The sequence below is a fragment of the Ensifer sp. Root1252 genome, from assembly GCF_001425885.1.
Taxonomy (GTDB): domain Bacteria; phylum Pseudomonadota; class Alphaproteobacteria; order Rhizobiales; family Rhizobiaceae; genus Ensifer; species Ensifer canadensis.
Window position 1 is genome coordinate 645434 of the sequence record NZ_LMDT01000023.1, and the last position, 57336, is coordinate 702769.

Annotated in this window: 50 protein-coding genes and 6 pseudogenes (2 of these 56 only partly in view); 26 read left to right on the plus strand and 30 right to left on the minus strand. The window is 60.4% G+C overall.

Translation table 11 applies throughout. The features are described 5' to 3' along the window. Positions 1–1723: the 5' portion of a catalase/peroxidase HPI gene (gene katG, locus ASD02_RS24100; RefSeq protein WP_057221221.1), read on the minus strand. The gene continues 452 nt to the left of window position 1, outside the view; only the first 1723 of its 2175 coding nucleotides appear in the window; its start codon is at positions 1721–1723; the stop codon falls past the left edge of the window. Between the two features lie 166 nt (positions 1724–1889). On the opposite strand from katG, the gene ASD02_RS24105 reads away from it, so the two are divergent. Together ASD02_RS24105 and ASD02_RS24110 are read left to right on the plus strand one after the other, a co-directional pair. Then, positions 1890–2807: a hydrogen peroxide-inducible genes activator gene (locus tag ASD02_RS24105; protein ID WP_057221222.1), complete on the plus strand. Its 918-nt coding sequence runs from the start codon at positions 1890–1892 to the stop codon at positions 2805–2807. 236 nt (positions 2808–3043) lie between these two features. Next, positions 3044–4417, plus strand: coding sequence for a hypothetical protein (locus ASD02_RS24110; protein ID WP_057221223.1), 1374 nt, complete (start codon positions 3044–3046; stop codon positions 4415–4417). A gap of 103 nt (positions 4418–4520) precedes the next feature. Here ASD02_RS24110 and ASD02_RS24115 read toward each other — a convergent pair whose 3' ends face one another. Then, on the minus strand, positions 4521–5486 hold the full coding sequence (locus ASD02_RS24115) for a hypothetical protein (protein WP_057221224.1): 966 nt from the start codon (positions 5484–5486) through the stop codon (positions 4521–4523). Positions 5487–6110: 624 nt separating this feature from the next. Here ASD02_RS24115 and ASD02_RS24120 point away from each other — a divergent pair. The 4 genes from ASD02_RS24120 to ASD02_RS24135 all read left to right on the plus strand — a co-directional run bounded on the left by ASD02_RS24120 (position 6111) and on the right by ASD02_RS24135 (position 8846). Next, positions 6111–6533 carry a cysteine rich repeat-containing protein gene (locus ASD02_RS24120; RefSeq protein ID WP_057216480.1) on the plus strand — a complete coding sequence of 141 codons (423 nt, stop codon included), beginning with the start codon at positions 6111–6113 and terminating at the stop codon, positions 6531–6533. A gap of 24 nt (positions 6534–6557) precedes the next feature. Continuing rightward, the gene (locus ASD02_RS24125; protein WP_057206772.1) at positions 6558–7127 is read left to right on the plus strand and encodes an OmpA family protein; all 570 of its coding nucleotides are present in this window, start codon (positions 6558–6560) and stop codon (positions 7125–7127) included. A gap of 280 nt (positions 7128–7407) precedes the next feature. After that, positions 7408–7854: a hypothetical protein gene (locus tag ASD02_RS24130; protein ID WP_156408454.1), complete on the plus strand. Its 447-nt coding sequence runs from the start codon at positions 7408–7410 to the stop codon at positions 7852–7854. 149 nt (positions 7855–8003) lie between these two features. After that, positions 8004–8846: a polysaccharide lyase gene (locus ASD02_RS24135; RefSeq protein ID WP_244494280.1), complete on the plus strand. Its 843-nt coding sequence runs from the start codon at positions 8004–8006 to the stop codon at positions 8844–8846. A gap of 429 nt (positions 8847–9275) precedes the next feature. On the opposite strand, the gene ASD02_RS24140 is transcribed toward ASD02_RS24135, so the two are convergent. Next, complete coding sequence (locus tag ASD02_RS24140) at positions 9276–9578, minus strand: DUF2147 domain-containing protein (RefSeq protein WP_057206768.1); 303 nt, start codon at positions 9576–9578, stop codon at positions 9276–9278. A gap of 226 nt (positions 9579–9804) precedes the next feature. Between ASD02_RS24140 and ASD02_RS24145 the strand changes: the two genes are divergently transcribed. The 5 genes from ASD02_RS24145 to ASD02_RS24165 all read left to right on the plus strand — a co-directional run bounded on the left by ASD02_RS24145 (position 9805) and on the right by ASD02_RS24165 (position 14132). After that, complete coding sequence (locus ASD02_RS24145) at positions 9805–10071, plus strand: hypothetical protein (RefSeq protein WP_057206766.1); 267 nt, start codon at positions 9805–9807, stop codon at positions 10069–10071. 54 nt (positions 10072–10125) lie between these two features. Next, complete coding sequence (locus ASD02_RS24150; protein ID WP_057221227.1) at positions 10126–11142, plus strand: DUF4105 domain-containing protein; 1017 nt, start codon at positions 10126–10128, stop codon at positions 11140–11142. Between the two features lie 412 nt (positions 11143–11554). Then, the gene (locus tag ASD02_RS24155) at positions 11555–13363 is read left to right on the plus strand and encodes a hypothetical protein (protein WP_057221228.1); all 1809 of its coding nucleotides are present in this window, start codon (positions 11555–11557) and stop codon (positions 13361–13363) included. Positions 13364–13551: 188 nt separating this feature from the next. Continuing rightward, positions 13552–13752 (plus strand): type II toxin-antitoxin system VapB family antitoxin, encoded by a 201-nt coding sequence (locus ASD02_RS24160; RefSeq protein ID WP_057206760.1) that lies wholly within the window; start codon positions 13552–13554, stop codon positions 13750–13752. Further along, entirely contained in the window at positions 13749–14132 is a 384-nt protein-coding gene (locus ASD02_RS24165; protein ID WP_057221229.1) for a type II toxin-antitoxin system VapC family toxin, read from the plus strand. The genes ASD02_RS24160 and ASD02_RS24165 overlap by 4 nt, the downstream gene beginning before the upstream one ends. 257 nt (positions 14133–14389) lie before the next feature. Here ASD02_RS24165 and ASD02_RS24170 read toward each other — a convergent pair whose 3' ends face one another. Continuing rightward, a complete protein-coding gene (locus ASD02_RS24170) occupies positions 14390–16189 on the minus strand; it encodes an adenylate/guanylate cyclase domain-containing protein (RefSeq protein ID WP_057221230.1) in 1800 nt (599 codons plus the stop codon). Between the two features lie 208 nt (positions 16190–16397). Next, a pseudogene (locus ASD02_RS37355) lies at positions 16398–16549 on the minus strand (IS6 family transposase); the annotation flags it as partial. A gap of 143 nt (positions 16550–16692) precedes the next feature. Between ASD02_RS37355 and ASD02_RS24175 the strand changes: the two are divergent. Beyond that, complete coding sequence (locus ASD02_RS24175) at positions 16693–17205, plus strand: hypothetical protein (protein ID WP_057221231.1); 513 nt, start codon at positions 16693–16695, stop codon at positions 17203–17205. 215 nt (positions 17206–17420) lie between these two features. Here the strand turns inward: ASD02_RS24175 and ASD02_RS24180 are convergent, their stop codons facing one another. Beyond that, a complete protein-coding gene (locus ASD02_RS24180) occupies positions 17421–18023 on the minus strand; it encodes a TetR/AcrR family transcriptional regulator (RefSeq protein WP_057207302.1) in 603 nt (200 codons plus the stop codon). 305 nt (positions 18024–18328) lie between these two features. On the opposite strand from ASD02_RS24180, the gene ASD02_RS24185 reads away from it, so the two are divergent. Genes ASD02_RS24185 through ASD02_RS24195 form a run of 3 tightly spaced genes read left to right on the plus strand, consistent with a single transcriptional unit; the run spans position 18329 to position 22857 of the window. Then, positions 18329–18550 (plus strand): hypothetical protein, encoded by a 222-nt coding sequence (locus ASD02_RS24185; protein WP_057206753.1) that lies wholly within the window; start codon positions 18329–18331, stop codon positions 18548–18550. Further along, a complete protein-coding gene (locus ASD02_RS24190) occupies positions 18547–21690 on the plus strand; it encodes a multidrug efflux RND transporter permease subunit (RefSeq protein ID WP_057221232.1) in 3144 nt (1047 codons plus the stop codon). The genes ASD02_RS24185 and ASD02_RS24190 overlap by 4 nt, the downstream gene beginning before the upstream one ends. A gap of 15 nt (positions 21691–21705) precedes the next feature. Continuing rightward, complete coding sequence (locus ASD02_RS24195; protein ID WP_057216450.1) at positions 21706–22857, plus strand: efflux RND transporter periplasmic adaptor subunit; 1152 nt, start codon at positions 21706–21708, stop codon at positions 22855–22857. 103 nt (positions 22858–22960) lie between these two features. Here the strand turns inward: ASD02_RS24195 and ASD02_RS24200 are convergent, their stop codons facing one another. The 9 genes from ASD02_RS24200 to ASD02_RS24240 all read right to left on the minus strand — a co-directional run bounded on the left by ASD02_RS24200 (position 22961) and on the right by ASD02_RS24240 (position 32347). Beyond that, positions 22961–24355: a sulfite oxidase gene (locus tag ASD02_RS24200; RefSeq protein WP_057221233.1), complete on the minus strand. Its 1395-nt coding sequence runs from the start codon at positions 24353–24355 to the stop codon at positions 22961–22963. Between the two features lie 252 nt (positions 24356–24607). Then, a complete protein-coding gene (locus tag ASD02_RS24205; protein WP_057221234.1) occupies positions 24608–25525 on the minus strand; it encodes a hypothetical protein in 918 nt (305 codons plus the stop codon). 170 nt (positions 25526–25695) lie between these two features. Continuing rightward, positions 25696–26751 carry an ABC transporter substrate-binding protein gene (locus ASD02_RS24210; protein WP_057221235.1) on the minus strand — a complete coding sequence of 352 codons (1056 nt, stop codon included), beginning with the start codon at positions 26749–26751 and terminating at the stop codon, positions 25696–25698. 17 nt (positions 26752–26768) lie between these two features. Further along, the gene (locus ASD02_RS24215; RefSeq protein ID WP_057221236.1) at positions 26769–27911 is read right to left on the minus strand and encodes an FAD-dependent oxidoreductase; all 1143 of its coding nucleotides are present in this window, start codon (positions 27909–27911) and stop codon (positions 26769–26771) included. Then, complete coding sequence (locus ASD02_RS24220; RefSeq protein ID WP_057221237.1) at positions 27908–29305, minus strand: FAD/NAD(P)-binding oxidoreductase; 1398 nt, start codon at positions 29303–29305, stop codon at positions 27908–27910. Before ASD02_RS24220 ends, ASD02_RS24215 begins: the two co-directional genes overlap by 4 nt. Further along, a complete protein-coding gene (locus ASD02_RS24225; protein ID WP_057221238.1) occupies positions 29298–29606 on the minus strand; it encodes a 2Fe-2S iron-sulfur cluster-binding protein in 309 nt (102 codons plus the stop codon). Before ASD02_RS24225 ends, ASD02_RS24220 begins: the two co-directional genes overlap by 8 nt. 8 nt (positions 29607–29614) lie before the next feature. Further along, the gene (locus ASD02_RS24230) at positions 29615–30409 is read right to left on the minus strand and encodes an ABC transporter permease (RefSeq protein ID WP_057221239.1); all 795 of its coding nucleotides are present in this window, start codon (positions 30407–30409) and stop codon (positions 29615–29617) included. A 4-nt stretch (positions 30410–30413) separates the two neighbouring features. Then, a complete protein-coding gene (locus ASD02_RS24235; protein WP_057206736.1) occupies positions 30414–31286 on the minus strand; it encodes an ABC transporter permease in 873 nt (290 codons plus the stop codon). Next, positions 31286–32347, minus strand: a complete 1062-nt coding sequence (locus tag ASD02_RS24240; RefSeq protein ID WP_057221240.1) for an ABC transporter ATP-binding protein — start codon at positions 32345–32347, stop codon at positions 31286–31288. The genes ASD02_RS24235 and ASD02_RS24240 overlap by 1 nt, the downstream gene beginning before the upstream one ends. A 330-nt stretch (positions 32348–32677) precedes the next feature. Between ASD02_RS24240 and ASD02_RS24245 the strand changes: the two genes are divergently transcribed. Next, on the plus strand, positions 32678–33511 hold the full coding sequence (locus tag ASD02_RS24245) for an IclR family transcriptional regulator (protein WP_057206732.1): 834 nt from the start codon (positions 32678–32680) through the stop codon (positions 33509–33511). Between the two features lie 545 nt (positions 33512–34056). Next, complete coding sequence (locus tag ASD02_RS24250; RefSeq protein WP_107028102.1) at positions 34057–34284, plus strand: CopG family transcriptional regulator; 228 nt, start codon at positions 34057–34059, stop codon at positions 34282–34284. Between the two features lie 362 nt (positions 34285–34646). On the opposite strand, the pseudogene ASD02_RS40635 reads toward ASD02_RS24250, so the two are convergent. The 13 genes and pseudogenes from ASD02_RS40635 to ASD02_RS24310 form a co-directional block, all read right to left on the minus strand. After that, positions 34647–34745, minus strand: a pseudogene (locus ASD02_RS40635) (LysR family transcriptional regulator); the annotation flags it as partial. 36 nt (positions 34746–34781) lie between these two features. Next, positions 34782–35561, minus strand: coding sequence for an ATP-binding cassette domain-containing protein (locus ASD02_RS24255; RefSeq protein WP_057221242.1), 780 nt, complete (start codon positions 35559–35561; stop codon positions 34782–34784). Then, a complete protein-coding gene (locus tag ASD02_RS24260) occupies positions 35551–37809 on the minus strand; it encodes a sugar ABC transporter permease (RefSeq protein ID WP_057221243.1) in 2259 nt (752 codons plus the stop codon). Before ASD02_RS24260 ends, ASD02_RS24255 begins: the two co-directional genes overlap by 11 nt. A gap of 83 nt (positions 37810–37892) precedes the next feature. Then, entirely contained in the window at positions 37893–38978 is a 1086-nt protein-coding gene (locus tag ASD02_RS24265; protein ID WP_057206724.1) for a substrate-binding domain-containing protein, read from the minus strand. Between the two features lie 184 nt (positions 38979–39162). Continuing rightward, a pseudogene (locus tag ASD02_RS24270) lies at positions 39163–39381 on the minus strand (aldehyde dehydrogenase family protein); the annotation flags it as partial. A gap of 10 nt (positions 39382–39391) precedes the next feature. Further along, positions 39392–40528, minus strand: a complete 1137-nt coding sequence (locus ASD02_RS24275) for a fumarylacetoacetate hydrolase family protein (RefSeq protein ID WP_156408455.1) — start codon at positions 40526–40528, stop codon at positions 39392–39394. Then, a complete protein-coding gene (locus ASD02_RS24280; RefSeq protein ID WP_057221245.1) occupies positions 40515–41414 on the minus strand; it encodes an aldose 1-epimerase in 900 nt (299 codons plus the stop codon). The genes ASD02_RS24275 and ASD02_RS24280 overlap by 14 nt, the downstream gene beginning before the upstream one ends. Next, entirely contained in the window at positions 41415–42158 is a 744-nt protein-coding gene (locus ASD02_RS24285; RefSeq protein WP_057221246.1) for an SDR family oxidoreductase, read from the minus strand. It abuts the gene before it with no gap. A gap of 11 nt (positions 42159–42169) precedes the next feature. After that, positions 42170–42901, minus strand: coding sequence for an ATP-binding cassette domain-containing protein (locus ASD02_RS24290; RefSeq protein WP_057206714.1), 732 nt, complete (start codon positions 42899–42901; stop codon positions 42170–42172). Between the two features lie 3 nt (positions 42902–42904). Continuing rightward, a complete protein-coding gene (locus ASD02_RS24295; protein WP_057206712.1) occupies positions 42905–43882 on the minus strand; it encodes an ABC transporter permease in 978 nt (325 codons plus the stop codon). A 155-nt stretch (positions 43883–44037) separates the two neighbouring features. Further along, positions 44038–45018, minus strand: coding sequence for a sugar ABC transporter substrate-binding protein (locus ASD02_RS24300; RefSeq protein WP_057206710.1), 981 nt, complete (start codon positions 45016–45018; stop codon positions 44038–44040). Between the two features lie 46 nt (positions 45019–45064). After that, entirely contained in the window at positions 45065–46267 is a 1203-nt protein-coding gene (locus tag ASD02_RS24305; RefSeq protein WP_057206708.1) for a mandelate racemase/muconate lactonizing enzyme family protein, read from the minus strand. An 11-nt stretch (positions 46268–46278) separates the two neighbouring features. After that, positions 46279–47001 carry a FadR/GntR family transcriptional regulator gene (locus ASD02_RS24310; protein WP_025430665.1) on the minus strand — a complete coding sequence of 241 codons (723 nt, stop codon included), beginning with the start codon at positions 46999–47001 and terminating at the stop codon, positions 46279–46281. Between the two features lie 112 nt (positions 47002–47113). Between ASD02_RS24310 and ASD02_RS24315 the strand changes: the two genes are divergently transcribed. The 7 genes and pseudogenes from ASD02_RS24315 to ASD02_RS24345 all read left to right on the plus strand — a co-directional run bounded on the left by ASD02_RS24315 (position 47114) and on the right by ASD02_RS24345 (position 54359). Further along, complete coding sequence (locus ASD02_RS24315; RefSeq protein WP_057221247.1) at positions 47114–48010, plus strand: SMP-30/gluconolactonase/LRE family protein; 897 nt, start codon at positions 47114–47116, stop codon at positions 48008–48010. A gap of 788 nt (positions 48011–48798) precedes the next feature. Then, complete coding sequence (locus tag ASD02_RS24320; RefSeq protein ID WP_057206701.1) at positions 48799–49002, plus strand: hypothetical protein; 204 nt, start codon at positions 48799–48801, stop codon at positions 49000–49002. A 135-nt stretch (positions 49003–49137) separates the two neighbouring features. Continuing rightward, positions 49138–50288: pseudogene (locus ASD02_RS24325) on the plus strand (Fic family protein). 47 nt (positions 50289–50335) lie between these two features. Continuing rightward, positions 50336–50863: a ProQ/FINO family protein gene (locus ASD02_RS24330; protein ID WP_057206697.1), complete on the plus strand. Its 528-nt coding sequence runs from the start codon at positions 50336–50338 to the stop codon at positions 50861–50863. 787 nt (positions 50864–51650) lie between these two features. Beyond that, positions 51651–53135 carry an IS21 family transposase gene (gene istA, locus ASD02_RS24335; RefSeq protein WP_082555621.1) on the plus strand — a complete coding sequence of 495 codons (1485 nt, stop codon included), beginning with the start codon at positions 51651–51653 and terminating at the stop codon, positions 53133–53135. After that, positions 53132–54028, plus strand: a complete 897-nt coding sequence (gene istB, locus ASD02_RS24340) for an IS21-like element helper ATPase IstB (RefSeq protein WP_057221249.1) — start codon at positions 53132–53134, stop codon at positions 54026–54028. The genes istA and istB overlap by 4 nt, the downstream gene beginning before the upstream one ends. A gap of 115 nt (positions 54029–54143) precedes the next feature. Next, positions 54144–54359 (plus strand): DUF3072 domain-containing protein, encoded by a 216-nt coding sequence (locus tag ASD02_RS24345; protein ID WP_057206695.1) that lies wholly within the window; start codon positions 54144–54146, stop codon positions 54357–54359. A gap of 1115 nt (positions 54360–55474) precedes the next feature. On the opposite strand, the pseudogene ASD02_RS39930 reads toward ASD02_RS24345, so the two are convergent. Then, a pseudogene (locus ASD02_RS39930) lies at positions 55475–55588 on the minus strand (type II toxin-antitoxin system VapC family toxin); the annotation flags it as partial. 390 nt (positions 55589–55978) lie between these two features. Here ASD02_RS39930 and ASD02_RS37365 point away from each other — a divergent pair. Continuing rightward, positions 55979–56449, plus strand: a 471-nt coding sequence (locus ASD02_RS37365) for a hypothetical protein (RefSeq protein WP_210178851.1), incomplete at its 3' end; no start/stop codon positions are given. Positions 56450–56717: 268 nt separating this feature from the next. Beyond that, a pseudogene (locus tag ASD02_RS37370) lies at positions 56718–56936 on the plus strand (ATP-binding protein); the annotation flags it as partial. Positions 56937–57130: 194 nt separating this feature from the next. Here ASD02_RS37370 and ASD02_RS24365 read toward each other — a convergent pair. Beyond that, positions 57131–57336, minus strand: partial view of an SDR family oxidoreductase gene (locus ASD02_RS24365; RefSeq protein WP_082523524.1) — the final stretch only. Its footprint extends 559 nt past the window's final position; 206 of the gene's 765 nt are visible here — the last part of the coding sequence; its start codon lies off the right edge, out of view — the gene reads right to left on this strand; its stop codon occupies positions 57131–57133.

Consider the following 57336-nt stretch of genomic DNA (forward strand, 5'->3'; position numbering starts at 1 on the left):
CGAGCGGCTCGAGCGGAGCGAAGCCGTCGGCGTCCGTCTGCTCGGCGGTCGCATCGCCGCGCCCTGCGGCGAAGGGCACTTCGATATCGAAGCCTGCGGCTTTGGCCGCCTGCTCGACGCCGTAGTTGCCGGCGAGCACGATCACGTCGGCAAGGCTGGCACCCGATGCCGCGGCAATCGGTTCGAGAACGGAAAGAACACGGGCCAGACGTGCCGGCTCATTGCCCTCCCAGTCCTTCTGCGGGGCAAGGCGGATGCGGGCGCCGTTTGCGCCGCCACGGAAATCCGAACCGCGGAAGGTGCGGGCGCTGTCCCATGCCGTGGCAACCAGATCCGCGATGGAAAGACCTGATGCCGCGACCTTCGCCTTGACGCCCCCGATATCGTAGTCCTTGCGGCCGGCCGGGATCGGATCCTGCCAGACGAGGTCTTCGGCCGGCACATCAGGGCCGAGATAGCGGGACTTCGGACCCATGTCGCGGTGCGTCAGCTTGAACCAGGCGCGGGCGAAGGCATCCGAAAAGGCCGTGAAGTCATTCCTGAAGCGAAGCGAGATTTCGCGATAGATTGGGTCCACCTTCAGCGCCATATCCGCATCGGTCATCATCGGAATGGTGCGGATCGAGGGATCCTCGACGTCGACTGGCTTGTCTTCCTCTGCGATGGTGATCGGTGCCCATTGAGAGGCGCCCGCAGGGCTGTGCGTCAGCGTCCATTCATGGTTGAACAGCATCTCGAAGAAGCCGTTGTCCCACTTCGTCGGCTCGGCGGTCCAGGCGCCCTCGATGCCCGAGACGACCGTGTTACGGCCGATGCCGCGACCCTTGGTATTCATCCAGCCGAGGCCTTGGAATTCCGGGCCTGCGGCTTCTGGATCGGGGCTGAGGTCACCCGGGTTGCCGTTGCCGTGGGACTTGCCGATGGTGTGGCCGCCGGCGGTAAGCGCCACGGTTTCCTCATCGTCCATTCCCATGCGCGCGAAGGTCTCGCGCATCTGCGCGGCGGTCGCCAGCGGATCGGATTTCCCGTTCACGCCTTCCGGGTTGACGTAGATGAGGCCCATCTGCACGGCAGCGAGCGGGTTTTCCAGCGTCTCTGGCTTGGAGACGTCGCCGTAGCGGCCGTCGCTCGGGGCGAGCCACTGCTTCTCGTCACCCCAGTAGACGTCCTTTTCCGGCGCCCAGATGTCCTCCCGGCCGAAGGCGAAGCCGAAGGTCTTCAGGCCGGCAACATCGTAGGCGATGGTGCCGGCAAGCGCGATCAGGTCGGCCCAGGAAATCTTGTTGCCGTATTTCTTCTTAATCGGCCAAAGCAGGCGGCGACCCTTGTCGGTGTTGACATTGTCCGGCCAGGAATTGAGCGGGGCGAAGCGCTGGTTGCCGGTGTTGGCACCGCCGCGGCCGTCGGCGGCGCGGTAGGAGCCGGCCGCGTGCCACGTGACGCGCGCCATCATGCCGACATAGCTACCCCAGTCGGCCGGCCACCATTCCTGGCTGTCCGTCATCAGGGCGCGCAGGTCCGCCTTCAGCGCTTCCACGTCCAGCTTCTTGAGCTCTTCGCTATAGTTAAACCCCTTGCCCAGCGGATTGGTCTTGCTGTCATGCTGGTGCAGGATGTCGAGGTTGAGTGCGTTGGGCCACCATTCCATGACGGAGTTGCCGAGAGCCGTGGCGCCGCCGTGCATGACCGGACACTTGCCGGCCGTGGTTGTCTTCGTATCCATTTGGTCCTCCAACGGGTTTTCTTCAATCTACGGACACTGGAAGGGCTTCGCGGGCACACCTCTTGGGTCAGCGCTACCGGGAAGTGCCTTCCGAGTGGCCAATGAGTAACAAGCCCACTTCATAAATTCCAATTGTATATTCTAAAGGCAGCGATATGCTGAGGTTATGAATGGCCTGACCATGAAACATCTCCGCTATTTTGACGCCCTTGCCCGGATCGGCCATTTCGGCCGCGCCGCGGAGAGCTGCGCCATCTCGCAGCCCGCGCTATCCGTGCAGATAAGGGAACTGGAGGAACTGCTTGGCGCGCCGCTCGTGGAAAGAGGCGGGCGCCGCATACGGCTGACGGGTCTCGGCGAGGAGTTCGTCGGCCGCACCCGCGCCATCCTTCGCGCTGTCGACGAACTGGCAGATCTCGGGCGGGCGGCCCATGGGCCGCTCGCGGGCCGCCTTCGTCTTGGAATCATTCCGACGGTCGCGCCCTATCTCTTGCCAACCATCATAAAGTCGCTCGCACAGCTCTATCCGGGGCTCGATCCGCGGCCGCGCGAGGCGATCACACAAAGATTGATCGAGGACTTGGCGGAGGCGAAACTGGACATCGCCATCGTCGCGCTACCGATTTCGGAGCCAGCCCTGGAGGAAATCCCGCTCTTTGACGAGGAATTCGTGCTGGTACGGCCCCTGGAGGATGCGGGCAAGCCAGTGCCGGCTTCGGAAAGACTGCATGAAATGCGCCTGCTCCTGCTGGAGGAGGGACATTGCTTCCGCGACCAGGCCCTGTCCGTCTGCAACATCACGACCGCGTCGACGCGCGATGTGATGGAGGGGAGTTCGCTTTCGACACTCGTGCAGATGGTCGGCGCGGGCATAGGTGTAACGCTTATCCCGCAGATGGCCATAGAGACCGAAACGCGGTCCTCATCGGTCTGCGTGTCCCGGCTTGCCGGCCCCCGCCCGACCCGAAGGATCGGGATGGTCTGGCGAAAGACCAATCCACTGTCGACGCAGTTCGCTCGGATCGCCGACATCGTGCGCGAGGCTGGACTGAGCAGGCAAAGGCAAATGGATGCCGCCACGTGAAAGGAAGCTGCTAGGCCGGTCACCGGCTGGCGACAACAGGCAATCACAGGTTCCCAAACCGTTGCCGGACCTCCTTGGATGCCGAAGCTCCACGCCCAGCGATCCCGGCGGCACATCACGTTTTGAAATGAACGGTCACTTAATATGACTTCCCATTACGGGTCAGTCCGGTCATGTAACGATTGAAGGTCGTCCGACTCACCGCTCGACGACGAACGGACCAAAGAGCTGACAGTATGGAAAATCCGATCGCATTGAATCGCCTTGCCGAGAACAACGTCTTTCGCAAAGGTGATGTTTTCGTCCTTTTCGGCGAACTGTTCGGCCGCGGATACGCAACTGGCTTGCTCGACCAAGCCCGACAGGCAGGCATGGAGATCGTGGGAATCACGGTCGGGCGCCGCGACGAGAACAACGCACTGCGACCTCTGGACGCCGAGGAACTCTCTGCCGCCGAAGAGCGACTGGGCGGCAGGATCATCAACATCCCCCTTATGGCCGGCTTCGATCTCGACGCTCCGGCAGGTGGCCCCACTCCGACTGATCTCCTGGCCAATATGACGCTGGAGAGCTGGGAACAGGACAGGCTCGACTGGGACTACATCCAGCAGTGCCGGGACATTGCCACTTCGCGCTTCACGAATTCGCTTTCACAGGTCATGGCCGTTCTCGACGGAATGATTGCCGACGGCCGCAATGTCATTTTCGCCCATACGATGGCCGGAGGCATCCCGAAAGCGAAGGTATTCCTGGTCGTTGCCAATCGGATCTACAAGGGGCGTGGTCCCCGCCACATGTCGTCTCAAGCCCTGCTTGACAGCGACATGGGCAAGCTCATCCTGCAGAATTTCGACGAAGTCTCCGCAATCACCTTTCGACATCTCATCGACTTCAGCGCGGCGATCCGCGCACGTGTGGAGGCATCGGGCGGTCAGGTCCGGTACACGGCCTACGGCTACCATGGAACGGCGGTCCTGATCGACGGCAGCTATCGCTGGCAGACTTACACCAACTACACCCAAGGCTACGCCAAGATGCGGCTAGAAGGCATCGCGCAGGAAGCCTGGGCGGCGGGTATCAAGGCAACCGTTTATAACTGCCCTGAAATCCGGACCAATTCCTCCGACGTCTTCACGGGTATCGAGCTTCCCCTGATACCGCTGCTGCTCGCCTTGAAGAAAGAGAACGGTGGCCAATGGGCCGAAGAACAGTGGCAGGCATGTGAGCGGCTTCTGGCGGACGGCTTCACGATGACGGATGTCATCCAGAAAATTACCAATATGCAGGCCAACGAGGTCATGCGTCCGTTCTATGATTTCTCGGCGTGGCCCATGGCAAACAGCCAGGCACAATCCGATCTGACCATCGGCACGTCCAACGAGATCACGCAGATGCATCGTGACGGCAAGGCGATGATCAGCGACCACCTGAGTGCCCTCGTGGTGGAGGCGACCGGGCAGCTGATTTTTGGCGAAACCTCAGATCCCTCCGGTCCCGTCCAGTGGCTCAATCACGACATCGTGGCGCGCCGACTTAACGCATCCCACGTGCAAAAGCCGGCGCCCGCGATCTCGCGTGGGGCGACAGGCTCTCACCTCGAGGTGGCCTGACAGCTTCCCAATCAAGCTTGGAAGGTCGTTTCTCTTAGGGGTCAGAACGAGACGAAGGTCCCGGCAGGAGTGCGCCAACCGTAGCCAATCTGGCGTCTTCGGTTCACCGCACGACGGGTTCACCATGATAGCGGCGGCTTGACGGCTTCGACACGCCGAATCCAACTTCCATCATCAGGCGCGGCGACTGTTTTGCCAATGTTCCCATATGAAAGCCAAAAGGATCCTCCACAAAACCCGTACCCGCGTTTCCGATCATGGTAATGGCACTGTCCTCACCGTAGAAGCCCAGCACCTCATCTGCCGGATGCCCGACAAGTAGCGTCAGTTGATGCTTGACACGTCGGCGGTTGTGGCTGCCCCGCACATAAACATGCGGCCCGGCGTCCGCATCGACGTCGGTGAGGTAGAAGAAGAACTTCAACATCCGCCAATCGTCGAGATCGAAATGGAACTTGAACGAGGCGCGGCTGAGATCGGCCTCTGAAGCAGACTTCGTCGGAAAGCTCCACCAAGTTCGCGTCGTGATGAGTTTGGCTTGGCCGCCGAGATAGTGCCTTGCCACGTTGAGGAGTAATGGGTCCCGCTGCACGGCCAAAGCGGCATCGCACTGCAGAACCCGCTCGAAATGATGGCCACTCAGTATCGTGCGGCCAAAACGCCGCTCGGCGTCCGCGTGCTCATCGGCGAGAAACTCCACCTTGCGCTCGAAGTTGCCAAAACACGGCGTTTCGCGGCCGAACCGGGCGATTTCCTCCCTGATCGGCGCAGGCAGCGTCAGACCGGCAAAGATGCCAGTTCGCCTGAGTTCGGCCGCAATTGCCTCCGCCTGAAGGTTGCCGAACATCGAAGGCGCACTGTCGACAGTGGAGCGCACGCGTTTGGCGGTCAGCCAGTGGGCCTTGCGGAACGGCATTGTCCGCGCCAGCAGGAACATCGGCAGCCAGGCGGGATTCTCTCGTACGTCCGTTAGATAGGTAGGTACGCGTGCAGCCATGCGGCGGAACGCCCCGCCGCTGCGGGCTATGGTTTCCAGGTCGTTCGATTTGGATTTGGGTGTGTCGAACATCTGATATCCTTAAATGGCGACGAGGTTTTGATGACAAAACCTTGTTCTTGACCCCACAGTCCCGGCCAAACAGTAAGCGCTAATGTTTGTGTTGCATTGCAGCAGAATTAAGATCGCGGGCATGTCGCGACCGGGTATGTCGATGGGCTGTCCAGCGAACAGTTGCAGATTAGGAGCTGCGGCGAATGACGTTGATGACGTCATGGGCGAACACAGCTCCGTCTGAGCACTGCTCAACGACCACCCGAGACCGCTTTGAAAGCCGCGCCAAGTGTCACGAACCATTTGCGTTCCGGTGGCGCTCCGGCGACCAAGTCTTCAGCAGCCCACGCAATTCGATTTCGTGCGCATTTTAGCATTGTTCCCGGGCGTTCGACCGTTGCGGTTGGCAAAGCTAGGCTGAGCCGGTCGTCTCCTTGCCATGCATGGTGGCATCAACGACAAACGGTTCGTGGACATTCACGCGACTGGCCGTGACGTTCTAGCCGGAGCTCGGTTGCGGCTCGTTGAAGCCGTATCCTACGGTCAATGTAACCGTAACATACTTCCCCTCGCGCCCCCGGTAGCGCAACAGATGTGTGCGGGGAGTTTCTCCGGCGATCAACCGTTCACTATGGGGGTAGCATGTCGATGAGAACCAGACTGTTAGGAGGGGCGCTGGTCGCGTTCCTCGCGCTGACGGGCGCGGCCCGTGCCGACACCATCAGCTTCGCCGATGCGGTGAGCACGCTCGCCAGCGACTGCGGATCCGACATCAAGAAGTTCTGCAAGGGCCTGAACCTCGGAAACGGCCGCATCCAGAACTGCTTGGTGGAGCATGCCGCGAAGGTCTCGCCCACCTGCACGGCGACACTGGTGGGCGTCACTGCCTCGATCGAGCAGCGCCTTGCCGCCCAGCAGTCGTTCACGACGATCTGCAAGCATTACGTCGCTCAGTACTGCGGCGACGTGAAAGGCGAGGGCAACATTCTTGCCTGCCTGAACAAGGCGACACGCGTGAAGGAAGGCCAGTGCGGCCAGGCTATCACCGATGCCGGATGGCGGTGAACAATGTTGAAGGGACACAGAATCATGAAGAGCTTTCGACTTGCAACGATGTTTGCCGCCGGACTGCTGCTGGCACCCGGCCACCCATTCTCGCAGGACCTGAGCGGCCCGCAGGTCGTGCGCACGCTCGACAGACTGGCGGGAGCCGCTCCCGCCGTCGACATCGCGTTGCTTGTGGAAGAAGCGGCTGCGAGTGCAGGCAAGGGCGTCGCCGCCCTTCCTAACTGGCAGAAACTTTCGCAGCTGTCGCAGCTCATCGTCGAGATCGACTTCGAGAACGATTCCGTCGCCATCGAACCGAAATCCTATCGTACCGTCGGCCTGATCGCCGACGCCCTGCATCATCCGAACCTGCGGCGCTACAAATTCCTTGTCGTCGGACACACGAGCTCAACGGGCGATGCTAAGCACAATCTGGATCTCAGCCAGAAGCGGGCGAATGCGATTACGGAGGCCCTATCGACGACATTCGCTGTCGCGCCGGACCGTCTGTTCGCGATCGGCGTCGGCGAGGAATGGCCAGTAGATCCGGCGAACCCGAAGGCTGCCGACAATCGGCGCGTTCAGCTCGTGAACCTCGGTCTCGTGAAGTAACATGAGTGATTGGTTTTTCATCCTGTAGTCAGGGGTCTCGCTGTCCCTGCCGGTTGCGTCAGAACCAGCATCGCCGCGCCATCGCGTGGCGATGCTGTGGGCGTTACGACCAAACTTGTAGCGGCCGTCACCTCGTGGGCAACATCGGCTGAGTTAGTTTCATTTCGTGACAAAATTGGATCTTTTTGGAGGGATCGTCATGAATATTATGCGAGGTGAGGTTGTCGGGATGTCTCAGCAGCTGACCGTCAACCCGGGTTCATACGAAAGGAGCCGCTGCATGACACATGCGGAGTTCCTCGTGTATCTTCGCCAAACTTATGCCGGCCTCTTCGATCCAAGCACGAGCGAGGAGGCTTGGTCCCTTTTCCTAACTGCGAACACGGGCTGGAACGAATTAATCGAAGAGTATGTGCGGCGTGTCGAAGTCTTCCTCGCCAAACACGGGCTGCTTTCCAAGCTCTACATTCGGCAAATAGAGGAAAAATGGGGTGGCCTTCGCTGCTATCTCAGTCCGACGAATGGCTATCGGCCGTCAGCAGAAGTAGCCGCCGCGCTTGGTGTGATCTACCACGAGATTGCGGAGCGATCCTACCACACGTGTGACGTCTGCGGTGGGGCCGGTCGATTGAAGTCAAACAACGGCTGCTACCTAACCCGGTGCAACGACCACATCGCTGGCCGGAGGCTCGCAATAGACTGTCGCAAGATAGGAACGGAGCTCTAAGCACAAAATACGTTGCGAGTACGGATGATATGGAGGAGATCGAATTGGATACCGCTGGCAACGCACCTGACGGGATTGGCGACGCCGCGACGCCGTTGTCCTGGGAAACCAACCTTGTTGACGGCTTCGAAGGCGACAGCTTCTCGCCTATGGGTGGGCTCTATTACCGCGACAATGTCGAGCAACGTGCAGGCTCAGTCGAATTCCAGCGCGACGTCACCTTTGGTAGTGCCGGCGCGTTGAAGCTAAGCGTCCGACCGCTCTGGGAGGGCGAAGACGATCGAAGCGAGCGGGCGGAGGTGTGGGAACGCACGACACTGCGCGTACCATATGACAAGGCGGTCTGGTACGGCTTTTCCGTCAGGTTTGCCGATCCCATCCCGCAAGGGGACCACCGCCATGTGATCGCCCAATGGAAGCGCGAGATCGGTCCGGAGGCGAGGGGTGACTTCAGTCCGTTCCTGGCGCTTCGTCTCGTTCGCGGCCGACTGTTTGCGACCGTTGAGACCACTTTTCCGGTGATCTGTCGGCGCTCTTCTTTGTCGACCGGCGCATCGGCCCTCACCCCGGTTTTTCTGCGGCCGGAAAAGCGGCAGATGCGTGCGCTGGTTGCCACCGACCCTGGCTGGAAGCCACAGGACGGGCGCCTGTTCACGGCCTACAGTGATCGCATCACCGTCATCCACCGGGGTAATGAGCTGCCGACGCCGCATAGTGGATGGATTGACTTTGCGGTGATGACCCGGCCGGGACCGGATGGCACAGGGCATATCGAACTCTTCGCCAACGACCGCTGGATCGTGACGGTCCGAGGCCATATCGGGCATGAAGAACATGGGCTTGGCTCTCGGCAGTATTTCAAGTTCGGCCCGTACCGCTCGGCGGCCCAAGGCGAATGGTCGCTCTACTTCGACAACTTTCGCCGCTCCACACGCAGTGAAGACGTTCTTGGACCCGCCGGACTTGCGGCGCTACGCTCAGCATCAGATTAAATTCGACCGACCGCTTGAAAGGATCCCGCAATCGCACCGTCCTGATCCTCGACCACGTCCAGAGGCGAGATCTCAACCGCGCCTGACGCGGAGGCCGCGCACGCCGATGTCGCCATGCCCGCCGGCCCCGTCTAACGTGACCTATTCCAGACGTTGTCAATGACGGTCGGTCCCGGCCCCGAGATGTCGGCCGCAGCCGAAGGAGCTGCCGCTGCGAGAGCTGCATGCAGCAAGTCAAAGTGCGACAGCGACCTTTTCGCGTCTAATAGGGCGCGCGGCGCTGTAGCGCGAGATATCCCTTTCGAGGCCCTGTCAAGCCGCTGTGCCCGATCCACTTGCCCGGCCGATCACCGGAATTTAATCCCGGTGCGAGAACCGCAGGTCCCGACAGAAACGCCGGTATGTTACCGTATCATCTGGTCCCGCGGACTAAAGGCGTGACCATTTCTGCGACTCGCAGACTATCTTCATCACGCAGCCCTTGAGGGTGACCGTGTCGCCAGAGACGCTGATGGTTCCGTTGTAGGTCTTCTTCGCGTCAGGATCGGTGATCTTGCCAGAATAGCTGCCGCTATCTCCTTCAAACGTGCCGATCTTCTCGCCTGCATGTTTGCCGCTCTTCAGCGTAATGCAGAAGCCGCCGCCGCACGGCTCGATCGCGGCGGTGTCGCCGAGCGTCGTCTTCCAGTTTCCGACGATCGGGTCGGCTGCGCTCGCCAGTCCGGTCGACATTAGCAGCGCTGTGACGGAGATCAGGATGGGTTTCACGGCAACGTCCTCGCATGGCTGGCCCACAACGGGCCGATGTCCGATTTGGACCACACATCCGCTGCCAACCGCAAGAAACTCGCCGTATGTTACGGTAACCTACATGGCGTCGTCCGGATTCTGTGCCATCTTCATGACGACTGCGCGGATGTGAGGGAACCCCTCACATCGCCTGTCCGGGGGCGATGCAATGGAATACGATACGGCGTTCGCCAAGCGCAGATTTCCCGGGCAGGCGCGCGAGATCGACGCGCTCGCCTCCCGCAATGAAAGCTTTCGAGAACTGTGCAACGATTTTTCCATCGCGGACCAACTCGTGCGGGACTGGGAGTCGTCCACGGCTCCGGAGCGAGACGAGCGGTACGCCGAGGCGCTTGAACTCATAGATGGCCTTGGCAAGGAAATCCACACCATGCTGGATCTTGACAAGGTCGTGCCATTCCCTGCCGCCCGTTGAACGCGCGATCTCCGCATCATCGCGGCACAGCAGCGGCTACAGAAAAGGAACAACATGCCTCGTTTGATGGCGATCATCCTCATCTTCGCGATCGCGCTGATCGTGGCGGCTTTGACAGCCTGGGGTTCCCTGGCCCTCTGGTTTCGCCTTTCCCTGCCTGATGCCGGACGGGCAATTGGCGCTGGCGTCTTCCTCGTCTTCGGTCTCTTCACTGTAGCGGCGCTTGCCAGCCGGCTGCGCGTGAGGGCCATCCTTTCGTTCGCTGGCGTCTTCGCCCTTGTTCTCTTCTGGTGGAGCTCGATCAAGCCGGAAGCGAACGCAGCATGGGCGCCGGATGTCGCCCGGCAGGTCACGGGTAGCATTGACGGAAATTCGCTGACCTTGACTGATGTCCGGGACTTCGGGTGGCGAAGCAATTCCGACTTCACGGAGCGCTGGACGACACGGACCTACGATGTGAGCAAAGTGAAGACCGTCGACCTGTTCATGTCATACTGGGCGGGGCCGAAGATCGCACATGTCATCTTCAGCTTCGGCTTCAAAGACGGAGAGCAACTCGCCTGGTCGATCGAGGTACGCCACAAGGTCGGTGGCGCGTTTTCTCCTCTTGCCGATCTCTTCAAGAACGACCCTCTGGTGATCCTTGCCGCGGACGAACGCGACGTTGTCGGCGTCCGCTCCAACGTGCGTGGCGAGGACGTCCAAGTCTATCGGCTGAGGGCCAGTCCAGAGCAGGCACGAAATCTGCTACTCGAATACGTGGCCGAGGCCAACGCTCTCGCCCGGACTCCGCAGTTCTACAATTCGATCACGACGAACTGCACGACGACCGTCGCCAAGCTGATGCGAGTCGCCGGAGACAAGGTCCCGTTCGACTGGCGGCTGATCGTCAACGGTTATCTTCCCGACTACGCCTATGACCGGGGAGCCATCGACACGTCGATGCCGCTTGCCCAGTTGCGAGAGATTTCCAAAATCGATGAGCGGGCGCGGGCGGATGGATTGTCGCCCGACTTCTCGAAGGCAATCCGCGTCGGAGTGCCCTCCCCGGCCGCCGCCGCCACACCGTAACCTACAGCAACATGCCGAGGAAATCGCGACGATGTCGCGTGATGCGCCCTGTCAGCAGTCGGCCAGGCGAAGTTTCGCCTACGCCCTCAACCAGGACGGAACTCATGAAGCTCGTTAAGCACGTTCAGAACACCGCCACGGCTGCGGCCCTACCGATGATGGCGACCGCACCATGCCGACTCCGGCCGAAGCTCGCCGTGCTGTGGTTGGCTGCGGAGCGAGAGGATGTGCAATATCGTACACTGTTCACCACCCTATATTTCTCCCGGTGGTTCTGTCTCGACAGCGCCACACTTTACGGCTGCGAAACCTCTTTCAAGTGTGGACGAGATGCCCTTCGGGAGGTAGGTTGCATAAGGGATTCCAATACAAGCAAAAACTGCTCGCGTTCTGTGACCGGTGAGGAGAATGCATGCAGACCTCGGTGTCGTCGCCGGTTGATCGGGCAGAGCGCCCCTATCCGACCCATGAGGAGGTCAGGGCACAACTTGTGCGGATTCTCTCCAGCCCCGAATTTCCTAGTGGTGGACGCGGCGCTGCCTTCCTGAAGTATGTTACCGAGGAAGCGCTTGCGGGCCGGGGGCACCGTCTCAAGGCGTATTCGGTTGCCATCGAGGTGTTCAACCGCAGCGCGGACTTCTCTCAGGACGATCCCATCGTGCGGATCGAGGCCGGACGTTTGCGCCGGGTCATCGAACGCTACTATCTTACTGCAGGCCAACACGATCCGATCCGCATTGACATCCCCAAGGGTGGCTACGTGCCAACCTTTACATGGAATGACACGCCGGCGCCGGCAGAGGCGGCCGACGATGAACTGAGCGAAGACGGCGGCGGACGCCGGACCTTCACATGGCGGCATCTCGGCTGGCCCGTGCTGGCCATGCTTGTAGCATTCGTTTGCGCGGGACTTGGCTATTACGCAGGCGGTCTGACGGGGGCAGCCTCCAGTCGTTCCGTCGGGCAGATTCCGGACGAGCCGACACTCGTGATCGCACCCTTCGCGGACCTGGGCGATGGCCCGCAGGCTGCACGCTATGCCGTCGGGCTGACCGAGGAGCTTCTCACCGCCCTTCCCCGCTTCAAGGAGATTATGGTCTTCGGCCGCGAAACATCGAAGACACTGCCTCCCGATATCGAGACATCGAAGGTTCGCGATCGACTGGGGGCGCACTACCTTCTCGCAGGTGGGGTCCGCGTTGCGGGGGACAAGGTTCGTGTGACAGTGCGCCTGGTCGAAACCTCCAACGGATCGATCCTGTGGTCGCAGGACTACGACGAGGATCTGGACACCCACGAACTATTCGCCATCCAGTCCGATGTCGCCAGCAAAGTGGCTACGGCCATAGCGCAGCCTTACGGCATCATCGCGAAATCATTGGCGGCGAACCCGCCGCCGGACGATGTGGGCGTCAATGACTGTATGCTGCGTTTCTACGCCTACCGCGAGAAGCTGGACCCAGAAGAACACCTGGCCGCGAGCGACTGCCTAGAGAGCGCCGTGGCGCGTTTCCCGGCCTACGCCACAGCTTGGTCGATGCTCTCGATTGTCCAACTCGACGAGGGCAGATTCCAGTTCAACCCGCAGAGTGACAAGGTTCCCGCGATGGAGCGTGCGCTCGGTTCGGCGCGGCGGGCGGTCTCACTCGAACCAGACAACACGCGCGCCCTGCAGGCGCTCATGACGGCCCTCTTCTTCAACAACGAGCCGAAGGAGGCGTTCGAGGTCGGCGAGGAGGCGCTCGCCGCTAACCCGAACGACACGGAGTTCCTCGGAGAGCTCGGAACGCGCGTCGCGTTCTCGGGGCAATGGGAGCGTGGTGCGGAACTACTGGATCGTGCGATCAAGCTCAATCCAGGCGGAGCCGGATATTACTTCGGGACGCGCGCTCTGATCGCCTGCATGCTCCAGGATCATGAGAAGGCGGTGCGGCTGATCCGCAAGGCCGACCTGAAGAAATTTCCGCTCTTCCATGGCGTTGCGGCGGTCATCTACTCTGAGGCCGGGCTGTTGGCAGACGCAAAGCGTGAGGGCGAGATGTTCATGAACATGCGCCCCGACTATCTGCCCAACATCGTGGCCGAGAACCGGAAGAGAAACCTGCCGCAGAAGGACAGCATGCGCATCATCGCAGCGCTTCGACGGGTCGGACTGCCAGTGCCACGTGCGAGAGATGTCGAAGCTGAATTCGGGGTTTCCGACACCGCACACCGCCCGTGAACGCCGTATGCTACATACCTCCTCAGCGACGAAGGTGGGTGGAACCCAGGAACGCGTGCAAGCTACTGCGCGTTGGCGGCCGTGGGTCTCCTGCGCGCGTGAGCTAAGTTGATGGCCTGCGCCGGGCGTATCAGAGTGGGAACCAGGCGTAGATCCAGCACCAAATGCCCGAATTAGGAAACCAGATAATGCGATCGACTTTCAACCTCGACGACGCTCTCATGGAAAGAGCCAGATCTCTAACGGGTACAAAAGAAACCGCCGCTTTAGTCCGCCAAGCGTTGGAGACCCTTGTTCGTGTGGAGTCGGGAAAACGCCTCATCGCGCTCGGAGGAACTATGCCCGATGCGGAGGCAGCCCCACGCCGCCGGAGCACAGCGGCCAAGTGATACTTGCAGACACTTCTATCTGGATTGATCATTTCCGCCATGTCGATGCAGGCCTGCGTAGGATTATTGAGGACGATTGCCTACTCTGCCATCCGGCTATGATTGGCGAACTGGCGCTTGGCAGCCTTCGGGATCGCGGGAGCGTGATAGCTTTCCTGGCCGCTCAGCGCGAAGCGTTCGTCGCAACACACGACGAAGTCATGACGATGATCGATCGCCACGGCGTTTTCAGCATGAGCATTGGCTACACTGATGCCCACTTGCTGGCCTCGGTTCTCCTTGATCAGCGAGCGGCCTTATGGACCAGAGACAAGCGTCTGCGAGCAGCGGCCGAAAAGACGGGGGCTTCACTGCACACGCCTGTCAACGCGCGGAACTAGATGCTGAATGATGCTACAGCGCCGCGCGTCTTATTAGACGCACAAAGGTCGCTGTAGAACTTTGAATTGCTGCATCTTAAATCGAATAGGATTTAAGGATAGATGCAGCAGTCATGCTGAGCGGCTGATGCGCTCATCGCCTCAAACGCGCCAGAACCAGACCTTAGCCGCTCTCGCCCTTTCCAAGACATTGGCCGGCTCCGCCAAAAGAGCAAATCCACCGCCGAGAACGGACCGCGCATGTCCTCGATCGGCGATCAGCGTTCGGGCAAACCTGCTTGCCGCAAACCCTCGGCCATCTTCTCTTCCCAATGCGGTATGTTTTGAAACCAGGGCAGCGCTCGATACCACTCGATTGTAAAGCCTGGCTCGGCCGCCAATAGCTTCTGCGCGGCCCATCGGGCGGTCTCCAGGTCTCCGCTCATCGCCGACCAGGCGGCGAGATGGCGATAGGACCAGGTCACGTCAGGATAGCTGTTGATGACCTCCTGGGCTATCGCGATGGCCTGTGATAGAGAACCTTCCATGGCCAAAGAAAAGGCCATCCCTAATCTCATGTTGAATGTGAGCGGATCTCTTGGGCTCAGGGTCATCCCACGCTGGAAGCGTTCCGGCGCGCGAGTGGCTTCGCCCTTGTAGATCGCGATCCAGCCCAGGCGCGCCCATGCCCAGGCATTGTTTGGATCAAGCGCAAGCGCCTTTTCGATAAAGATGGTGGCGCGCTGCTGGTCGCCGCAGATGCTCATTGCCGCGCCGGCGGCAGTCAGCGCGGTTGGATCATCGCCGATCGAGCCTGCAGCTTCGACCGCTGCGCGCGCCTTTTCCAGATCAGGTTTCGGTTGTTCTGTCCATAGGTAGGAGGCGTTTGAGGCGTGGCACCACGCCAAAAGTGCATGCGCGCGACCATAGCTCCGATCGACGGCGATCGCTTGCTGAAGCAGTTCGATCGCCTGGTTGTTGGTATCCTTGCGGCGGCCCCAAAGGTACGGGTAGGCGCGCATAACGAGATCATAGGCCCGCAGGCTGGTCGGCGGCTTGCGCTTGGCCAGCTCGATCTCTGCATTGCGGATGACCGGATGAATGGCGCCTGCCACCTGCGCCGCGATCCGATCCTGGAACTCGAAAATATCTTCGATTGCGCCCTCGTAACGATCGGACCAGGATTGGGTCCTTGTCTCCGCGTCGACCAGTTGCACGGAAATGCGCAGTCGGTCGCCGCCCCGGCGAACGGTGCCTTCGACCACATAATTGACGCCGAGTTCCCTGCCGACTTCACGCACGTCGACGAAGCGTCCCTTGTAGGTGAATGCGGACTGTCGCGCGATTACAAAGAAATCCCGAACGCGCGAGAGCGCAGCGGTGATCTCCTCTACAACGCCGTCTACGAAGTATTCGTCGCCTTGGCCGCTGAGGTTGTCGAAGGGCATGACGACGATTGACGGCTGGTCCTTGCCACGTCGGGGCGCAAGTAATGGCGCGGACGCGATGCTGCCTCCGACAGGCATATCTTGCTGCCAATCGACGCGGTAGACGAAGATTGGCCGGGGGATATTCTTCAAGCTCCGCTCGCCGAGGCTGGTCAGCGCGAACGGTACCTTGCCGTCAAGATGTTCGCGCACCGATGCGGAAATGCAGATGCCTGACGGAGCGGCGATCTCCTGCACGCGTGCCGCGATATTGACGCCGTCGCCGAGCAGATCGTCTCCCGACACAACGACGTCACCCAGATTGACGCCGATGCGGAATTCCAAGCGGCGATCGGGTGGGAGGGCCTCTGAGAGATTGAAGAGACGGCGCTGGATTTCTACTGAGCACCGGACGGCCTGAACAGCGCTTGGGAACTCGGCGACAAGGCCGTCGCCTGCGCTACCGAAGATACGGCCACCATGCTCGCTAACCGTTTCGTCAATTCGACCGCGGCATAGATCGAGTGCGCGAACTGTACCCTCCTCGTCCAGCGCCGTGAGGCGGCTGAAGCCGGCAACATCGGCTGAAAGGATGGCTGCAAGCTTTCGATCCACAGCGGTGAACGCTCCTGCGGCGCACGATATCGTCATCGTGGGCTAATATGCGCGCATTTTCCCACATTCACAGATGTTTTTCGCCAGCGAGATCGGATGAAAGACCGCTTCTCTAATCGGGCATTGGGGTCAAGCTCCTTTCCGATCTTCGGTGGCCTGATCGTTCACGAGGTAACCCTGCCGGAGCACGTTCCCCGGCAATGTCACGTTGTTTCATCAACGCCCGACAAAGCGTTTGTCTATGACTTGCGCGCGTCACGGCTTTCCACTGCGCGCCATTGTGCGGATCCGATGAATGTGGGTGGCTGGGGCTGAGTGTTTCTGGTCTGCCGAGAAGACCGAGATGAAACGTTGCAAGCCGCCGACAGATCGAACTCCCTGCATCATGCCTTCTCGTTAGTGGGGGCGTGCAAATGCCGTGCACTTTGTTCATCTGTTCTCCTAGCGGGCCTGGCAAACAGAGTTGATCGGAAATGATCTCAATTTTTAATGTGTCTCACTGTAGAGATTGTCCACAGTGCCTGATTGAGGAACCTCCCGTGAAATTGTTCGACTGGCTGACAGGATATAAACCGGCGCCGGATGGGGTGAACCGCCAGTCCACGACAGCGCTTCGCAATGATCTTCTCGCCATCAATAGAAAGACTGCGCCGTTCATCATTCGTGACGGCAAGCCGGAAGGCGTCGATCTCGTCGCCGAATGGAAGATCGTTGATGCCCGCTGGTACGAACTATTTGCCAAAGCTGGGCTGCAAAGGGTGTTCAAGGTGCTGATGAAATTCGATGCTGCCAATTGCGAAGTTCGCGCCGTCGATCAGGAATGGTCCGTCGAATGGCGCGCCGGCGTGCCCGCGCTTACTTTGAGCGCTGATGCGTTTCGCGGTCGAAAGTGGGAAAAAAGCTTCGAGATGGCCTTCGCCTTCAAGGAAGATTTATCCTACGGCAAGGTTTACGAATATCGATTCAATACCACCGAAATAAAGACGCCCCTAATTGAAGCCGCTCATCGGACCGGCTGGGGTTGGAGAGGCGTGGCGTTCGGGAAGTTATGACTGCGTCACTCTTCACATGCGGAAGACAGGCCGGCGCTCTTTGCCGCGGCAGTTCGCCTTGCCGCATGTCTGCTGGCTGATCACCTATCCGCGTGCAGGCTGGCCCGGAGCGACCACCCTCAGATCGCCGGAGCTGTGCGCATCGACAACGAGCACGTCTTCATGATCGACAGCCACCATCCCGAATAGCCTGCGGAGCGGTAGGCAACGCGCCGCTATCTGCGGACGGCACTGCTCCCGGAAAGCGACAGGATCGCCGCGTCGGCGATTTCCGCAAAGCGGGCACTCGGCCCCTGCACCCCGCTGCTTTGCTGGGCGACACGCGCGCCCTCGATCAACAACAGCAACGTGTCGCAGAGCAGTTCCGCATTGGCGACACCGGCCTTGCGGCAAAGCTCCACAACGCGATCGCGTTGCCCATCCTTGAACTTCCGGATCACCGATCTGCCTGGATGGTCCGCGTCCGTCAGCTGGACGGCGGCGCTCATCATTTCCCAGTGGCAATCGTCGTCGCCGAGGTGCTCGGCGATCCGCCGGACCCAGGCCCTGAGCTGCGCCAGCCCGTCGCCGGGGTGGGCGTCCTCCAGCTCCCGCCAGAAGCCGTCCATCTCCATTCCCGCGCGCTGAAGACATTCGACGATGAGTTCGTCCTTCGAATTGAAGTGACGATAGAGCGTCATCTTGTTGCTGCTGGCGGCATCGGCGATGGCGTCGACACCGATCCCGCGAATGCCGTGCCTGCGGAACAGCTGGCGGGCCGCCTTGACGAGGCGATCGCGCGGCGAAAGACGTGGTTGCTTGCGGGAATCCGTGGTCATCGCATTCGGCCCGACGTCGTCGGCATGGAAAAACTTGCCCCTTGACGACCCGTTGGCGACAGATAACATGCGACGATGTTACCGACCAGTAACATTTTCGCCAGCGGCGCATCGAGGAATGCCGTTTGTCGCGAGGGCTTCCGGGACACAGCGGTAACTGCAGAAAAATTTCTAGCGTAATGTCGGTGGGCGCGGTCGTCGGGCGTCTTTTAGCCAGAGTGCACACCGCACAGACTTGTAAGTTTCGATCACGTTCAAGATTTGGGTCGCTCCGGCCCATCGTGATCTCGTGCTGGAGCCTTACGATGCGCATGCTGGATGGGCCGAAGGCGAAGAACCGCACCGCTGACCGCAAGGTCCGCGTGGCAGACGTCTGCCTACCCGTTATCGGGATCTCCCGAAATGCCGCCTGCATCCCTGCCGCAAACATTCTGCCCGACGAACGCTCCAATCGCGGGGCACTTTACCACAACGGCGCCCTGTGGACCGTTCACGGCGGCGCCTTGCAAGGATCGATCCCGCCATGATCGACTTCTTCATTCACCGGCCGATCTTCGCATCGGCGATCGCGATCATCATGACGCTTGCCGGCGGCATCTGCTATTTCCTGCTGCCGATCTCGCAGTTTCCCGACGTGACGCCGCCACAGATCGTCGTCGCTGCCAACTACCCTGGCGCCAGTGCCCAAGTCGTCGCCGATACGGTGACGACGCCGCTCGAACAGCAGATCAACGGCGTGCCGGGCATGCTCTATATGACCTCGACGAGTTCGAATGACGGCTCGTCGCGGATCATCATTTCCTTCGAAGTGGGCTATCCGATCGACGTCGCCGCACTCGACGTCCAGAACCGAGTTTCGCAGGCAGCCTCCTCGCTTCCCGCGCTCGTCAACCAGACCGGCGTGACCATTGCCAAGCAAATCCCGAACTTCACCGTGCTGGTGAGCCTGGATTCGCCTGACAATTCGGTCGATTTCGCCTCCGTCAGCAACTACGCCTACCTGCAGATCCTCGATCCATTGAAGCGCCTGCCTGGCGTAGGCGACGTCCAGCTCTTCGGCGAGCGTCGCTATTCGATGCGCGTCTGGCTCGATCCCGACCGTCTGGCCAATCTCGGCATCACCGCCGTCGACGTGCAGAACGTCATCGCCGAACAGAACATCCAGGTCGCAGGCGGCAAGATCGGGCAATCGCCGGCACCAGCCGGGACACCCTTCGAGATGCAGATCAACGCGCTCGGTCGGTTGAGCGATCCGGCGCAGTTCGGCGATATCGTGCTTCGGGCCGACCAGACGACCGGGGCGACGACGCGGCTGCGCGATGTGGCGCGCATCGAACTCGGGGCACTGCTCTATTCGTCGTCGGTCACCTTCAACGGCAAGGAAAGTGTCGTACTCGCCGTATTCCAGGCGCCCGGTTCCAATGCGCTCGACCTGCAAAGCCGCGTCCAGGCCAAAATGGATGAACTGTCGCAGCGCTTCCCCGCAGGCATCGCCTACCACATGTTTTACGACACCACCCGCTTCGTCTCGGCGGCGATGGAGGATGTGGTGTTTACGTTGCTCGAGGCGCTCGCCCTCGTCGTCTTCGTCGTCTTCATCTTCCTGCAGAACCTGCGCACCACGATCATTCCGACGATCGCCATCCCGGTGTCGCTGATCGCGACGCTGGTCGTCATGTATCTGTTCGGCTTTTCGCTGAACATGCTGAGCCTGCTCGGCATGGTGCTCGCCATCGGCCTCGTGGTCGACGACGCGATCGTCGTCGTCGAGAACGTCGAACGTCAGCTTGAGGCCGGCCTGCCGCCACTTGCCGCTACGCGCAAGGCGATGCAGGAAGTGACAGGCCCGATCATCGCGACCACCGCAGTTTTGCTTGCGGTCTTCATTCCGGTCGCCTTCATCCCGGGCGTTGCGGGCAGCCTTTACAACCAGTTCGCCCTGACGGTCGCGATCTCGGTCGCCTTTTCCGCCTTCAACTCGCTGACCCTCAGCCCGGCGCTCAGCGCCGCCTTCCTGCGTTATCGCGGCGAGCCGCGCTTTGCGCTCTTCCGTTGGTTCAACGCCGGCTTTCACGCACTGTCGGATGGTTATGCACGTAGCATAGCCGGGCTCGTGCGCTGGCGCTGGGCGCTGTTTGCGCTCTTCCTCATCGCCATCGGCTCGACCTACGCGCTGTGGCAGCGCACGCCGTCGACCTTCCTGCCGGTCGAAGACCAGGGTTACTTCTTCGTCGTCATCCAGCTTCCCGACGGCGCCTCGCTCGAACGCACCCAGGCCGTCGCGCGGCGATCCGAGGAGATCCTTCGCGGCACGGCAGGTGTCGATTTCGTCGGCTCCGTCGTCGGCTTCAATTTCCTGTCCTTCGCCGCCCAGTCGAATTCCGCCGTGCAATTCGCGGTTCTGAAGCCATGGGATGAACGTCCCGCGGCACAAGGCGCTTCGGCGCTGCGCGAGGCGGTGCAGCCGCAATTGCTGCAGATCCCGGACGCGCTTGTGCTCGCCTTTGATCCCCCGTCGATCCAGGGGCTCGGCGCGACCGGTGGCTTCGAGTTTCAGGTCGAAGATCTCGCCGGGCGCAGTGCACAGGCGCTCAGCGACACAACCCAGGCGCTGATTGCCGAGGCACGCAAACAGCCGGAGATCAATCCCTACCAGCTCTTCACCACCTTCAGCACGTCGAGCCCGCAATTCGACTACGATCTCGACCGTGACAAGGCGAAACTGCTCGGCCTCAACCTGCCGGATATCTTCAGCACGCTGCAGATCTATTTCGGCTCGCTCTATGTCAACGACTTCAACCTGTTCGGTCGCACCTTCCGCGTGACGCTGCAGGCCGATCAGGCTGCGCGGGCCTCGGCCACCGATCTTTCACGGTTTTATGTGCGCAACAGCCAGGGCGAAATGGTGCCGCTCAACACGCTCGGCTCGTTCAAGTCGACGGTCGGCCCAGAGACCATCACCCACTACAACAACTATCCCTCTGCGCTGATCAACGGCGCGGCAGCACCCGGCTTCAGTTCAAGCCAGGCGGCAGCGGCAATGGAGCGGGTGGCCCGTACGACGCTGCCGCGGGACTACACATTCGAATGGACCGGCATTACCTATCAGGAGATCCGCGCAGGTTCGATCGCCGCGCTCGTCTTTGCACTCGCGCTCGTTTTCTGCTTCCTGATCCTGGCCGCCCAGTACGAAAGCTGGTCGATGCCGTTCATGGTGCTGCTCTCGGTACCGCTCGCGCTTCTGGGCGCGCTGTCGGCACTGTGGCTTCGCGGAATGCAGATCGACGTCTATTCACAGATCGGTTTCGTGATGTTGGTTGGACTTGCCGCCAAGAACGCCATCCTGATCGTCGAGTTCGCGCGCCGCCGGCGCGAGGAAGGGCTGGATGTGGTGGCAGCAGCAGCGGAAGCGGCGCGCCTGCGCTTGCGCCCGATTCTGATGACAGCTTTTGCCTTCATCCTCGGCGTGCTGCCGCTGATGTACGCCAAGGGCGCCGGTGCTGCCAGCCGCCAGTCGATCGGCACCACCGTGTTCGGCGGCATGCTCGCGGCGACCGTTCTCACACTCATTTTCGTCCCGGTCTTCTACGCGGTCATCGAACAATGGCGGGAGGGACTTTCCTCAAAGCCCGTTGGCCAGAACCACGAGCCGGAGGCGGCGGAATAAGGATTGGAGCCTAACATGCGTGGTTCGAGACTGGTTCTTGCCGCAGTGGTCATAATCGCCGCCCTCGCTGCGGCCTACCACTACAGGAATGGCGGGTTCGAGATCAAAGGCGGCGATGCCGGGGCCGCCCCGGCTCCAGCGCAACAGGCCATGCCCGTTCCCGTCGCGGCTGTCGTCAAGAAAACGATCCCCATCTATCTTGACTATTCCGCACGGACCGAGGCGATCCGCAACGTGACGCTTCGCGCCAAGATCACCGGCTATATCGAGTCACAGGCGGTTGCGGACGGTTCGGATGTTCAGGGCGGCGATCTCCTCTATCGGATCGACGCACGCGACTATCGGGCGGAACTGGATCAGGCAAAGGCCCAGGTCGAAAGGGACGAAGCGTCACTCGCCTATCTCCGATCCAATCTCACGCGCGGCAACGAGCTTGCCACGACAGGATATCTGGACAAGGACAGTTTCGACCAGCGTCAGAGCGCAGTGCGTCAGGCGGAGGCTGCACTTGCCATGTCGCGGGCGGCGGTGCGCACCGCTGAGATCAACCTCGACTACACCGAAATCCGCGCCCCCTTTGCCGGGCAGCTTGGGCGCAACCTGGCGCCGGAGGGAACACTGGTCAGCAGCACGACCGGAACCCCGCTCAACAACCTTGTGCAGCTTTCGCCGATCTATGTCTCGTTCAACCCGAGCGAAACCGAACTCGCCGACATCCGGAAGGCCCGGACAAAGGGCAAAGTGGAGGCAGAGGTGCTTCTGCCCGGCGACAAGGAACCGCGTTACCGCGGCGACCTCAGCTTCATAAACAACACGGTCGAGGGCAATACCGGAACGGTGGTAGCGCGCGCCACGATCGACAATGCCGATCTGACCCTGCTTCCCGGCCAGTATGTCCGCGTGCGCCTGAAGATCAGGGATGAACCGAACGTGATGATGGTGCCGGAGACAGCGCTCGGATCGAGCCAGCTCGGCAAATATGTCTATGTCGTCGGCAAGGACGATACGGTCGAGCAGCGGCTCGTCACCCTCGGCCCGACCAGCGGCGATCTCATTGGGTTGGCCTCGGGTGTTTCGGAAGGCGACCAGGTGATCGCCGGAAATCTGCAGAAGATCTTCCCCGGCGCGCCAGTCAAGCCGATGCCGGCGGGGCAGGCGCAGAAGTAGCGCGGCGCTGTAGGATCGCTGCAAATGCACTTGGCCATCCGACCGCATCCGCCGCGGCGACATTTTGCTGACCAGACGCCTCGTCGAGCACTCGCTCTGAGCTTCAGATCACCTGTGCGGTCACAGAGTGGATCGAGTTGTTACCGTAGCCCAGACGATTCCACTCGGCGCGCTCAGGCTGAGTCCGGCCGGCCATGTCGGTGGCGCGCGCCCGCACGGCGAGCGGCCCCGTCTGCTCAATTCGCGTGATCAGCTCCCACCATTGCCAGGCAGAGCGCCGCGGTTCGCCGACGAGCCGCGCCTCGCGCCACGGGCCGTCGTTTAGGCTGACATCGACCCTGGATATGCTCCCGGCGCCAGACCACGCGACGCCACGGATCGCGGTCTCGCCGCGCGGTAGGCTCTCCCCCTGATCGGGCGAAGAGATCAGCGCCCGCACACTCATGAGCGTCACCGGCGCGCGCTCGTCGCGCCCGTTCCGCACCCACTGGTACCAGTACTTCTCCGCTTGATAGTGGGTCTCGCAGGGCTTGTCGGTAACGACGATCTCGGTCAGCCACTTGACGGACGCCACCGCATACCAACCGGGCACGATCAGCCGCAGCGGATAGCCATGAGTTGACGACAGCGGCTCGCCGTTCATCTCGTAGGCGAGAAGCGCGTCCGTTTCGCGAATCTGGTCGAAGCTGAGGCCACGCTCGAAACGAATCGGCGCATCGTGACCCTCGACGAGCCCGCCGTCCGCACCGCGGAACGTAAGTTCCGTCGCGCCGGACCGCAGGCCTGCCCGTTCGATCACCTTGCTCAAGGGAACGCCGGTCCATTCGGCGGTGCTGACGGCGCCCAGGCCCCAGGCTTCGCCGGGCACGGCCGGATCGAACAGGCTGCGGCCGTTGCCAGCGCATTCGAGGGTTACCACGAGGCTCTCAGCGTAGAGATTGTGAAGGTCCCTCATGCTCAGACTCAAAGACCTTTCGACCAGCCCGTTGACGGAGAGCCGATAGCTCTCGCCATCGAGGTTCGGAATATCGAAGTGATTGCGCAAGTAGAACCGACCATTGGGCACGACTGCCCCGCCCGCGAGGTCCTGCACCGACGTCTCGCCGTTCAGCGGATAGACGCTATGAATTAGGAGCCCCGCCTCGACGGCGTCCTGGCAAGCGTCCGCCGGGTCGAGCACCGCGGCGGAAACGTCGGCCGGGCGTGCATCGCAGCCGCCGCTCGCCACGACCCCGGCGCAGGTCGACGCCGCCATCACTTCGACCTCGCCGGCTTGAAGGAACGGCGTCAAGAACGCTTGGAGGACGGTCTCATCCGCCGCTTCGGCAATGAAGAACAGTGAATGGGAACCGCGAACGACGGCTTCGCCCTTGATGACCACGCCATGGCGAGCGGCGCTAGGCCGGCTCAAATGGTTCAGCAGCATCGCGCCCTTGGCCGGATCGCGTGCGGGGCAGGTTTGGGGCGAATGCTGATGGTGCACGATGAAAAGAGGCACTGGGAACCTCCATACTAGGGCGGGGTTGCCCTGCGCCAAACCGCAAGTTGCGGCCTGCAAGGCGATCGGTACCGACCCTGAAGACACATTGCTCCGCTAGAACTGCTCATGATCATTTCAAGAACCTGCACGATGCGGAGATGGATCGCGCCTCCCGACGATACATTATGCGACCGTGAACGCAAAACCCGGCAGATCCAGCGTCCTTGTCGGGTCTTCGCACCGCCCGGCTCTCTTCCTATTTTTAGGATCTTAGATTTCCATCGTGGTGGAAAAAAGCACTGACGGTATCTCTGGGTTGTCCGCGTCAGTGACAAGCAGGAGGTCCAGACGGCTTCCATCCGATCGAGCGTGGATACCCTCTATCTTGTGTGGTCGCTCAAGGCGACGCACCGAACGCAAGTTACCATTATTGTCAGCTATTCCAATTGCGGCGCCGATGCAGGGTCCATCACGGAATGCATCTTCGGTATCTTCTGCAACGGCGCTGAAAACCATATCGCCGTTGCTCAAAACGGCCGCGTCCGTGAAGGAGAATGGCACACCGTGGAGAACCCCCAAGTCTAGCCGACGGATAGAAGATGGCTTGATGGCTTCGACAGACCCGGCCTGCAATGCATCCAGTACTGTTGAAAGCGGGAACCGGATGATCGCGTTGTCGGCTTGGTTCTTGTTGCCACGCTGGAACAAGCGCAGTTCATCGCCAACCACGACCGCGCCTTCAATATTGACCTCGGAGAATTCTTCGTTGAGCGGAACAAGAATGGGTGAAAGATCCACGGTTCGAGGCGGCATCAGCACGTCGGCATTGGGACCTAATCCAAGCAGAACCCCCCTGCGGCGGTTGGGTCTGGAGCCTGAGCCAAATGCCAATAGCGCGCCATGAGGAAACTCCCGGAAGGTGGGAAGGCGTGCGAGCGCCTCGAGATCGGGTTTTTGTCGCTTGCGAGCAGCCTTGGCCTGGGGCAACACGCCATCAAACAGGCGGATCAGATGACCGGGCTTCCCGCTGGTCAAGGAAAACACGCCTAGGTGAAGCTCATCATCTGCAATGACGCAGATGATCGAATCCAGGCACACGAGCCCGCTTGCAGCACTTAGATGCAAACGCCCGACCCCGGTGTCGGCCGGTGAAATATCTAACTCGCGTATCTTCGTGAGAGCGATCATCCCTGTGTTCTAAAGCATGCTCATGCAAACACAATTGGTCAGGCCAAGGCATGAAGCGCCCTAATATCAGGCGTGGTGCGCTAGCAGTCCCGGATACGGCTGCGCCCTCCGCCGGGGAGCGGAGGGCGCTTGATGTCAGGCCGAAGCGGCTAGGAAAGAACTTCCGCGCATTAGCGCTCGATCATGCGGTTCCAGCGCTTGTTCCAGTCCTGACGGCTCTTGTTGATTGCATCCCAATCCAGAACCTTCGCGGTTTCCATGTTGGTCTTGAAGGTCGCCAGCTTCTCATTGGCCGCAGCCGTGCCGGCTTTGGCGTTCCTGTTGGACGGAATGATGTTGCCATTGTCCAGCGCCAGGCTCTGAGCCTCTGCCGACAGCAGGTAATGGGCAAGCTTCTGGCTGAGTTCCGGCTCGCTGTTGTTGGCGATGACGCATTCGGTTACGGCGAGAACGACTGAGCCTTCCTTCGGCTGGGCGTATTCCACCGGTATACCCTTGTCCTTCAGGTTGTTTACCGCCGTCGGCGTCAGCGGGAAGATCGCCGCTTCGCCGGTCTGGACCATCTCCGAGATCTTGGCAGAGCTTGGAATGAACTCGATGACGTTCTTGCCGATCATATCGGAAAACTTCTCGAAACCGGGTTCGACATTGGTCTCGTCGCCGCCCTGGATGCGGTTGAACATCAGGAAGGCATGCAGGCCGAAACTGGAGGCGGAAGCGGACTGGAACACCACCGCATTTTCGAACTTCGGATCGGCCATATCCATCCAGGAGCTCGGTGCCGGCCAGCCCTTTTCGTCAAAGAGCTTCTTGTTGTAGGCAAGGCCCGTCATGCCCATGTCGACGCCGATTGCCATGTCATCCTTTAGGCGCGCAGCCGGCTGGATTTCAGCAAGCACAGGATCGTCGGCGATCTTCTGGCAAAGCCCGGCGCCAATGGCGCGCACCATGACGCCGTCGTCGAGCAGCATGACATGCATCTGCGGATTGTCCTTGGCAGCCGTGGCCTTGGCGAGAATGTCGGCGGAGGTGCCGGGAACGATGACGACTTTGACGTCATTGGCCTTCTCGAAGGGAGGCAACACGTGCTCGGTGTAGGCGCGCTCGAAATTGCCGCCATTCATGCCGATGTAAAGCATCTTGGTTTCCGCCTGGGCGGTGGTCTGCTGAACGGCGAACGCGAGCAGCGCGAGGGCCGAAGTTCTCATAAGGCGTTGGTCAATCATGGTATTCCCCTTTCTGTTTACAACGAGACTGCAGTTTGAGCCGCTACTTGACTGAAGCGACCGATGGAAAAGGCATCGATAGGCGTGGTGCTTTGCCCGGTGGCGACGAGCTCCAAGAGCACTTCGCCGACGGCAGGCGCGATCTGGAACCCGGCGCCGCAGAACCCGAAGGCGTGGAAGAGGCCGGGCGTCGTCTGGCTTGCGCCGATGACCGGATTGCCGTCAGGCATCTCCGCTTCCGTACCGGACCAGAACCGGATGACCTGGGCAGTGGCCAGATGCGGAAAGAGCGCTATGGCGCGCTGCATGACCGATGAAGCCGCCGTTACCGACGGCCGCGAGAAATCGGGATCGGCAAGTGCTGCTCCGCGCCCGCCACCCATCACATAGTTACCGCGCGCAACCTGCCGTCCGTAAAAACTGCCGCCCTGCTCGCCCATGCTGACCGGCAATCGCATCGGCAACGGCTCGGTGACGACCATCGAGGGATAGATGCGGGTCAGTGGAACGCGTTCGCCGAACTGCGCGGCAAACATATCGGACCAGGCACCGGCGCTGTTGACAATCTGACGGCTGCGAATTTCGACATTCTCTCCCGCAAGCACGGCAAATCCGCTGCCGGTCGCGCGCACATCATGCACAGGGGTCTGTTCGAAGACCTTCACGCCCGCCCGTTCCGCCGCACGCGCGAAGGCGGGCGAGACCAGCCTGGGATTGGCATGACCGTCGCCTGGGCAAAGCGATGCGCCTGCGCCTGCCGCCGACAACCACGGGAAACGCGTCTTCAATGCGGCAGCCCCAACCAGCTCGAGATCGAGCCCGTAGGGCTTGGCTATCTCGGCATAGGCTTCCAGCTTGGCAAAATCCGCCTCAGTGCGCGCTAGCTTCAGATGGCCGGACGGCACGTATTCTCCGTCAATGCCGACCAGTGCCTTCAGTCGTGGCCAGATGCCGTGTGCCCGCTGGGACAGCGGCAATTGCTCGGGAGGCCGTCCTTGCCGGCGCACGCCGCCATAGTTGACACCGCTGGCCTGGGCGCCGCAGAAGCCCTTATCGATCAGCACAACGGCAAGTCCGGCCTTGCGCATCGCCAGCGCTGCTGAACTGCCGACAAGCCCGCCGCCGATGATGGTCACATCCGCCGAAATGCGCTGGATCATCGGCCTGCCTCCCTGTCGAGCGGACCGCCGAAGCCGAGCGGAATTGGCTTCACCGGCGCCTGCGCCCGCAGACGGCCGGTTTCCTGCGGCTCGACATTGCGGATGCTGCGAAGCACCTCAGTTGCGGCGGCCGAACACATCCGCCCCTGGCAACGCCCCATGCCGACGCGGCTCAAAGCCTTCATCCGATTGATCTCGCCGATGTTCCCGGCCTCGACCGCGCGGCGGATCTCGCCGATGCTGATTTCCTCGCACCGGCAAAGCGTCGTCTTGGCCGGCACCGTCTCGAACCAGTCGCGCGGGAAGGGAAACGCGTTTTCGAGAATTTCGCGCTGGCGCAGGATCCGTGCCCGGGCAGCCATCAATTGCCGGAGACGATCGCCCTCGACTGTCTTGCCCATATCATTGAGGATCGCCAATGCGGCCAGCTGGCCGTCGATTTCGGCGGCATCGGCACCAGCAATACCGCTGCCGTCGCCGGAGACGTAGACATCCTTCCGGCTCGTGCGGCCCAGGGCGTCGCGTTCCGGCAACCATGCCCGGTCGCGATCCTGGAAGCGGAAGCCACATCCGGCGAGGTCGGCCAGCTGCGTTTCCGGGCGCAGCGCAAACCCGTAGGCAATCGCGTCGCATTCGAGCTCTTGTGTGCAGCCACTCGCCTGAAAGCGGATGCCCTCGACCCGGTCTGCGCCGATGACCGTTTCAGGCCGAACACCATATCGGATCTTGACGCCCGAGAGTTGGAGCTGAGCGCCATAGAACAGGCCGAGCGCGACGATGCGCGGCGCTCGGGCGAACAGCGACACCAGATGGATTTTCGATCGCAACGGCGCCGTATCGAGCACGGCGGCCACTGTCGCTCCCGCCTTCATGTATTGCCACGCAACAAGATAAAGCAGCGGGCCGGACCCCATGAAAACCAGTCGGTCGCCGACCGTGCAACCTTGCGCCTTCAAAGCCGTCTGGGCGGCACCGAGCGTGAATACGCCCGGCTTCGTCCAACCGGGAAATGGCAGCACGCGGTCCGTGGCGCCGGTGCACAAAAGCAGCTTGGAAAAGGCAATCTGGTTATGCACGCCGTCAGTCATCACATCGAGGTGGCCGCCGCGCTCCTGGCCGCTGACGTTCCAGGCAAGTGTTTCCGGCCGATACTCGATTGCCGGGCGGAGCCGCTCGAAGGTCGCGTGCAACTGCTCGGCCTTTCTCGCCTCGGAGCCGTACCGGTTGCGGTAGGAACGACCGTCGTCGATCATCGGGCGCCGGTAGATCTGCCCGCCGGCGCGCAACCCCTCGTCGAGAACGATCGGCCGGATACCGGCTTCGACCATTTGTTCGGCGGCGCGGATGCCGGCCGGACCGGCACCGACGATCACGATCGGCAGAGCATCAGTCATGCTCGACGCGCTCCATCGTGGTCGTGAAAAAAGCCATGCCGGGTTTCAGTGCCGTGCTGCACGCACGCACGCGGCTACCGTCCGCCGTCATCACGAAGCAATCCTGGCAGGCGCCGATCAGGCAGAAGCCTGCGCGGTTCTCGCCGGTGAATTCCGCCCGGCGAAGGCTGGATCCGAGCGAAAGGATGGCCGTCATGACCGTGTCGCCACCTCGTCCGATTTCGGGCAAGCCGTTGAGCAGGAACGGGATTGCTTCCTCGTCCCGGCGATATCGGCGCTTGAACAGGGCTTGTCTCGACATCGCCGTTCTCAGCCTTTGCCGACAAGAAGACGATCGAGCCCAAACATCCGGTCGAGGACGATCATGGTCACGGTCGCAAGCGCGATCATCAGCGTGGAAACCGCGGCCATCATCGGATCGATGGATTCGCTGGCATACATGTACATGCGAACCGGCAAGGTCACGGTCGAAGGCGATGTGACGAAGATAGACATCGTCAGTTCATCGAAGCTGTTGATGAAGGCAAGCAGCCAGCCGCCGCTGATCCCCGGCAGCAGCAACGGCAAGGTGATGCGCTTGAACACCGTCCACTCGGCCGCTCCAAGGGTGCGGGCCGCGTTCTCGGCGTTGCGATCCATGCTCGTCAACGACGCGAGGATGAGCCTCAGCGTATAGGGCGTGACGATGATTGCATGCGTGGCCACCAGCCAGGTGAAGGAGCCGGTCATGCCCATCAGCGAAAACAACCGGAGAAAGGCAACGCCAAGAACCAGATGTGGGATGATCAGCGGCGACAGGAACAATGCGTTCAGCACATCACGGCCGCGGAACTCGTAGCGCGTGATGGCAAGGGCGGCCGGGACAGCAAGCAGTGTCGAAATCGTTGCCGAAAGGAGGGCCAATCGAATGCTGTTGCCGAATGACGACATGAAGTCGTTGTGGCGGAAGACTGCCTCGAACCAGCGCAGCGACAGGCCGTTCCATGGCATGGCCAAAGTGTTTTCGGGGGTGAAGGCCACGAGGCACACCACGACCATGGGAGCCAGCATGAACACGACGATGAGGCTGTGAAAGACCAGCGCGACAGGACCGTTTCTCTGCATGATTTCAACCCAGCTTCCGTTTGGCCTGCTGCTCGATGAGCCTGTTATAGGCGAGCATGATCACGAGGTTGGCGACGAGGACGATGATGGCGATGGTGGCGCCGAGCGGCCAATTGAGTTCGATCAGGAACTCGTCGTAGACGAGCGTCGCTGCCATCTTCAGCCGCCTCCCACCAAGAAGGCCGGGAATGGCGAAGGAACTCGCCGACAGCGCGAAGACGATCAGGCTGCCGGAGAGAATGCCAAGGGCGGCCTGCGGAAAGACTATCCGGCGCAGGGCGGTAAAGCGGGATGCGCCGAGCGTGAGCGCCGCCGCCTCGACGGTCGGATCCAGCTTCTGCAGCACAGTCCAAACCGGGATGACCATGAACGGCAGCATGATGTGGACGAGGCCGATGACGATCGCCGCTTCGGTGTAGAGCAGTTGCACCGGCTCGAGGCCGACGGCGGCAAGCGCGCCGTTCACCAGCCCGTTCTTGCCTAGCAGCATGCTCCAGCCAAAGGTACGCACGACCACCGAGACTAGCAACGGGCCGATGATGACGAGCAGGAAGATCGACCGCCAGGGCTTGCGCATGTTGGAGAGGATGTAGGCTTCCGGAACACCGATCAGCACGGCGATCACAGTGGTCAGCAGCGCCAGGCGCAACGTACGCCAGAAGGTCGAGAGGTAATACTCGTCCTGCAGAACGGTCAGATAGTTTGCGAGCGAGAAGTCATTCTGAATGCCGGCGGTATAGTCGTAGCTGTTGAACGACAGGATGATCGTTAGCGCCAGTGGCAGCAGAACAAGCCCAATGAAAAACAGCGTTGCCGGAGCCGAAAGGAACAACGGGGCGAAGGCGCGCGGCGCCGCCGCGGGGGTCGCCGCGCCCATCACTCGGTAGCTCCCGCAGCGAGAACGCGACAGTCGCCATGCTGCCAGGACAGGCCCACATTTTCGCCTTCCAGCGGCGGCGGTGCGCCAAGATTGGGAACGGCGACGGCCAGAACGCCGGCCGGGGTCGCAGCGCTGACCAGCCACTGGCTGCCCATGAAGTAGCGGGTGGTCACGGTTCCCTGAAGCTGCCCGTTGGATGGTGTCGTCAGACGCAACTTTTCCGGGCGGATGAATACGGAAACATCCTTGCTTGCCGGCTTGCTGCCCGTCTCGAACACGATGTCGGTGTTGCCGATGCAGACAGTCGCGCCCGCACCGTTTGCGACCGCAGTCGCCGGCATGAAGTTCGACTTTCCGACAAAGGAAGAAATGAAATCGTTGCGCGGGTGTTCATAGAGTTCGTAGGGCGTGTCGACCTGAGTGATCTTGCCCTTCTCCATGACCACGACGCGGTCGCTGATGGAGAGCGCCTCGGCCTGGTCGTGCGTAACCATGATGGTGGTGATGCCGACGGCCTGTTGGATGCGACGCAATTCGAACTGCATTTCTTCGCGAAGCTGGGCATCGAGGTTGGACAGCGGCTCATCCAGCAGCAGAACCGGCGGATTGATGACCAGCGCACGGGCGATCGCCACACGCTGGCGCTGGCCGCCGGACATCTCGCGCGGATATCGATCGGCGAGCGCCGAGAGGTGGACAAGAACAAGAATGTCCTTGATGCGCGTTTCGCGCTCGGCCTTCGCAACCTTGCGCATCTCGAGGCCGAAGCTGACATTTTGCGCAACCGTCATGTGCGGGAAGAGCGCGTAGCTTTGAAAGACCACGCCGAGCTGCCGTTGCGGCGGCGGCATGTAGGTGATGTCACGGCCGCCCATCATGATCGTGCCCGAGGAGGGGCGCACGAGACCCGCGATCATTTGCAGCGTTGTCGTCTTGCCGCAACCGGATGGTCCCAGAAGCGAGATGAACTCGCCCTTCTCCACACCAAGGTCGAAATTGTGAACAGCGGCAACCGATCCGTAGAATCTGAAAACCTGTTTTAGGCTGAGGAAACTCATGCTCGCTCTCCCGTCATTCAATTGCCTGGAGAGATCGCCTGCCCTGATTTTCTTGTCAGCGATCCATGCGGCAACGACACGTCGTCAAAATCCATTGGGCCCGCTCAGACAGATGCCGAAGTCAGCAACTGCGGCCGTCACGACCGGACCGCACAGTTTTCCCGGCCGGGACGAACGGCAGTCCGTCCACGTTTTCCATCCGCCACCTTGAGAAGGGCTCGCCGGTTAATTTCCGGAGTTTGACAAAAAACACAAACCGAATTTTCTATGTTGAAATTTTTTATGAAAAAAGTCCATAATTCGGAATATTGATAGGGGATCTATAAATTTATGGTGCAGATTTCGGAATCCGAAGCCGTTGGCAACTCCAGCCTCTCGAAGGCAATCCACATCCTGAAAGATCTGGCGGCGCAGTCGGTGGAAGGTGTGCGGTTGATCGACCTTGCGCGCAGGTTGAATCTGAGCCAACCGTCGGCACATCGTCTGCTGAAGACCCTTATCGCCGAGGACATGGTTGAGCAGATGCCGGACAGCAAATCCTACCGTCTGTCGCTGGAGTTCTTTTCCATCGCCTCGCAGGCGAGGCGGCGCGAGGGCATCCTCGATATCGCCCGCCCATCCCTGCTGCGACTTTCGGCGACCTTCAACGACACAGTGTTTCTGCTGGTGCGCAGCAACTTCGATGCAATTTGCCTCGACCGCGTCGAGGGGCCGTTCCCCATCCGCTCGTTTACCGGCGACATCGGCGGCAAGGTGCCATTGGGCATCGGCCAGGGCAGCATCGCCATTCTCTCTTACCTGCCGGAGGAGGAGCGCGAGGCCATCATCAAGTTCAACATGCCCCGCATCATGGATCGTGCGGCAATCGATGAAGTTGATCTGCGCATCAAGATCGAGGAGGTGCGCCGTATCGGCGCGGCGCAGATGAATTTCGAGATGATTGAAGGCATGGCCGGCTTGGGCGTTCCGGTTCTCGATCGAAACGGCATTGCCGTCGCCTCCTTAAGCATCGGGACCCTGGCATCGAGGCTGACCGAAATGCGCAGCGGCACGATCACCGATCTGCTGAAATCGGAAGCGCAGGCGATCAGCAACAAACTCAACCCGTTCGATCCGACCTTGCGCTATCCCGCCTCGGCACTGCGCGCCTCGTCCAAGTCTTGAATTCAAAAGATATTCGGACTTGGACGCGCGCTCCTACTGTGCTCCGGCGTGCAAAAATTGGATGTCGATACGCCGAGACGGAGACCGTGCCAGCGAAGATCAGTTGGGGCGTCGTGAAGATTGGGCCCGCCAAAGTGACCTCTGCCGCGGGATATCGCCGCTCACCAGCTTTATACATTGAATTAGCGGCGGCAGATATTGCCCGTAAGGCAATCTTGCGCGCCAGCACAGCGACATCATTCTCAACGGCCTGTGGATCGGCCTCGACACGAACTGATCCAATATCAGACCAGTCGGTTCGGTACTGGACCACTTGAACGGATATCGGATCAATCATTTGATATTCGTTGGGAGAAGACACGGCGACTCCTATCGTTCATCTATGCGGCGGTGTGCCGCAACGTTGGGGCGCAAGTCGACGTCATCCTGGCCGCCCTCCGGCGGGAGGCAGGCTGAACGGCTGCGACGCTCTTCTGTATCAGTCTTGGGAAATTCAACCTCTTGCCCTATATGATGTGTGATGACTGATGCGCGATGAGGCAGATTTGAGAACGACACTTGCGATCGATGACGATGTCCTGATTGCAGCCAAGGCCATGGCAGCCCAGCAGCATCGGAGCCTTGGCGAGGTCATTTCCGAGCTGGCAAGGCGTTCTTTGCGCCGGCCCCGCAGCGGTAACGAGCGCAATGGAATTCCTCTTCTGACGTCACGACCGGATACCCCGCCAGTTGCCCTCGAAATCGTCAACGCCTTGCGTGACGAACTGCCGTGACTTTCCTGCTCGGCGTTAATCTCCTGATCGCGTTGATCAATCCGGGCGCAAGCAAACAGTAGCAGCGGGCACAGGGCAACTCTGCCTTGCACCTCATCGCGGGTGCTAGGTCGTGAGTTCCCGTCGATATAGTATGCGATCCTAAACGCGCAAAACCATACGGAGGCCGCCCCCTTCGCCCGAGCACAGCGACCGGTTCGCTGCTTTTGCATTTGATGCTGAGCACGGCGGACGGACGCTACCAGATACCAGCCGAGGAGCGATGGTAGGTCTCAATTCGGGGCGTCCATCCTGATCGGACAGTCCCGAAATAACCTAAATTCGCGACGTGACCCACGTTTCCCTGTCGTCCCTCTGGGGAATTAACTCGCCAACGTTGGACCTCCATGGCGGCTGATCTCTTTTTCAATCTGCACGATCAAGGTGTCGAGTGCCGGATTTCTCGTCCCGCGGGCTCGTCGGATGCCGATGGTACTGCGGATTTTGCCGGTGCCCGGTCAACGCACCGCCTGCTCCGCCGTGAGTGCCCGTTCGCGGGTTCCGGAAACAATGATCTCAAGAATCTCGTGTTCGTCAGTGTGCTTGATATAGCGGTCGCCGACATACTCGCCGCGCTTCAGCACCATCACGCGATCGCCGACGGCAAAGATATCTACCAGCCGATGAGAAATGATAATCTGGGCTACACCCTGTCTCTTCAATTCCAGCATCGTTTCAAGCAGGCGTTCGGTCGCCATCACCGAAAGATTGGCGGTCGGCTCATCGAGGATTACGACCTGCGGCTCGAACGAGATGGCGCGGGCAATCGCCACCGATTGCTGGCGGCCGCCCGACAGGCTTTCAACCTTCTGGTAGACAGAGTTGACGTCGACCTTGAGCCGTTTCAACACCTTGTCGGCTTCCGCATACATCTTCCGCCGATCGACGAACGGGCCCTTGAGCGGCCAGCGGCCCAGAAATATGTTCTGCCCGACGTCCATGTTCCCGCACAACGCGAAATCCTGGTAGATCATCTCGATACCGACGTCGCGGCTCTCATGCGGGCTCCTGAAATGCACCGGGTGTCCGGCGACGAATATCTCGCCAGCATCGCGCTGGTAGGCGCCGGTCAGGATTTTCATTAGCGTTGATTTGCCGGCGGAATTGTCGCCAACGAGACCGAGGATCTCGCCGGGATGGAGCACCAAGTCGACCGAGCGTAGCGCCTGGACCGCACCGAACACCTTTTCGATGCTCCGCATTTCCACGATCGGTGTACCTTGGGTATCAGTGGCCATGACTGGTCTCCGATCTTTGTCCGCGTTGCGCCAAAAAGGAGCGCATGCGTCCGAAGATATTGGCTTGGCGAACCCAAATGTCGACGAGCACGGCCACGATAAGGATGACGCCGATAAAGACATTGATCCAGTGCTGCGGCATGGTGAACCCCTGGACGTTCAATTGCAGCAGCGCCCGCACGAGCGTGATCGCCGCGGCCCCGGCAAGCGAGCCGATGATGGTGCCGTAACCGCCGAAGATCGATCCGCCGCCGATGATGACCGAGGCGATGGCGTCCAGTTCGCGGAACTGGCCGGCGACGGGGTTGAAACTGCGAAAGTAGGCGACGTTGATGATCCCGGCCATGGAGGCGCAGAGCGCTGACAACAAGAGCGCGAGGAAACGCACGCGGTTCGTGTTGATGCCCGCGTAAGCCGAGGCGCGGAGGTTGCCGCCGGTGGACAGGACCTTCAGTCCGAACGGCGAGTAAGCGAGCACGAGGCCAGCCACCAGGGCGACAAAGAACATCCAGATCGTCTGCACGCTGACGACTTCTGCGACAGTCCGAAGAAAGCCGGGCGGCAGCGAAAAGCCGAAATGCAGGAGGACGTCGTTCGCCTTGCGGCCGAGCAGATTGTAGCCTTCGGGCCAGCCCGTCAGTTGCTGGCCGGCAACGAACCAGGCGGCAAGACCGCGGGCGATGTAGAACATTCCCAGCGTAGCGATGAAGGCCGGCAGCTTGAAACCGACTGTGACGGTGGCGTTGACGAGTCCGGCGACCATTCCGACAACCAGGCCCATCGCCACGGCGGTCATCGGGTCGGCGCCCAGCACCTTCAGAAAATAGGCCGCGGTGCTGCCCGAAAGCGCAAGTACCGCCCCGACGGAGAGATCGATATCGCCGGCTGCGATGACATAGGTGAGCCCGACCGCGATGAGAGCAAGTTCTGTGTAGTTGAGCAGGATCGCGAACGTATTGGAGAGGTTCCACCAGTAGTCGGGCCTGAGGGTGAGCCCCGTCAGCCACAACAGGATTGTCAGGATAATGGCAAGCGCGTCGCGGCGTGCGAGAAACTTGCCGAACCCGGTAGCCGTCAGCTCCCGGTCGCTCGCCATCGCTCCCTTGGTCTGGACGCCCTCGAGAGCCACGCCGCCCATCTCATAGGCGGGTGGCGGCGGGCGGCCGCGCAGCCAGGCCCAGAAGCGGCCCGCGACTTGGCGGCGGATGAGATAGGGCTCTATCAGCACCGCAATGACGAGAAGGAGGCCGAGGAAAACCAGCACCGCGCCCGCGGGTAGGGTGAACCTGGCGTTGACCGCAATATTCTCGCCGTCGATGACGACAATGCGCGTGATTGGCCATCCTTCGCGCAAGACCTTGTCGACCAGCACGACGACCGCGGCTCCCAGGCAAGAGCCGATCACGCGACCGCGACCGCCCAGGATCGACGCGCCGCCGATGACCACGGATGCAATGACGGTGAGTTCCCAGCTGACACCATAAAGGGGGGTTACGCCCTTATCCTGTGCCGCCGACAGAAGAGCCGCAAGGGTCGCACAGAGCGACGAGATCAGGTAGGCGCGGATGCGCACCCAGCGTGCGGGAATACCGGCATAGACTGCCGCCTGTTCGTTCCCACCGGTGGCGAGTGTCTCGTAGCCCCAGCGGGTTTTGGCAAGCACAACGGCTCCGAGCGCGACAACGCAGGCGAAGACGATGATCTGGTTGTTGAAGCCGAGGACATTGGTTTCGCCGAGGTGGAAGAACAGCGGAAATTCATCCGCCTTGCCGGAATAATAGATCGCCTGGCCGTGCGTCAGCGCCAGCACGAAACCGCGGCCGATGAAAAGGATCGTCAGAGTCGCGATGAATGCCGGCGCCCTTAAGATGGTCACGAGCACGCCGTTGAGTAACCCGATCGCCGTCCCCAGCAGCAGACAAAGAATGACTGAGGCCGTGATTTCGAGATCGAGAAAGCTCGGTGAAAAAAGCCGGGCGAACGCCACCGCGACGAGGCCGTAGGTGGACCCTACCGACAGATCGAGGTCCTTGTTGACGATAACGAAGGTCATCCCCACGGCGATGATCCCCACGCGGGAGGTATCGCGAAGCAGGGCGTGAAGCGCGTCCGTCGAGGCGAAGAAGGTCGGATTTGCGAACACGCCACCGACATAGAGCAGGACTAGGAACAGTATGAGACCGGCCTCCCAGCCGCCGGCGAGCTGCGGAGGCGCACGGCCGAGCGATGTCGTCTCCACAGGCGCCATGGGTTTGTCCGGTAAAACTTTGCACTTGCGCAGGCGGCAGGAACGGCCCTCCCGCCCGTATATGTCAGGCGCCTCGAGCGAAATCAGTTCTCGAAGCGCTTGCCGACATTGGCGACGGTCTCCTTCGTCACCAGCTGGGCCCGTGTGTCGAGATTGGCGGCCGAAATGCCGCGGTCGATCTGCAGGTAGAGCTGCATGACCGGCCAGAAGCCTTGCAGAAACGGCTGTTGTCCCAGCGAGCCCGTTAGGTTGCCCGCGGTGATGCCCTCTTGCTGCGCCGGCCCCAGATCGAAGCCGAAGGCACAGAACTTACCGGTCCATCCCATTTGCGCGACTGCCTTTACGAGTGGCGGTGTGAAGACGTTGTTTGCGGTGAAGGCCCCGACGACGTCACCACGCGACTCGAAGAGCGACACGAGCGCGTTCACGGGGTCGTTCGGGTTCGTGTCGATGCCGACATTCTCCGGCCCGGCGTCCACCTTGAAGTTTTCAAGCTTTCCGGCGTCCTTCAGTGTCTTGACGATCGCATTAAAGGCCGAGGTCACCCGGTTGTTCACTTCGATATTGCCCATCGCGGTCGAGGACGGCAGCAGGATCGAGCCGCTCGTCTTGCCGCTGTCGAGCACGCATTTGGCAAGTGCTTCGCCGCCGATCGCAGCCGCGGATGCGTCCTGGCCGGTATGACTGATGCTACTGCGATTGAGCAGCGTCCCGTCAAAGGAATTTGTCGTAGCGACGGGAATTCCCTTTGCCTCGGCGGCCTTGACGATGTCGTTGTAGGCGCCGACCTGCGGTGTCGTCATGATGATACCGTCGATCGTCGGATCCTGAACGATCTGATTAAGGATTTCGATCTCGCGGGCCGGATCATCCACCGGCGATTCCGAGCCAAGCAGCAGGATCTTGGCGCCGATCATGTTGCCAGCCACAGTGGCGCCAACATAGACGGGATCGAAAAAACCGTTCCCGGCGGTGTGCGTCACGATACCAAAGGTGAGGTGGCCGTCGGCCGAATGAAAGTCCTTGGTACCGGGCGCCTCTTTTGCGGCCTCCTCGAAACTGTAGCCGCCGACCGCCTTCTCGACACTGCCTGATTGCGCGGATGCATACGAGACGCCAAGCGAGAGCGCCGCGACCGATGCTGCCGCGTGCAACAAAATACGCCTCATGACTGGTCCTCCCTTGAAAGGGGCAGAAGCCGTTCGGGCGCGCTGATCGTGAGGGCCGAATGCCTTCCTCCCACGACGCTAATTTTCCGCGTAATTCTATCGTAAGTAAATGGTAAACACGTGGTGCTGGCAAATTTGTTTGGCAGCGGCGTTAAGTTGGACTCGGCGCGCATCCGACTGCGTGCTCGTCGGCGGTCTTTCGAAGGATTGCATGAGGCTCGAGAATGCCGGAGCGCGACCAGGCCGGAAACGCAGCCTTGGCCGCGGCGATCGCCGCCTTCGCATCCTCGGCCGAGGCGCGCGCATATTCCCCGATCACGTCGTTGGTGTCGGACGGATTGATATTGGCAACGCCATCACCGCCAACCCATTCGCCGGCAATCAGGTTCTGGTGCAAAGCCATAATGGGGTTCCTAGATTAGCTGGCGTGCGGCGAGGTTGCGCATGAGATGGGACGCGCCGAAGGTCCAGGGAGGGCACTCGGTAGATAGCCTCACCGTGTTGACGAGAGCGCCGAGCTTGGCGTTGGAAATCGTCACGACATCGCCGATCTTGTGTGTGAAGCCCTGACCGGGGACGTCGCGATCTTCGACTGGAGCGAACAGCGTGCCCATGAACAACATCAAGCCATCGGGATATTGGTGATGGGGACCGATGGTCTGTGCCACTAGGTCGAGTGGATCGCGGCTGATCTCCTTCATCGAGCTGCGGCCGGTCAGGACATAGCCATCTTCGCCCTCAATCCTCAGATCGAGTTCGGCGTCGCGAACGTCATCGATCGAATAGCTTTCGTCGAACAGTCGAATGAACGGACCGAGTGCGCAGGAGGCGTTGTTGTCCTTGGCTTTGCCGAGCAACAGCGCCGAGCGCCCTTCGACATCGCGCAGGTTCACATCGTTGCCGAGCGTCGCCCCCTTCACCCGGCCCTGGCTGTCGACAACCAGCACCACCTCCGGTTCAGGGTTGTTCCATCTCGAGATCGGGTGGAGCCCCACCTCGTCCCCATAGCCGACCGCCGACATGATCTGTCCCTTTGTGAAGACTTCGGCGTCGGGACCAATTCCGACTTCGAGATATTGAGACCAGACGCCCTCCTCGATCAGTGCCTCCTTGACCTTCGCCGCTTCCAGCGAACCGGCCTTGAGATTGCGCAGGCTGTCTCCGACGACCGCCGTCACGCGTTCGCGGATTTTGGAGGCGAGGTCGGGATTTCCTGCCGCGCGCTCCTCGATCACCCGCTCGAGCATCGAGCGTGCAAAGGTCACTCCGCAGGCCTTGATCGCGTGAAGATCGCATGGGGCGAGCAGCCGGGGTATGCTCGGGTTAGCGGCCCTGCCGGAAAAAACATCGTCGAGATTGCAGATCGCTTTTCCCTCTTGGGCACGAACAAACCCGACTGCATCGTCCATCTCGGCGAGATCGCGCATCGTTGGCGCATCTTTCGAGGTAATATCGAAGAGAACGCCGGCCCTAACAGCCACCAGCGCCGGCCCCTCTTCTTGCGGCAGCCAAACGCGACCTACGAAGGTGCCGTTCTTACTGAGTTCCATATCGTTCATCCCATTCCAACGTCATTGAAGCAGTCAGTTTTTGACGGTGTTCGAGCACCTGAAGGCCGGGGTGACCCTCAAGATTATGCGCGTCGACGGGGTGGGAGACCGGCTCAAAACAAAAGAAGTCGGCCTTCGACCCCGGCGAGAAGACCAACGCATATGCGAGGTTATCCGAAGCGGAGAGCCTGAGAGAGACGGCCCTCTCGCCTTGCGTGATCACGGCTTCTCCACCCCACTCGCCGAAGGCATTGTTGATCCAGCCGTCGGGCAAGATCCGCCCGCCATCGAAGTTCCAGTCTGAAGCGTCACCGATCTCTTGCCGCCCGGCGGGAAGATGACGCTCGTCCTCCAGCCATATCTCCGCGGCACGAAATTGCAGCCGAGTGTCCACATTTCTGGGAAACCACGGATGGAACCCCACGCCGAACGGCAATGCTTGCCCCGACAAGTTTTCAACTTCGAGCTCTACGATCAGTTTGCCCATGGCGAGCGTGATGATTTGCCGTGCCCGGTAGCGGAATGGACCGATCTCCCCGTCACATTCTACTTCAAGGGACTCTGAGCGCCGAGCAAGCGTGCGCCAACACCGCTGAAAGCCGTCCCCATGAATGGGCAATGGCTCGCCACAAAAGTTGGCAGGAACAGGATGGAACGCACCATCATGTTCGAAGCCGCCCCCGGAAATGCGATTGGAAAACGGGACAAGGACATTGCAGCCGAGTGCGAGGGGGCCATCCTCCATCCGCCCGTTCCACGGCCTCAACACGGGAAGCAACGCGCCGTCCGCGTGTCGCACATCAAGCCGCGCAATCCCCCCTCCGAGCGCCGGCACGAGTTCGAGGCGCGCGTTGCCATTGTCCAGGATAATCCGGTCGGCCACCATCTACCAGCCGCCGTCGATCGCGAAGATCTGCCCAGAAATCATGTCGGAGGCCGGCGAGACGAGGAAGAAAACGAGTTCGGCGACATCCTCGGGCTGGATGCGTTTTTTGAGGCATTGCCGCGTCAGGATCCAATCGTTGTATTCCTGAAGCCTATCTGCAAAGACCCGGTCTTCCGCTTGGGAAACAATCGCGCCTGGCGAAACCGCATTGACGTTGATGCCATGTGGACCAAGCTCACGGGCCAGCGACTTCGTGAGACCGACCATCGCACCTTTTGACGCCACATATGGTACGTAGCCTTCCCATTGGCCATTGAGCGTGATGGAAGCAAAGTTGACAATCTTGCCGGCCCCCTTGCGCTTCATCAAATCCGCACAGCCTCTGACAGCAGCAAAGGCAGCTGAGGAGTTGACCCGGATCTGATCTTCGTACTCCTCCAGGCTGAATTCTTGAAACGGCTTGTTGATGATGAGCGCGGCGTTGTTGATCAGGATGTCGATGCCACCCGAGGCCTCCGCCTCCTCCCGAATGACCCTTTCCGATGTGGCGAGATCGTTCAGATCACAACCAAGAAAGCGCACGTTTTCGCCGAGGCTTCGAGCCAGCGTTTGCGCATCCTCCAGCTCGGGACGATCGAGTATAACGACGGTCGCGCCTTCCTTGTTGAGCTTCCTCGCCTGCGCCCGACCGAGCGTGCCGAGGCCTCCGGTGACGAGTGCCACTTTTCCTTGAAGCGTCTCCATTTGCGTTCCCTTCAAAGCACCGACTGCACTTCGTCAATCGACGTGTCGGCGACACGCTTGTCGAGCACGATCTGTCCACGCGCCATTGCGACCACACGGTCACAGCAGTCAAAGACATGATGCATATTGTGGCTAATGAAGATCCCCGTGACGTTCTGCTCCTTCAGCGAACGAACGAAACCGATGACCTTGTTGGTCTCCTTGACCGAAAGATGGTTAGTCGGCTCATCGAGGATCATCACCTTGGATTTAAAGTGCATGGCTCGGGCGATGGCGACACCCTGCCGCTGCCCCCCGGAAAGCTCACCAACCAGCGCATCAGGCGAGCGGAGATGCAGATCGACATCTGCGATCGCCCGGACACTTTCCTCGCGCATTTTTCGTAGATCCATAACGCCGATGCCAAACACCGAGTATTTCAGCGGCTCTCGACCGATGAACAAATTCCGCGCAATCGACATGGTTGGAACCATGGAGTTGTACTGGTAGATCGTCTCGATGCCGAGACGCATGGAATCGCGCGGGCTGCAGATCGCGACTTTCTCGGATTCGATATAGATGTCGCCCTCATCCTGCTTCTGCACACCGGAGAGGATATTGATCAGTGTGGATTTGCCGGCACCGTTATCACCGATGAGGCCCACTGCTTCGTTGCGGGCGAAATCGACCGAGACGCCTTTCAGCGCATGCACGCCCGAATACCACTTGTGGAGGTTTTTGACGGAAACGATGGTATCCTTCATGGATCAGACCTCCACTTTGATGGACTTTGCGCGCTTGCGCAGCCAAGAGTTGGCGACCACCGCAAAGATGGTCAACGAGCCGATGGCGAACTTGAACCAGTTGGCGTCGACCTGGCTGAGAACGAGACCATTGTCGATCACGCGGATCAGCGCAACGCCCACGATGCCGCCCAAAACGGCGCCGACCCCACCGGTCAGTGCAGTGCCGCCGATGACCGCCGCCGCCACGGCCTGAAGCTCCATTCCCTCGCCGATTGACGGCAGGGGCGAACCGAGGCGCAGCACCTGGATCAATCCGGCAAATCCGCTCAGTACCGAGCAGAGAATGAAACAGGCGATCTTGACGCGCGCTGTCGGGATGCCGAGTGCCGCTGCCGCCGGCAGGAATCCGCCGGTTGCTCGGATCCAGTTGCCTAAGTTCGTACGGCTGAGGAGCAACGACACAAGACCAGCGATGGCCAGAAACCAGATGAATGACATTCTCACCAGTTCGCCCGGCCCGACGAAGCTAGTGAAGAGCCACGTGGGGAGATCGGCCGGTAGAAGCGGCGGAAATCCGCCGGAGATCACGACAGTCAGGGATCTGGCGACAAACATCATGCCAAGCGTGGTGATGAAACTTGGTATTGCGAAGCGAATGGTCAGAAAGCCGTTCAAAAGACCGATAGCGACGCACACAAGAAGGCCGGCGATCAGTGCCAGTGGGAACGAAATCCCTGTAACCATCAGCACCGCCATCGACATCGGCATCAGGGCGAATACGGCTCCCACTGAAAGGTCGAATTCACCGCAGATCATGAGAACCGTCACACCAATCGCGACCAATGCCATCTCGGGCAGGATCCCCAAAACGCCGCGCAAATTGTCAAGACTCAAGAACACGCCTTCAGACTGGCTCTGGAAGATACCCATGAGAAGCAGGAGAAGGATAAGCGCGGCCAGTTCGGGCTTATCCATGTAGATTTTCAAAAAACGTTTCATTGCATGCGGCTCCAGTGCGAGAGGGCGGCGATGTGCTCGCCGTACCCTCTCGGCCAAATTTGGCGCTCTGCGCGTTCAACTTAACGCGCAAAGCACACTCTAACGCCCTGAACAGGCTAGTTTGTCTCTTCGCTCCGGCCCCCCGGGGACGTGCGTTAGCGAAGCCCCTTGGCGGAGAACTCCATGATCGTCTCGGCATCGGCCGGGCGAACAATGCCCTGCCCCGTGTCAATGTCGGACGGGGCAAGTCCGAAAGTCTTGGCGAGATAGACTTGCATGACTGGCATGAAGCCCTGCATGTACGGCTGCTGATCGACCTGAACCTGGACGTAGCCGGTCTGCATCTGCTGGACGACTTCCGGCACGAGGTCGAAGCCGCCTAGCAGCACCTTGCCCGGCTCGACGCCGCGATCCTTCAGCACCCGTGCGACCGCAGCATGCCAAAAGCCAGTGTCGAAATAGGCCGTGGTGTCGGGGTGGGCATTAAGATAGGCGCCAACACGATCGGCCGTAATCGCAAGATCAGTGCCGCTATCGATTCGCTCCCAAGAAACCTCTCGGTTGGGATTGGCGGCCTTGTATTCCTCCAGGAAATCCATGACGCCCTGCCCGCGTGCCTCAGACCAGTTCTGGCCTGGAGCCGAAACTCCGACCAGCACCTTAATCGGCCCCTCCTTCGGGAAATTCTGCGCCATGGCCTGACCGAGCGAGTGGCCGGCTGGTCGGAATCCCTGGCCGACAAAAGCAGCGCGCATGTTTCCTTGTGCGCCCTGACTGTCATCCACGTTGACCCCGATCACGACGACGTTGTCCTTCGTGGCGCGGGCGATGACGTCGTCGAACGCCTTGTCGTCGACGATCGAAGTTAGAAGGGCATCAGGCTTGCGCGCTAGGGCCGCTTCCATGTTTGAAAGCTGCTGCTCGACGGAGCCTTCGTTCTGCGTAAAGACCATCTGGCAGTTGGCTGCGATCTTCTCGCAGGCGTCGTCAAAGCCCTTCTTCACCGCCTGCCAAAACGTATTCGACGCCGACGAATGGTGCGTGAAGACGATGTTTAGCGGCTCCGCGGATGCCCCGAGCGCTGTGGAGCCCAAAAGCGCTATGCTCAAAGCGCACCCAGTCAAAAACCTTCTCATGCTTACTCCTCCCTTGGTTCATTTTGATTGCAGCTGAAGGTCCGTGTCAGTTCGTATCCGAGCTGCGGCGAAATACGGTGAATGCCTTATCGAGGTCCGGATTGAGTTCCATGCCCAGTCCGGCGCCTGGCGGTACCGTGATCATGCCGTTCTTGACTTCGGGCAACGCCGTAACGAGGTCGCGGTACCAGGTCTTGTAGAAGGCGCGGACGCTCTCCTGCACCAGCGCATTGGGCGCGTTTAGCGACAGATGCGTCGATGCGCAAAGGACGACCGGGCCAGTGCAGTCATGCGGCGCGACGGGCAAGTGCCATGCCTCCGCCATAGCGGCGATCTTGCGTGCTTCCGACAATCCGCCGCACCAGCTGATGTCGAGCATGACCACGCCGGCAGCGTCGGTTTCCAGAAGGTCGCGAAAGGCCCAGCGCGAGCCCAACGTTTCCGAGGCTGAGATCGGTGCCGGCGAGACGGCCGCGTAGCGCTTGAGGCTCGAGAGGCTGTCCATTTTGATGGGATCCTCGTGCCAGAATGTTTGGTATGGCGCGAGTGCTTTGGCGATCTGCATTGCTGGCAACAGCTGCCACATCGAATGGAACTCGACCATGATATCCATCCGGTCGCCGACCGCCGAACGGATCTTCTCGAAGGGCTTAAGCGCCGACTTAAGATCGGGCAGTGAGATATATTGGCCGCGCGTCTTTTCCGCAGAGATATCGAACGGCCAGATCTTCATCGCCGTGATGCCCTCTTCAAGCAGGGAATGGGCAAGTTCGTCGGCGCTGTTCAGGAAGCCATTGAGGTCGTCGTAATTGCGCGCGGACGACGAGGACAGATCATAGTTCGCTGTCGTCTGGCCGGTCGCCTTCTTGATGTACTCAGTGCCCGCGCATGTGTTGTAGGTCCGGATTTCCTTGCGACTGAAACCGCCGAGCAACTGGGCGATCGGCTGGTTCGTTGCCTTGCCGAAGATGTCCCACAGCGCGATGTCAAAGGCCGAGTTGCCTCGCACTTCAGCTCCGGAGGAGCGAAACCCGAGGTACCCCACGAGATCGGCGGCGAGGAGGTCGATCTGCAAGGGGTCGCGGCCGATGACCCGAGGCGCGACATATTCATGAATATAGGTTTCGACGGTCTCGGCGCCGAAGAACGTCTCCCCGAGCCCGGTCAGCCCCTCATCCGTATGGACCAGGAGCCAGAGAAGGTTCGGGCGCTCCGCGACGCGGACCGTTTCCAGTTTCGTTATTTTCATAAGGCTGCTTCCTATGCGATGCCGGCGGCAAGAAGCGCCTTGACGCTCTCGTCGAAATGCCGGGCCATGAGCTGACTGGCTGCTTGCGGATCGCCCGCAGCAATCGCTTGCGCCAACTCGATATGGATTGCGTTCATTGCGTGCCGCTCTGCGTCCGAGGCGCGGCTACGCCAACCGATCGGCCAAGTCTGCCGCGACACGCCCTGGAAGGCGCCGACAATCATCGAGAAGATCGGATTCTTTGAAGCGCGGGCGATCTCGAGATGAAACGCGAGGTCGCTCTCCATTACTTTCTCCGCGTCTACAAAATTGTCCTCCATTGCCTTCGCAAGTCCGAGAATGGTGCGCGCTTCCGCGTCCGTCCGCCTCAGTGCGGCGAGCGTCGCTGTACGGGTCTCTATGGTTCGGCGCACGTCGTAGACCTGATTGATGTTGATCTGGGCAGTGTGTACGCCGTGCTCGATCATCAAGGACATTGCTCCGTGATCGAGCTGCGCCACGGTGGCGCGCTTACCCGCACTGAGATCAATCAAGCGCATCGTGGCGAGCGACCTGAACGCCTCGCGGACCACCGATCGAGATACGCTGAGTTCCTTCGATAAGGTTGCCTCACTCGGCAGCCGATCGCCGGGGCCGAGTTCATTTGTCCGGATGTGCTGGGTGATCGCGCCGATCGCGGTGCCGACCAGGCTGCCGGCTATATGTTGCTCATCTTCAACTGGCCGCAGATTCATACATCGCCTCCCGAAATGCCAAAACCTGTCGGACAGGTTTACTTGATCCGATTCATAGTTTACGCATAAGCTGTATGTCAAGATTGAATTCGAAGACCAAAAGGGGAATTCCATGGGAGTTGAGGTTGACGTTGTTCTCGCCGCGAAAAACGTCGTCGGAGAAAGTGCCGTATGGGACGAACGAGAACATGCGCTATGCTGGGTCGACATCGTCGGGAAATCGATCCATCGCTTACGCCCGAACTCGGGCAAGCACGAAAAGTGGAACTTCCATGATCTCGTGACTTCAATTGGCCTTCGTAAGGACGGAGGCGCCATTGTCGGATTGAGGAAGTCAATTGCGCTATGGGACTTCGGCGGCCAACTCCGCGCCATAGCAGAGGTTGAATCGGAGCTTCCGCGAAATCGCCTGAACGAAGGCGTTGTCGGGCCAGATGGCGCATTCTGGGTTGGCACCATGCAGGACAATATCGGTCTCGATGGCACGCCGCAGGCGATAACGGCAAAGACGGGAAGGCTGTATCGTTATGCGGGCGGAGAGCTATGCTCGGTTTCGGATGACCACTTTGGCATCACCAACACACTGATATGGACTGAAGACGATCGGCTCATTACGGCCGACACCGAAGACAACACGATCTACAGTTACGCCTTGGATAACAAATCCTGGTCTCTTCATGACCGGCGGACGATCCTTTCTGGCTTCAGTCGTGGTCTTCCAGACGGATCTTGCGTCGATGCGGAAGGTTTCATCTGGAATTGTCGCGTCGCCGGTGGCGGTTGCGTGGCTCGTTTCACGCCGAGCGGTATAATAGATCGCATTGTCGATCTGCCCTGTTCGTGGCCAACCAGCTGTGCTTTTGGCGGGCCTGGACTTGAAACGCTGTTCGTTACCTCAGCACGCTTCACGATGACCGACGCGCACCTTGCCGACAATCCGTACGAGGGAGCTGTGTTCGGGATGCGGGCAGGTGTTTGTGGGCAGCCGACCAATCGGTTCGGTCAATGACACAAATTGCAGGTTGCCAGAGATATTAGAGCACCCATCTGCCGGTGACGGCGCGCTTGCGCCGATTGAGCCTTTCCGCCAGCACCGCCGCAAGTGGATGATCCAGCAATGGACCGTCAACAATCGAAGCTAGTACCCTCACGATTGATTATGCGATCTTGAGTGGCAGCCGAACGGACCGATGTTCCCGACCGGCCGGATAAGGAGGAGTCTGCTTCGGCCGATGTCTATCGAGCGGATCATGACGCTAATCGAGCCGCACCCTCGCGGTTGGTGTTCGACAGGAACACCGGGGACAGCCGATCTAAGGTCAAAACAAGTTTCCCCTGTCAGCGCGCGCGCAACGGCGACGCGCCCCGGGAACCACGATCACATCCTGCTTCTCGCGCGTCCAACTCTCCGACTGACGCTCTGCTTCAAGTCGCCGGCACCACCTACGGCCGGCCGATGCGACGTGATGGCTGAGCGCCCTGGCGTAATGGCGGGCGACCTTGCGCTCCTTGTTGTCGCCGAACAGCCAGCCTTGCCGCGCAGCTCCGCGAACGTTTCGGGCGTTCAGCGACCGACCTCGCCAAAGCCTCACCGTCTATACCCTTGTCCACTAAGGCGACCTTGACCTTAAAGGCGACACCCTCCGGATCGACATAGACATTGCAGCCTACGGAACGCACCGTTGCCATGGCCCGCTCGAGGTCGGGTTTCGCCTTCGCTGACCCAGAATTCAAGGGAGCGTTCGATGGAGCTTGAACCTGCCCTGCTCACCACGATCGCCTCAAACAGGTTGCCCCATGACCGTGATTGTGGTCGAAAAGCTGCATGCCACCGGATCGCCGACCACGCTTGCGCAACTCGTGGAGATCACAGGTCTCGCCAGAAACGTTACTGCCCAGACCCTCGACCCGCTCATACAGCGCGGGCCCGCCTCGGCAATGCCATCCTCCGTTCGGTCCGATATCAACCGCCTCTCAAAATGGGCGATCGCGCTGATTTGAGGACCGTCCCTTTAACGCCCCTCCTCCCTGCCACCCAAGGCAGAGAGATGGAATCGGCCTTGGGGCTATAGGCGCGGTTGCTATCGCTCATGATTTCCGGCAAAAATGAGGTATAGAAAAGGAAGTCTATAGCTCATGAAATGGAACTGGACGCAGCAAGGCTGGCCCGAATTCAGTTTTGACGCTTCCCGGCTTGAGCCGCTTGAACGGCAATTCCTTTTGTCATCTGGTGAGGTCATCGGCGCAATCCGCCACGTCAGCGACAATGAACGCGATCAACTACGCATAGAGTTGATCAGCGAAGAGGCGGTGAAGACATCGCAAATCGAGGGAGAAATGCTCGATCGTTTGAGCGTCCAATCCTCTTTGCGCCGACAGTTCGGTCTAGAAGCAGACAGCCGGCCGATCAAGCCGCAGGAACGCGGGATCGCAGAAATGATGGCCGACGTCTATGGCACTTGGTCGCGGCCTCTGGACCATGAAACGCTCTTTCGGTGGCATAGAATGTTGATGACGGGAAACCGTCATATGGGAACGATTGGTACATACCGAATACACGAAGATGCCATGCAGATCGTATCTGGTCGCCACGATAAACCTATCATCCACTTTGAAGCGCCACCGTCAGTACGAATACCGGACGAGATGGCCGCCTACGTGGATTGGTTCAACAAATCCGCAACTCACGGTGAAGCCCCCCTCCCCGCTTTGACACGTGCTGGTATCGGCCATATTTATTTCGAGAGCATCCATCCTTTCGAAGATGGCAACGGTAGGCTCGGTCGAGCGATTTCCGAAAAATCACTTGCACAGAATATTGGACAACCAAGTCTCATTGCACTCGCCTTCACGATTGAGCTTGCCCGAAGGAATACTACAGCCAGTTGGAGAAAAACCAGCGCACGTTGGATATCACCGAATGGCTGATCTACTTCGCGCAGACCATCCTGGAAGCGCAACAGACGACATTGCGTCGGATCGACTTTTACCTCGACAAGGCGCAATTCTATGATCGGTTTCGCGGGCAGTTCAACGAGCGGCAGGAAAAGGCGGTCGCCCGCATGTTCCGTGAAGGCCCTTCGGGATTTAGAGGCGGGCTGAGCGCCGAGAACTACATCGCGATCACACAAACCTCGCGAGCGACTGCCACTCGTGATCTTCACGACTTGGTGGAAAAAGGCGCACTTGTGCGAACCGGCGAACGTCGCCATACGCGGTATTCCCTCAGCCTAACTGAGACGAAAATGCACGATCCGGGATTCAGAGGCGCCTTTGATCAGGCATGAGTTGCTACAGGCCAACGGTATTTGAAATAACGCATGAGAAACCTTCCATGAGCAAATCGTCGAGAGACAAACTTGGCCCAGTTGCTGCACGGGACACGGATGTGTTGAAAGCGCAGGCAATCAATGCGCTACTCACACAGCCGATTGCCATTCTTCCCATGAAGCCCGGCGATCCAATCCGACCCTTCGGGCTCGGACTCTGGCCTGAAATCAGACCCCTTCTGCGGCCTGGCCTTAGCGTCTCGACCCTGCGCCGCGCGACCGGAACCTTTCTCCACTCAAAGAGATACCATCTAGCGATCGCGCAGCTAGGCTCCGTCCGCCACGATATAAACGGCACAGCGATAGGCCTAGTATCGGACACAGACGGGCTGGCGGCCGAGCAAAAAATTGAAAGCTTGAGAAAGCGCGATGAAGCCCGAAAGGCAGCGGCACCTGCGGTTGTCCGATCCATCCCACTTTCGAAGGCTGACATGATCCCGCGCTGCTCTGTTCAATCGGGACAATCCGCCGGGTTAAATCAGGGCGAGCGGCATCGAGCAGCAGCGGCTGCTCGCCCGCGGAAAATGTCTTAGTCGCCGCGCGTGCCGATGAAGGTAGTCGGCTTCGAGCGCCAGCRAGAATGAGCGTACCAGGCGCMGGCAGCGCAGCTGACAGAGCCCGTTCGCGCGCGGTTTGACCGGTTAAAAAGCCTCGTCTCGGAGGATCAGCATCGCGACGGCCAACGCCGGGATCCGGCCTGCCTTCACCTGCCCGACCTGACCAGCAAACCTGCGTATCGATGATACCCGTCTCTGGCGGCCGCTGGATCATCATTGAGACGATGCAGGGCGCATGCTTACGAGGGCCCCGGCGATGCGCTTTCTCTCGCCAGGCGGAAACGCTGCGATCGATTCTGCAAATCGATGTGGCGAGCGGACGACAACTTCCGTCGAGATCCGGCTTTCGATCTCCGACTGCCATACCGGACGGCGGGCAGCCTAAATCGTTCACGCTTGCAGATCGTGAACCGTTTGGCTGAGAGAGGAGCCCAGGACCTGGTCGCCGCGTGCGGATCATCTAATGGTCGCCGGTATACTCTGAACGGGCTCTCTACCGGGTGCGGCGCTCACTTCTAATGAAGGGCCGACGATACAGGCGACGATCGACTGCGCGGCGGCAATCAAGGTGAGATTCAGCGTCAATCAGGATGAGACTCGGCGGCGGGGGTGTGACGAAGGGAGGGCGTAGCCCGACCGGAGTTACACCCCCGCCGCGGCGCAATTTTTCGGCGTCTCATGATCGCGGTCGGCCCGCTACGGTGGTGGTTTTCTGGAATGGAGAACCACCTTTGTGCCGGGTCGCCATGTAACCGATCATCAGATGAGATTATTCATGAAGTATCGACAAACGCATTCTGTTGAGGTCGCCGCCGCGAAGGCGTCGATCAGCCGGGCGACGGCATTCCGTATGGAGAAAGAGCAGCGCCTTCCGTCGCAGAACAAGCCGCCCCGCGGTCGGCGTCGTCCCGATCCGCTTGAGCATATCTTTGATGCGGAGGTCGTTCCGCTCCTCAAGGCCGCTCCCGGCATTCGTGCGGTCGCCGTTTACGACGAGATGCTGCGGCGTCATCCGGAACTTCCCGAAGGCATTCGCCGCACACTTGAGCGGCGAATCCGGTCATGGCGAGCCGTTCACGGTGAGGCACAGGAGGTGATCTTCCGCCAGACGCACGAGCCCGGCCGGTTGGGGCTGTCGGATTTTACCGACATGGGCAGCCTCAGCGTGACGATCGCCGGCCAACCGCTCGACCATCTGCTCTATCACTTCCGGCTGGTCTGGTCGGGCTTCGAGCACGCCCATGTCATCCTTGGCGGCGAAAGCTTCGTCGCCTTGGCGGAGGGATTGCAGAACGCCCTGTGGTCCATTGGCGGATCGCCGCTCTATCACCGCAGCGACAGCCTGTCGGCCGCCTTCCGCAACCTCGATGCCGATGCCAAGGTCGATCTGACAAACCGCTATGAGGGCCTGTGCTCTCATTACCGGATGACGCCGACGCGCAACAACAAGGGCGTCGCCCACGAGAACGGCTCAATCGAAAGTTCTCACGGCCATCTCAAGAACGCGGTTCGCGATGCACTCCTGATGCGCGGCACCCGAGACTTCAACGATCTCCGCTCCTACCGCGCCTTCATCGACGAGATCGTCAGCCGCCGTAATGCCGCACATGGCAAGCGCATCGATACCGAGCGCCCGCATCTGCAGGTCCTTCCCGATCGCCGCACGTCCGACTTCGAAGAGGTGGTCGTCACGGTGTCCCGCACCGGCGGCTTCGCCTTGCGCAAGGTCTTCTACACCGTCCCCTCCCGCTTGATCGGCCACCGGCTGCGTGTGCGTTTGTTTGACGATCGCCTCGACGTCTTCATCGGCGGCACGCATCTACTGACGCTGCCACGAGGTCGCGCCCATGCGAGTGGCAAGCACGATCAGGTCGTCAACTATCACCACGTCATCCACTCTCTGCGCAAAAAGCCCATGGCGCTTCTCAACCTGGTCTATCGCGACAAGCTCTTCCCCCGGCCGGAATATCGAAGGGCTTTCGACACTCTTATCGAGCAACTGCCTGACCGGCAGGCTTGCAAGATCACCGTCGAATTACTGGCCCTGGCTCATGATCGCGGTTGCGAGCGTGAACTGGCCGAGGAGCTTGCCAGAACGCTCGACGCCCGCAAACTGCCCGACCTGGTGGCCTTGAGAGCGATCTTCGGCCCAGACCCGGATCAGTTGCCGACCGTTCATGTGCAGCTCGCATCGCTCAATAGCTATGAAGCCCTGATGGGGTCTGCCTATGCGGGAGAGGCCGCATGAAGAACGTCCACAACACCATCGACGAAGCCCGCCTCGGCATCATGCTCAATGAGCTGAGGCTGCCGACGATCAAGACGCTCTGGTCGCAATTTGCCGAGCAGGCCGATCGGGAGGGATGGCCAGCCGCCCGCTTCCTGTCGGCCATCGCCGAACATGAGTTGGCCGAGCGAGCGCATCGCAGGATCGAACGCCACCTCGCCGAGGCGCATCTGCCGCCTGGAAAGACACTCGACAGCTTCGCCTTCGACGCCGTGCCCATGGTCTCCAAGGCCCAGGTGATGGCGATTGCCGCCGGCGATAGTTGGCTCGCCAAAGGTGCCAATATCCTCATGTTCGGTCCGCCGGGCGGCGGAAAGAGCCATCTCGCCGCGGCCATCGGCCTCGCGCTGATCGAGAACGGTTGGCGGGTGCTGTTCACGCGCACGACCGATCTCGTCCAGAAGCTTCAGGTCGCACGGCGTGAACTCCAACTCGAATCCGCCATCGCAAAGCTCGACAAGTTCGATCTGCTCATCCTCGATGATCTGGCCTACGTCACCAAGGACCAGGCCGAAACCAGCGTGCTCTTCGAACTCATCTCCGCAAGATATGAGCGGCGTTCCATCATGATCACCGCCAATCAGCCCTTTGGAGAATGGAACCGCGTCTTTCCGGACCCGGCCATGACGCTTGCCGCGGTGGATCGACTTGTTCATCACGCAACGATCTTCGAAATGAACGTCGAAAGTTATCGGCGACGTTCCGCCATGGAAGCCAAACGCCAGCGCGGCAGACCTGCCGCCTTCGCGACAATCAAAAGTGCTTCCCAGATTGTCGCGGAGCGACAATCAGAACACGATGAGACTCTTGCCAGCGACAATCAGCATGATACGGTCATCCCGACCGCGACATAAGAATCTCATCCAGATTGTCGCCGCCGTCTCATCCTGATCGTCGCGCTATAATCGACAGATGGTTGGAACCCGCACGCGCCCTGGAACGTTTAGAGAACGAATTCAGGAGGGTGTTATGACTGTCAATCCGAAAACCGATCCTTCTTCCAACACACAGAAAGACCCCGACGATTGGGTCAGCGGCGACGAGCCGATGACCGGTGCGCAGCGGTCCTATCTGAAGACCCTGTCGGAGCAGGCGCATCAGCCCGAGGCCTATGCTGAGGATCTGACCAAGGCGGAAGCATCCAAGAAGATCGACGAACTGAAGCAGTCGCTCGATTTGGAATGAATCGCCGCGTGCGGCCACCATGCATTGAAGCCGATAGCCGAGGACGCACAGTGACATCACGAATCTCTGGAACTTTTTTCACGAGAGGCGATTTTTGCTGATTAAGCCAGCCCGGTCACGCTGCGAAACAGCCAACGTCGAGAATACGGCCATGCAACACGAAGACACCAGACAACAGTATAGCAAGGTGGTTCACGGCTGGAATCAGCGGTACGACCTGGAAGAGTTCATCCGCGCGCACCGGCTTATGCCCCTTGTCGCACGTGAACTGTGTGAGAAATTCGGACCATACAAAATCGACCTCGATCGAAAGGTCGCCGAGCTCGGAGCAGTGGGAAAATCTAATCGTGGGCACTAGTCGAGAGTTCCTCTACGCGCCCCTAGACGACCAGGCGGTCGTTCCCTCCATCTGTCGGCCGCCTGGAATAAACTTTTCTCACAGATAGCAGCTCGCTTCGCGAGCACGACGCGCTTAACTGTGGGGCGGCTGCACCCGTCAAAAAAACGGCCCCCGTAATAGAGGCCATAATCGCATTGCCAAGTCCAACTTACTACGATGTCTGCTCAGGTGGAATACCCTTCTCCACCAGCCGAGCCTTACAGAAGACCATTGCCGTGTCCCGGGCCAGCAGCCCATGCTGCCGACGGTGAGGCGATCGACCTCCACGATTTCGGGCTTGTCGCCGTGTTCCGGCAACCCAGCCAGGCGATCGCCTGTGCATTCGATCTTCGGAGCCGCCTGAATCAAATCGGCCTGAATGTGCAAGCAGCCATCCACATCGGCGAGTGCGGAAGACACCACGGCCATGCCGGCCCGGTCCTGCAGCTTGCAGCGGGACTTGCGGGCTGCGCGAGACCGGGCGATATCATCGCCTCCCGCACCGTGCGCGATCTCGCCATCGGTACAAACCTCTCCTTTGATCCACGCGGGGAGCTCGACCTGCCCGGAATCCCCGGCCCATGGCGGTACTTTTCCGTTGGCCCGGTTTTGGCCATGCCCCGTACGGGAGCATCCAATGAATTACCGGAAGATAATTGACCCGATCGGGAGCACCCGGCTGCCTGCAGTTCCTTGTCGCTCCAATGGCGTGTCGATGCCGTGCCCTCCCTCAACGCATCCGGTCGCCATAGTCGTGGCGCAGCCCGCACAACCATTCGGTGAGGTGCGCGACAGTTTTTGGATCCGATTCCTGTTTCAGGGGAATGCCGCGCATGATTTCGCCAAGCGAGAAACGCACTCAGGTGATGCTGTAGCTTCGCAGGGATCAGCGCCGTCGGTGGGGTTATTTGCACACGCTATGGTTCGAAATCGGCTTCAAATGTGCAGCTTTGGTCATGTCACCCGCAATTTTATTAGTAAATGTGAAAAAAACATTGGCTTTCCGAAGCGATTAATTGACGGCTCCGACGACCCCGAAAAAAACGTGGCACCGGAGGGGGTTATCTTCGTCCCGGGATATTTGTTCTGTTACGGCCTCAGCAAAACTCCGGCTCTGGATGCGGTGCACGCAACCTATGCTTAGTGGAGGTCACGGAAGGACATGCCTAGCCTCGTTGTTGAGGAGTGAGTTATTGCTCGGCGGCTGGGCAAATACTTGAATCAACATTGGGAGACCAGCATGAAAAAGTATCTTCAAACAGTTGCTATCTGCGCCATCGTTGCGGCGGGTTACACGGCGCCAGCATTCGCTGACGGCGGCAAAATCGGCGGAGCCGGCGAAATTGGCGGCAAAAGCGACGGTGCGAGCGGAACGGGCGCTGATAGCGGCAGCGGCGGTGGTGGAGACAGCGGTAGCGGCGGCGGTGGAGACAACGGCAGCAGCGGCGGTGGAGACGGCGGCAGCGGCGGCAGTGAAGGTGGCGGCGGCAGTGAAAGCGGCGGTGGCAGTGAAAGCGGCGGCGGCACTGAAAGCGGCGGCGGCAGCGAAAGCGGCGGCGGCACTGAAAGCGGCGGCGGCAGCGAAAGCGGCGGCGGCAGTGAAAGCGGCGGCGGCAGCGAAAGCGGCGGCGGCAGCGAAAGCGGCGGCGGCAGCGAAAGCGGCGGCGGCAGCGAAAGCGGCGGCGGCAGCGAAAGCGGCGGCGGCACTGAANGAAAGCGGCGGCGGCAGCGAAAGCGGCGGCGGCAGCGAAAGCGGCGGCGGCAGCGAAAGCGGCGGCGGCAGCGAAAGCGGCGGCGGCACTGAAAGCGGCGGCGGCAGCGAAAGCGGCGGCGGCACTGAAAGCGGCGGCGTCGTGTCAACCGCGCGTTAAGCGGGACAGTCTGCTGGTAAACAGACCGGCAGAACTCTATCCTGGCAGCGAGGGGCCTTTGCCCCTCGCTTTTTTTTCACAAGCGCCGTCAGTCGGCGAATGTCGGCTCGGCTGGCAATCTCAATTCCCAAGCTGCTCATCATCGACGAGCTTGGCTATCTTCCGTTGAAACTCAATACAACCCATCTGCTCTTCCAGCTCGTGTCCGGCGCTATGAAATGGGTGCCAATGCTCGTCACAGCCATGTCATCACGATCCGTGGCGACAGCTATAGAAAAGCGCCGCAGTGGACTCCTGCAGAGGCCAGCAACGCCTGGCAGAGATTGATCCAGCTCGCTTCAAGCAAAAGAACCTCAGAATGATGCAACGGCTGGTCAGAACATGGCGCATGGAACTGGCTGGGCTAGTCATTCTCGATGGCGGCTGGATAAGGAGTCTGCCCCTATCGTCTGCTTTGGTCGCTCGGCCCCAAACTGGCGGTCTAGGGCCTCGACGTCACCCTAGCCGTAGGGCGCTTTAACTCAATATCCACCGGAAAGAATGAGTGTCTCGCCGGTTACAAAACTGCTCGCCTCAGACGCCAGAAATAGCGCCGCACCAACCATTTCGTCAGGTCGCCCTGCCCGACCCATCCAGTTCAGCTTGCGGACGTAGTCCGCCCACGCTTCAGGATCCGAGTCACGTCTGTCCGCATTCCTGTCGGTATCGATCAAGCCCGGGGCCAGTG

What these genes read in the sequence shown, in the direction of transcription:
- ASD02_RS24280 (WP_057221245.1), bottom strand. Translation starts at nt 41,414, where the DNA reads ATGGTGGCCGACCGGATTATCCTGGACAATGGCAACGCGCGCCTCGAA.
- ASD02_RS24305 (WP_057206708.1), bottom strand. Translation starts at nt 46,267, where the DNA reads ATGAAAATAACGAAACTGGAAACGGTCCGCGTCGCGGAGCGCCCGAAC.
- ASD02_RS24300 (WP_057206710.1), bottom strand. Translation starts at nt 45,018, where the DNA reads ATGAGAAGGTTTTTGACTGGGTGCGCTTTGAGCATAGCGCTTTTGGGC.
- ASD02_RS24225 (WP_057221238.1), bottom strand. Translation starts at nt 29,606, where the DNA reads ATGTCGAGACAAGCCCTGTTCAAGCGCCGATATCGCCGGGACGAGGAA.
- ASD02_RS24285 (WP_057221246.1), bottom strand. Translation starts at nt 42,158, where the DNA reads ATGGAGACGCTTCAAGGAAAAGTGGCACTCGTCACCGGAGGCCTCGGC.
- ASD02_RS24205 (WP_057221234.1), bottom strand. Translation starts at nt 25,525, where the DNA reads ATGATCGCTCTCACGAAGATACGCGAGTTAGATATTTCACCGGCCGAC.
- ASD02_RS24235 (WP_057206736.1), bottom strand. Translation starts at nt 31,286, where the DNA reads ATGGGCGCGGCGACCCCCGCGGCGGCGCCGCGCGCCTTCGCCCCGTTG.
- ASD02_RS24155 (WP_057221228.1), top strand. Translation starts at nt 11,555, where the DNA reads ATGCAGACCTCGGTGTCGTCGCCGGTTGATCGGGCAGAGCGCCCCTAT.
- ASD02_RS24275 (WP_156408455.1), bottom strand. Translation starts at nt 40,528, where the DNA reads ATGGAACTCAGTAAGAACGGCACCTTCGTAGGTCGCGTTTGGCTGCCG.
- ASD02_RS24220 (WP_057221237.1), bottom strand. Translation starts at nt 29,305, where the DNA reads ATGACTGATGCTCTGCCGATCGTGATCGTCGGTGCCGGTCCGGCCGGC.
- ASD02_RS24190 (WP_057221232.1), top strand. Translation starts at nt 18,547, where the DNA reads ATGATCGACTTCTTCATTCACCGGCCGATCTTCGCATCGGCGATCGCG.
- ASD02_RS24245 (WP_057206732.1), top strand. Translation starts at nt 32,678, where the DNA reads ATGGTGCAGATTTCGGAATCCGAAGCCGTTGGCAACTCCAGCCTCTCG.
- ASD02_RS24330 (WP_057206697.1), top strand. Translation starts at nt 50,336, where the DNA reads ATGAGCAAATCGTCGAGAGACAAACTTGGCCCAGTTGCTGCACGGGAC.
- ASD02_RS24125 (WP_057206772.1), top strand. Translation starts at nt 6,558, where the DNA reads ATGAAGAGCTTTCGACTTGCAACGATGTTTGCCGCCGGACTGCTGCTG.
- ASD02_RS24215 (WP_057221236.1), bottom strand. Translation starts at nt 27,911, where the DNA reads ATGATCCAGCGCATTTCGGCGGATGTGACCATCATCGGCGGCGGGCTT.
- ASD02_RS24140 (WP_057206768.1), bottom strand. Translation starts at nt 9,578, where the DNA reads ATGTCGACCGGACTGGCGAGCGCAGCCGACCCGATCGTCGGAAACTGG.
- ASD02_RS24295 (WP_057206712.1), bottom strand. Translation starts at nt 43,882, where the DNA reads ATGAAACGTTTTTTGAAAATCTACATGGATAAGCCCGAACTGGCCGCG.
- ASD02_RS24345 (WP_057206695.1), top strand. Translation starts at nt 54,144, where the DNA reads ATGACTGTCAATCCGAAAACCGATCCTTCTTCCAACACACAGAAAGAC.
- ASD02_RS24310 (WP_025430665.1), bottom strand. Translation starts at nt 47,001, where the DNA reads ATGAATCTGCGGCCAGTTGAAGATGAGCAACATATAGCCGGCAGCCTG.
- ASD02_RS24210 (WP_057221235.1), bottom strand. Translation starts at nt 26,751, where the DNA reads ATGATTGACCAACGCCTTATGAGAACTTCGGCCCTCGCGCTGCTCGCG.
- ASD02_RS24195 (WP_057216450.1), top strand. Translation starts at nt 21,706, where the DNA reads ATGCGTGGTTCGAGACTGGTTCTTGCCGCAGTGGTCATAATCGCCGCC.
- ASD02_RS24150 (WP_057221227.1), top strand. Translation starts at nt 10,126, where the DNA reads ATGCCTCGTTTGATGGCGATCATCCTCATCTTCGCGATCGCGCTGATC.
- ASD02_RS24120 (WP_057216480.1), top strand. Translation starts at nt 6,111, where the DNA reads ATGTCGATGAGAACCAGACTGTTAGGAGGGGCGCTGGTCGCGTTCCTC.
- istB (WP_057221249.1), top strand. Translation starts at nt 53,132, where the DNA reads ATGAAGAACGTCCACAACACCATCGACGAAGCCCGCCTCGGCATCATG.
- ASD02_RS24145 (WP_057206766.1), top strand. Translation starts at nt 9,805, where the DNA reads ATGGAATACGATACGGCGTTCGCCAAGCGCAGATTTCCCGGGCAGGCG.
- ASD02_RS24260 (WP_057221243.1), bottom strand. Translation starts at nt 37,809, where the DNA reads ATGGCGCCTGTGGAGACGACATCGCTCGGCCGTGCGCCTCCGCAGCTC.
- ASD02_RS24105 (WP_057221222.1), top strand. Translation starts at nt 1,890, where the DNA reads ATGAATGGCCTGACCATGAAACATCTCCGCTATTTTGACGCCCTTGCC.
- ASD02_RS24320 (WP_057206701.1), top strand. Translation starts at nt 48,799, where the DNA reads ATGACCGTGATTGTGGTCGAAAAGCTGCATGCCACCGGATCGCCGACC.
- ASD02_RS24115 (WP_057221224.1), bottom strand. Translation starts at nt 5,486, where the DNA reads ATGTTCGACACACCCAAATCCAAATCGAACGACCTGGAAACCATAGCC.
- ASD02_RS24135 (WP_244494280.1), top strand. Translation starts at nt 8,004, where the DNA reads ATGGGTGGGCTCTATTACCGCGACAATGTCGAGCAACGTGCAGGCTCA.
- ASD02_RS24170 (WP_057221230.1), bottom strand. Translation starts at nt 16,189, where the DNA reads ATGACGATATCGTGCGCCGCAGGAGCGTTCACCGCTGTGGATCGAAAG.
- ASD02_RS24315 (WP_057221247.1), top strand. Translation starts at nt 47,114, where the DNA reads ATGGGAGTTGAGGTTGACGTTGTTCTCGCCGCGAAAAACGTCGTCGGA.
- istA (WP_082555621.1), top strand. Translation starts at nt 51,651, where the DNA reads ATGAGATTATTCATGAAGTATCGACAAACGCATTCTGTTGAGGTCGCC.
- ASD02_RS24230 (WP_057221239.1), bottom strand. Translation starts at nt 30,409, where the DNA reads ATGCAGAGAAACGGTCCTGTCGCGCTGGTCTTTCACAGCCTCATCGTC.
- ASD02_RS24110 (WP_057221223.1), top strand. Translation starts at nt 3,044, where the DNA reads ATGGAAAATCCGATCGCATTGAATCGCCTTGCCGAGAACAACGTCTTT.
- ASD02_RS24185 (WP_057206753.1), top strand. Translation starts at nt 18,329, where the DNA reads ATGCGCATGCTGGATGGGCCGAAGGCGAAGAACCGCACCGCTGACCGC.
- ASD02_RS24160 (WP_057206760.1), top strand. Translation starts at nt 13,552, where the DNA reads ATGCGATCGACTTTCAACCTCGACGACGCTCTCATGGAAAGAGCCAGA.
- ASD02_RS24265 (WP_057206724.1), bottom strand. Translation starts at nt 38,978, where the DNA reads ATGAGGCGTATTTTGTTGCACGCGGCAGCATCGGTCGCGGCGCTCTCG.
- ASD02_RS24130 (WP_156408454.1), top strand. Translation starts at nt 7,408, where the DNA reads ATGACACATGCGGAGTTCCTCGTGTATCTTCGCCAAACTTATGCCGGC.
- ASD02_RS24240 (WP_057221240.1), bottom strand. Translation starts at nt 32,347, where the DNA reads ATGAGTTTCCTCAGCCTAAAACAGGTTTTCAGATTCTACGGATCGGTT.
- ASD02_RS24255 (WP_057221242.1), bottom strand. Translation starts at nt 35,561, where the DNA reads ATGGCCACTGATACCCAAGGTACACCGATCGTGGAAATGCGGAGCATC.
- ASD02_RS24180 (WP_057207302.1), bottom strand. Translation starts at nt 18,023, where the DNA reads ATGACCACGGATTCCCGCAAGCAACCACGTCTTTCGCCGCGCGATCGC.
- ASD02_RS24290 (WP_057206714.1), bottom strand. Translation starts at nt 42,901, where the DNA reads ATGAAGGATACCATCGTTTCCGTCAAAAACCTCCACAAGTGGTATTCG.